Below are 55,660 nucleotides of genomic sequence, written 5' to 3' on the forward strand. Positions count from 1 at the left end.
CGAGCGCACCCGGTACAGCGTGCCGGCGTCGTACGCCAACAGGCCGGTGAGCCTGCGCGTCTACGCCGACCGGCTCGTCGTCGCGGCCGAGGGCACCTGGCCCTGCTCAGCGCCATCTTCCGCAGGGCTGTGGAGTGGGAGCGCGTCGACACCAACCCCTGCCAGGGAGTCGCCCAGCATAAGGAGACCAACGGCCGAGAAACGTTCCTTAGCCCCGAGCAGTGCGCCGCGCTGTTCGCGGCCATGGCGGACGATCCCAACCAGACCGCGGTGGCCGCGCTGAAGTTGCTGCTGATGACCGGCGCGCGGCGTGAGGAGGCCTTGAAGGCACGCTGGGAGCACGTCGACCTGCAGCGCGGCACCTGGCTCATTCCGACGACCAAGAGCGGGCGGGCCAGAACGGTGGTGCTCAGCAGGCAGGCGATCGAACTTCTGCAGGCTCAACCGAGCCGCGGGCCCGAGGGCTGGGTGTTCCCGGGCCGCGATCCCAGCAAGCCGCTTCACGACCCGCGCAAGACGTTTCTTCGGTGCCTCTCGAAGGCCAACATCAAAGGGCCCGTCCAGGTGCGGATTCATGACCTCAGGCACACGGCTGCATCACTTATGGTTTCTCAAGGAATTTCTTTGTTCTTGGTCCAAAAAATGCTTGGCCACAGTGCCCCGACCATGACACAGCGGTACTCGCACCTCGCCGATGACCCGCTGCGTGCGGCGGCGCAGAGCGTTGGCGACGCCATCGAGGCCGCCATCGCGCCGGCCGCGCAGGCAGCATGAGGACTTGAACCGGGATGGCGTTCGGGCCATCCCGGTTCTCCCTTTTTTCCCTTGGCAGGCGCTTACACCGTCTAGTGTCCGCTGCATCTCTTCTACGATCGGCGCGGCGGAATGCCGTCCCGGCGCAGCGGCGCGCCAAGTGATGTGCATGGACGGCAAGACATCGCCTAGGTGAACGATGGACGCACACCAAAAGATCGAAACTCGCTGGTCATGGCTACATCGAAGGAGCCTGGGAACACAGCTCGCCGGCCTGCTCGCCTTCGTCGTGCTGGTGTTGGCGCTATCGCTGACCAGCTTGCTGACGTCCATGATGCAAGGTCAGATCGAGCGTGACAAAGGCGCCGCCTTGGCATCGCTAGGTAGAAGCATCGCGACTGCGCTCGGCAAGAACTTCAGGGACCGCGTGCAGCAGGTTGAGCAGCTCGTCGAGTCGCCTGAAGTCTGGGAAGACGGACTCTCAAGCCCGAAGGTCACGCAAGCGCTGTCTCGCGTCAAGCGCTCTCGGCCGTTCCCTTCCTGGGTCGGCGTGGCCGACGCGCGCGGCATCGTGGTTGCCGCGACCGACAACGTGCTTGTAGGCCGAGACGTGCATGAGCGGCCATGGTTTCCCGCCGGCCTTCAAGGTCGGTACGTTGGCGACGTGCACGAAGCGAAGCTTCTCTCAAGCCTGCTGCCGGCCAGCGCCACGGGCGAACCGCTTCGCTTCATCGACGTGGCGGCACCACTGAAGATCGCGGGGAAGACAGCTGGCGTCCTCGCGTTGCACGCTGACGTGCAGGGCGTTAGCGCCGTAGCCGAAGCCTTCATTCCGAAGAACGCTGAAGCGCGCCGCATCGAGGTCTACATCCTCACCCGAACGGGCCAGGTCATCTTCGGCGCCGACCGAAGCGCGCAGGTGGATGTGGCAGAGCTGGCCCGGCAGTTGGAGGCGTTGACGCCAGCCTCGCCCGGCGAGCAAGCAAGACCCGCTACCGTTGCACGTTGGGGGGATGGGCGCCGCTACCTCACCACGAGTTGGTCGCTAGACACCTACGCGCCAGAGCTGGCACTGGGTTGGCAGGTACTGGTGCGACAGCCAGCCGAAGTTGCCTTCGAGCCTGCGATCGCAGCAACCAAGCATGCGCTTGCGGTGGGGCTTGGCTGTGGGCTCGTAGCGGTCGCGTTCGGGCTGTTGCTGGGCCGCCAGCTCACTCAGCCGCTGAAGGAGATGGCACGTGCAGCCCATGAGGTAGAGCAAGGTGTGGCGGGCACGTTCATCCCGCGGGCAGAACTGAATCGCGAGCTCTCCCAGCTCTCCAGCGCGCTTCAGGCCATGACGGCTCGACTCGGCGGACTCGTCGATCAACGAACTGCTCAGCTGAACACAGCGAACCGCGAGCTACAGGTGCTCGGTGAACTGCAATCAGCCATGCTCGACGCCGAGCTGGTGGGGATCGTGCGGATCGAGGTGGCAACACGCGTTGCGATCTGGACCAACAGGGCCGTAGCCAGGATGTACGGCTACAGCTTGGAGGAACTGCAGCGCAAGCCAGCGCGCATGCTTTACGCCGACGATGAAACGTACGAGCGCGTGGGAGCGGAATCGCGCGCAGCGTTTGCCGACGGTCACGACTACCTGACCAAGGCCAAGATGCGGCGCAAGGACGGGAGCACGATCTGGATCCAGCTTCAGGGCACGCTGTTGAAGGAACACCCCGGCGAGTCGCTCTGGATGATGACGGACGTGACCGCTCAGCATGCTTACCAAGAGCAAGTCGAGCACATCGCCTTCCATGACGCGCTGACCGGGCTGCCGAACCGGCTTCTGCTGGCAGACCGTGTTGACCAAGCAGTCATCGCCGCAAAGCGCACGAGTCAACTGTGCGCGATCGCGTTCGTTGATCTAGACGGCTTCAAGTCCGTGAACGATGTGCACGGGCATGATGCTGGCGACCAACTGCTCAAGGAAGTTGCCCACCGCGCGGTGTCAGTCGTCCGGGCAGGCGACACCGTAGCCCGTCTGGGCGGCGATGAGTTCGTGCTGGTGCTAGGTGGGCTCGACGACATCGCTCAGTGCGACGCGATCCTCAGCAGGTTGCTGGGCAAACTTGAGACGCCTGTGGACCTCGACGGAGGGATCACGGCGACCGTGTCCGGAAGCATCGGCGTGGCGCTCTGCCCCGAGCACGGCTCCAAGCCGGCGACGCTGCTCGCCGCAGCCGACGCGGCGATGTACGCGGCCAAGAAGGGTGGGAAGGGCTGCGTGAGGTACGCCGCGCCGCCGTCACCGTTCGATCCGGCCTAGCGAAGCAGAGGCCCCCTCAGTTCCGTTCTAGGACACGCGTGCCATCCCGGTTCTCCTCCTTCTCGTAACTGGCGGGCCGGGGGTGCGGTCGCCGCTGGACAAGGCGATGTACAGCCGTTCAACGATCGTCTTCCTCGTCGTCATCCTCTAGCACCATCTTCTGTGCATCAAGGATCCTGATCAGCTTGCCGATCGCCTTCGCGCTGATGTCGCCAGAGACGAGGATGCGGAAGGCACTCGAGCCATCTTTGCTCAGCATGCCGCGTAACCACTCGCGCTCGTTCGGCATTTCAGGACTAGTCAGTTGCTGCTTGGGTGACTGAGGTGGAAGAGACTTCGGACTGAAGTTAACCGCGGACGGCCGAACATCCTCCGCAGCATCTTCAACGGGCTGGGACTGAGATTCGCGCTCATCTTGGCTCAGGGGCTCGTCCGCGTCCGACATCGAGTACCGAGCGAAGGCTAGAGACGCCCGAAGATCGGCGATGAAAGCCTTGATGTTCTTCGGGTTGAAGTCGAACTCCTTCTGCAGGTAGAAGGCCAGCGTGTGATCAGATGGAAGCTGGTCGGGCCACTTCGCCATGATGTTGGCGTACAGCTTCGGCATCCGCACGGCCTCTCGGAGTGCTGCGTAGCGCGCAGGAGACTCGGGCTCCGCCAGAAGAATGTCTAGCGCGCGTTCAGTCAGCTTGACATGACGGTTCTCACTCCGACCCTCGTCTTCGAGCAACCCGAACTGAAGAAGGGTTGCGACGGTCTGACGGCCGCCACTACTGGTCTCGGAGTACCCGAAGTGACGCATCGCAGATGACACGGGAGCGGCTGACTTCCGCTCTTCGCGATGAAAGGCTCGCGCCTTTTCTACGGCCACTTCGAGGCTGATGAATGGGTACGACACGCCGCGACCAACAGGCTTCTTCCCAGCGGCTGAGGGTTGGCTTGACACGTCTGTCATAAGTCCTCCTTGCAGATCTCGAACTCTACAAGAGCTTTAAGGATTGCTCAAGAGACGCAACGAGGCCTGGAAGACTTGAAATCGAGACTTCAGTTCTCCAAGTCTTGACGGACAAGAGAACTGGCGCAACAATGCGCCCATGCTGAAGGAGAACACCGTGAGGAGATAGGTCGGCCCCGGCGAGATGGCTGCTGTAGCCGGGGCGGAAAAGAGACGGGCCGTTGCTCGCTGCGTCCCTGAGAAAGATCGCGAGTCAACGGCCCAAGGCAGCCCCTACGGAGCTTGCTGGCACTTCCATCAACCCTCTAAGCCCGGTAACCCCGGCTGGAAGGAGGTAGCGCCTAATGCCGACAAAGCAACTGGACTTCGGTTTCCCGATTCCCGACGGTCATCAACTCGTTTTCCGCGCGACGATAACCACCCGAAATGGTCGAGTCCTTCATGCCAAGTGGTTCGGAATCCGGGGTTTCCCGATTCTGATCCGCACAGCTTGAAGACGTAGACCCAAGAAGCCAGCAGCTCCATCTTCACCATGCGCCCGGGCCAAAGCCCACGAACCGAGCGGAGGGCCGTTGGCCCCGCCGGTCACGCCAAGTGGCGCTAGCGCAACCCGAGATTCTAGTCGCCACCCGGGCAGGATGCGAGATCAACACGAGCGAGCCGACTGAGAAGGTACCGATGACACTACATCCCAAGATCACAGCAACGTACCGCTTCACTCGCGACGGCACGTCCCCCGCAGGTTTCGCTAGCCGAAACCGCCCCAGCACCGACGCGCTGTCGGTGGTAGCCACTTGGGCCTTGGGCGGCGCCGGCCGTTCGTACTCCGTACTGGAAGACGGTGACGAAGCTCTCCTCGTCAAGCTGACTCTGCGAGAGGACGACATCGACCAAGCGCGCAACGACATGGAGGTGCTGTGCTCTAAGCACGGCGTGATGCGAGAGGCGGTGTAGGGGCTCCGCTTCAACCTGGATGGAGAAGCGGGAGAGATCCGGCACGGCCTGGTCAAGCCGAAGCGCTCCGGCGATCGCCCGGCGACACACGGACCGCGGTCTTTCGCGGACGCAAAAAAGCCCGGCGTGCCGGGCTCTTTTGGCCCCCAAACACTAAGCAGCGCTTGGGATTTCTGTTCTGGTGGCCTGGGGCGGAATCGAACCACCGACACGCGGATTTTCAATCCGCTGCTCTACCAACTGAGCTACCAGGCCTTGGTTTTCAACTGGGCAGCCCGTCGGCCGCTCAGCGAAGTCCGCGACTATAGCACAGGGTTTGGCGCTGCCAAGCCTGCGCTGCGGTGCCGCAGGCTCAGCCGCCGTTGCCGCGCTTGTTGCGGCTCAGGTCCACGCCGAGCTGCTTGAGCTTGCGGTAGAGGTGGGTGCGCTCCAGCCCAGTCTTCTCGGCGACGCGGGTCATGGAGCCGTTTTCCTTGGCGAGGTGGAACTCGAAGTAGCTCTTCTCGAAGGCGTCGCGGGCTTCGCGCAGCGGGCGGTCGAGTTCAAAGCTTTGCTCGGAGGCCAGCGCGTTGTTGCTGGGCAGGTGGCTGGAGAGCGCCATCGTGTGCGTCGTGGGCGGCGGCAGGTTGCCGGGCTCAGGGCGCGCATAGCTCGGCAGGCCGACGACGGCCGGCGCCGGGCGCGGCGGGGCGGTCTTGACGAGGGCTTGCTCGACGGCGCGCAGCAGCTTTTGCAGCGTGATGGGCTTTTCGAGGAAGGCGATGGCGCCGAACTTGGTGGCCTCCACCGCGGTGTCGATGGTGCCGTGGCCGCTCATCATGATGACGGGCATGGTGAGCAGGCCGGCGCTGCCCCACTCCTTGAGCAGGGTCACGCCGTCGACGTCGGGCATCCAGATGTCGAGCAGCACGAGGTCGGGGCGCATGCGCTCGCGCACGGAGCGCGCCTGGGTGGCGTTCTCGGCCAGCTCGATGGTGTGCCCCTCGTCGCTGAGAATTTCAGACAGCAGTGCGCGAATGCCCAGCTCGTCGTCGACAACAAGAATGGTGGCCATGAATCCTTAGGTCTTGGCGCCTGGCGCACCGGGCTCGGTGGCAGGTGTCAGGTTCGAAAATGATAGCGAAACTTGCGCGCCGATCACGACGGCGTCGGGCCCTTCACCAAGGGGAGAACCCGCATCGGAAGCGGGATGCAGGTTGCGCAGGGTGATGCGCGCCCCGTGTTCGTCCGCAATTTTCTTGACGACGGCCAGGCCCAGGCCGGTCCCTTTGGCCTTGGTGGTGACGTAGGGCTCGAAGGCGCGCTTGAGCACTTTCTCGGCAAAGCCGGGGCCGTTGTCCTTGATGATGAGCCGCACCGAGCGCGGCGTGCCGGTGTCGGTGAGCGTGAGCTGCGAGCGCACGGTGACGCGGCCGTCGGGCCGGTCGTGCACCGCGTCGAGCGCGTTCTGCACGAGGTTGTGGATGACCTGGCGCAGCTGGCTTGCATCGCCCTTGATGTGGGGCAGGCTGGGTGCGAGGTCTGCCGCCAGGCGCCCCTTGTCCTGAGGCTCGGCGTAGAGGCTCAGCACCTCGTGGATGAGGGCGTTGAGGTCCAGCGGCTTGAGCTGGGCGGACGGCAGCCGGGCGTAGTCGCGGAACTCGTTGACCAGCTGCTTCATGGCCTGCACCTGGTTGACGATGGTGGCCACGGAGCGCACGAGCATGGCCTGGTCGGCGCCTTCGAGCTTGGCTTCGAGCTTGTGCTGCAGCCGCTCGGCCGAGAGCTGGATGGGCGTGAGCGGGTTCTTGATCTCGTGCGCCAGGCGCCGGGCGACTTCGCTCCAGGCGGCCGAGCGCTGGGCCGAGACGACCTCGGAGATGTCGTCAAAGACGACCAGCCGCGCGCTCTGCGGCAGCGGTGCGCCGCGCACGAGCAGCGTCAGCGGGTTCTGCTTGGGGTCGAGCTGCAGCTCGAAGGACTCCTGCCAGAGCTCGCGGTCCATGTCGCGCTCGCCGTCGTTGCTGGCGCTCTGCTCGAAGCGCTGCTCCAGCGACGCGGCGAATTCGGTGAGGCCGGGCACCTCGGCCAGCGGGCGGCCGATGTAGGCCGACAGCGGCAGGCGCAGGATGCGCGTGGCGCCGGGGTTGACCGTCTCCAGCGCCCCGTCGGCGTCGAAGACGAGCACGCCGGCGGTGAGGTTGTCGAGGATGGTCTGCAGGTGGGTGCGGGCGGCGTCGAGCTCGGCCACGGTGCGCGAGACCTGGGCGCGGGCGTCGGCGAGCTGGCCGGTCATGTCGGCAAAGGAGCGGGTGAGGCCGCCGAGCTCGTCGCGCGTGGCGAGTGCCGGCCGCACGGAGAGGTCGCCCTGCGCCACCTGGCGCACGCCGTCGGCCAGCATCAGCAGCGGCCGCGCGAGCTGATTGCCCAGGGTGACGGCCAGCAGCAGCGCCGCGAACACGGCCAGGATGAGCACCAGCGTGAGCGTGCCGAGGTACATCTGGCGCAGGCCGGTGCGCTCCAGCGAGCGCTGCTGGTACTCGTTGTTGGCGGCCTGCACGGCGAGCGCATTGCTGAGCATGGTCGGCGGGATGCGCTGGATGACCATCAGGTAGCGCTCGCCCAGGCCCAGGCGCAGCTCGGTGTTGGGCAGCAGGGCGAGGGTGCGGATCTGGGCGCCGCCCTGCAGGGCCGCGGCTTCGTCTTCCAGGCCTTCGAGCTGGCTGGCGGTGATGCCGCCGCGCGCCCGCGTGAGCATGCTGCCGCTGGGGCGGTCGGGTGTGAGCTGGCGGGTGTCGCCGCCGCTTTCCATCAGGATCTGGCCATTGCCGCCCACCAGCGCCACGGTGCGGGCGCCGAGCTTGTCGCGCACCCGCTCCAGCGCAAGCAGCTGGGGCGTGCTGGTCTCGGCGAGTTGGTCGGCGGCGTCGCGGGTCTTGTTGGCGAGGTCGGAGACCATGGCATCCAGCGTGCCGCGGCCCAGGTTCAGGCCGGCCTCCAGCGCGCTGGCGAGCTTCACGTCGAACCAGGTCTCGATGCTGCGGTTCACGAACTGGTAGGACACCGCGTAGATGAGCAGCCCCGGCACCACGCCGACCAGCGCAAAGATGGCTGCGAGCTTGAACAGCAGCCGGCTGCCGAAGCGCCCCTGGCGCACCCGCACGAACAGGCGCACGGCGGCGGTCAGGATCACTAGCGTCAGCACCACCGCCACGCCGACGTTGACCCAGAACAGCCAGTGGTAGTGCCGCTCGAAGAAGCCGCGCTCGGAGGTGGTGCCCACCGACAGCAGGAAGCCGAGCACGCCGACCACACCCGTGAGGGTCACCAGCGTGATGACCCAGCCCCAGCGCGCCACTCGCGTCATCGCAGGCTGAAGTCCGGCGCGAAATTGCGCTTTTGCTCGATGCTGAGCGCAAAGCCGCTCTGCAGGCCAATCTGCATCGGGCGGGGCAGCTGGCTGACGTCGAGCTTGTAGCTGAACTCCAGGTAGTAGCTGCCGCCGTCCTCGATGTCCTTGGGCTCGGCGATGCGCCAGGCACTCTGGCCACGCAGCACAGTGAGGGCCTCCTCCAGCGTGCCGAAGCTCTGGTGCAGGCCCCCGTTGGAGACGCGGTACTGGCGCGTCAGCGGCTGCCAGCTCACCCGCCACACCCGCTCAGCGCGGGCGACGCGGGCGTCACGCCAGTACCAACGGTTGCGCAGCACGGTGGCCTCAGCCACGAAGTACAGCGGCACGCCTTTGTGCAGCGCGTCTTCGGCGAAGGCGCCCAGCTCGAAGCGGGTGGTGAAGCTCAGTTCGAGCCCGTCGTCGGCCTTGCGGGTGGCCAGTTGCGCCAGCTCGATGCCTTCGGCCCGCGCCCCACCCGGAAGCAGGGCGAGCAGCGCGGCGAAGAAGGCGGCAATGGCGATCCGGGCGAACAAATCAGGGGTGGGTGATCAGGGCGTAGAAGAAGCCGTCCAGGGTCGGCTGCGGTACCGCGGCATTGTCAGCCAGGGGGAGCAGGTGCCCCGTGAACCCGGGCACGGCGTGGGACTTCGCGTCGGGCTGGCGTTGCAAAAATGCGTCGAGCTGGGCCTGACCTTCGGCACGGAAGATGGAGCAGGTGGCGTAGACGAGCCGCCCGCCCGGCGCCAGCAGCGGCCAGAGGGCATCCAGCAGTTCGGCCTGCACCCGGGCCAGGGCGGTGATGTCGTCGGGCCGGCGCAGCCAGCGCACGTCGGGGTGGCGGCGCACGATGCCCGAGGCACTGCAGGGGGCGTCCAGCAGGATGGCGTCGAAGGGCTGGCCGTCCCACCAGGCAGCGGTCTGGCGGGCGTCGGCGGCCTTGAGTGTGGCTTGCTGGCCCAGGCGGGCGAGGTTGTCCTGCACCCGCAACAGCCGCTGCGCGTCGGCATCCAGCGCGGTCAGCTGCAGATCGGGCTGCAGCTCCAGCAGGTGCGCGGTCTTGCCCCCGGGGGCGGCGCAGGCATCCAGCACGCGGGCGCCGGGGCGCAGGCCGCTGCCGATGACCAAGGGGGCGGCGAGCTGCGCGGCGGCGTCCTGCACCGACACCAGGCCTTCCGCAAAGCCGGGTAGGGCCGACACCGGGGCCGGCTTGTCCAGCACCACGGCCTGGGACGTGGAGGCGCCGAGCGCCCGCGCGCCCAGGCCGAGGGCCGCCAGGCGCTCGACGTACTCGGCCGCGGTGGCCCGGCCCGCGTGCACCCGCAGCGTCATCGGCGGCGGGCGGTTGTTGGCAGCCAGGATGGCCTGCCACTGGGCCGGCCAGTCCTGCTTGAGTTTCTCCACCCACCAGGCCGGGTGGTTGAAGGCGCCGAGCGGGCTGCGCTGGGCCGCCGCCACCAGGGCCTCGCGCTCACGCAGGAAGCGACGCAGCACCGCGTTGATGAAATTGGCGCTGGCCGGCGCGCGCTGCTTGGCGGCGTGCACGGCCTGGTCGACCAGGGTGTGGTCGGCGTACATGGGGGCGCCGCCGGCTTCGGCCTCAGGCCAGAGCAGGGCCAGGGCCACCAGCAGCAGGCTGTCCACGCGCGGCGGCGGTGCCTTGGGGGCCAGCTGCTGGCGCACGGCCTCGGCGCTGCCCAGGCGGCGCAGCGCGCTGAACGCCAGGGCCTGGGTGCCGGGTCGCAGGTCGGCCGGCACCTTGGCGAGCAGATCGGTCAGGGACCGGCCGTCGCGCACGCCCTGCACGGCGTCGGCCGCCTGGCTCAAGAGGCGGTGCAGGGGAGCAGACTGGGGGCTTTGGGACATGGGGGCAGTGTAGAAGTGGCAATCGCAGCACAATCCGCCGCCATGAATGCATCCGCCTCCCCCGCGACCGACGACCTGCCGGTGTCCGAGCGCATCCGCTACCGCCTGGTGTCTGCCGGCTGCCGCCACCATGCGAACGACAACATCGCCGCCTTCATCGAGCCGGGCGAGCTGGACGCGCTGCAGGTCGAGGTACAGGCCAAGATGCAGGAGGTGCTCAAGAGCCTCGTCATCGACACCGACAGCGACCACAACACGCAGGAAACGGCCAAGCGCGTGGCCAAGATGTTCCTGCGGGAGGTCTTCGCGGGTCGTTACGCCAAGGCACCCTCGGTCACCGAATTCCCCAACGTCAGCCGCCTGAACGAGCTGATGATCGTCGGACCGATCACGGTGCGCAGCGCCTGTTCGCACCACCTGTGTCCCATCATGGGCAAGGTCTGGATCGGCCTGCTGCCCAATGAACACTCCAACCTCATCGGCCTGTCCAAGTACGCGCGTCTGTGCGACTGGATCATGAGCCGCCCGCAGATCCAGGAAGAGGCGGTCACCATGCTGGCCAACGAGCTCCAGGAGCGGGTGCAGCCCGACGGCCTGGCGCTGGTGATGGAGGCCGACCACTTCTGCATGCACTGGCGCGGCGTGAAGGACAGCGAGTCCAAGATGACCAACAGCGTGATGCGGGGCGCCTTCCTGAAAGACGCCAATCTGCGCCGCGAATTCCTCTCACTGATTGCCAAAGGCTGAACACCATGCTCGTCCGCCTGATGTATGCCAGCCGCGCCACCGCGACGCCCGCTGACGCCGACCTCGCCGCCATCCTGCGCATCTCGCGCGAACACAACCCGGCCGAAGGCATCACCGGCCTGCTGTGCTTCACGGACGGGGTTTTCGTGCAGGTGCTCGAAGGGGGCCGCAATGCCGTCAATGCGCGCTACAAGCACATCGTGCAGGACCGCCGCCACCACGACGTCATCCTGCTCGGCTACGAAGAGATCACCGAGCGCGCCTTCCCCGGATGGACGATGGGGCAAGTCAATCTGCACCGCCTGAATCCGGCCCTGGTGCTGAAGTACTCCGAAAGCGGCAAGCTCGACCCGTACGCGATGAGCGGCGACGCGATGGCGGCGCTGTTCAAGGAGATGTGCGCCTCGGGGGCGATCGCGGTCAGCTGAAGCGACCGCGGCGGGCTCAGGGCAGCAGCTCGGCCACGTCGTCCCAGGCTTCCGGGGCAATGCGGCCGACATGCCGGGCCACCACCTCCCCACGCGAGTCCAGCACCAGGGTCTGCGGCACGCTGGCCGGCACCGTGAGGCCGGCGCCCAGACGCTGCTCACCGGCCCACAGGAAGGGCGTATCGACCGCGGCCTTGTCGACCTGGCGAAGCGTGCGCACATAGGCCAGCGCTGACTGGCGCTCCCGGTCGGTGCTGACCAGGACCAGCGTGAACGGCTTGCCCCGCCAGCCTGCCGCGTTGGCCCGCAGCTCCGGCATGCGCTGCACACAGGGCACGCAGTCGGTGTTCCAGAAGAACAGCATGACGACCCGGCCGCGCAGCGCCTGCAGGTTGAAGGTGCTGCCGTCCAGCGTCGGGCCGCTCAACTGCAGCGGCTGGGCATTGGCTGACCACGCAGCCACGGTGAGAAGCAAGGCGATGAAGGGGCGCATACGACGCAGTCGCGCCGCCCCGCCCCGGCCTTACAGCGACCGCGCCTCCTTGAAGCCATACAGATTGGCCAGCACCCGCGTCGGGAACTGGTTCAGCGCCTCGTTGTACTGCGCCACCGCCTGGTTGAAGACCTGGCGGGCGAAGGCACGCTGGCGCTCGATGAGCTTCAGCTCGCTGACCAGGCCGTCGATCTCGGTCTCGCTGCGCAGCTCGGCCTGGTGGTCCAGCAGCGACATCAGCCGTGTCAGCGCCGCGGCATGCAGGGCGCTGGCCACCGCCAGGCTGCCGACCGGGTCAGGCGCCCAGGGCTTGGCGCGCGAGGCCTGCGTGGCAGCCTGCGACTCGGCCTGGGCGCTGGCCAAGGCGTCGAAGGTGGCCTGTTCGCTGGGCAGGCGCGGCGCGACGGCGGCCAGCAGCTTGTCGCAGGCCTCGGCGCGGGCCTTCAGGTGCGTGTCGAGTTGGGCGAACGCCTCGCCAATGGCATTGCGCAGCGCCATCAACCGGTTGTAGGCGCCCACGCCCCAGAAGAACAGCAGCGCCGCGGCACCGACGCCAACCCATTGCCAGGCGGTCATGCGCGTGCTCGGGCGGCCGCGTACCCCGCGTACCCCTTGGCCCGCAGCTCGCAGGCCGGGCAGTGGCCGCAACCATGCCCCCAGGCATGCAGCGCGCCGCGCTCACCCAGGTAGCAGGTGTGGGTGTCCTCGACGATGAGCTTGACCAGCGCCTCGCCGCCCAGTTGCTCGGCCAGTCGCCAGGTGGCGGCCTTGTCGATGAACATCAGCGGTGTCTCCAGCGTCATGGGCGCATCAAGCCCCAGGCTGAGTGCGACCTGCAGCGCCTTCATGGTGTTGTCGCGGCAGTCGGGGTAGCCGGAAAAATCGGTCTCGCACATGCCGCCCACCAGCACGCTGGCGCCGCGCCGGTAGGCCAGCGTGGCGGCAAAGGTCAGGAACAGCAGGTTGCGCCCGGGCACGAAGGTGTTGGGCAGGCCGTTGGCTTGCAGCTCGATCGCGCGCTCGCTGGTCAGCGCGGTGTCGCTGATCTGGCCGAGCAGGGACAGGTCCAGCAGATGGTCGGCGCCCAGCTTGCCGGCCCAGGCGGGAAACTGCGCGGCGATGCGCTCGCGCACGGTGGTGCGGCAGTCCAGCTCCACGCGGTGGCGCTGGCCGTAGTCGAACGCCAGGGTCTCGACCTCGGCGTAGCGGTCCAGCGCCCAGGCCAGGCAGGTGGTGGAGTCCTGGCCGCCGGAAAAAAGCACCAGGGCTTTGCGGGTGTCGGTCATGGCCGGGATGCTACCTTTGACCTCCCGTTCACGCGCGCCCCGGCGCCATCGCCATGCCACGAACCGCCCTGCTCCCGGCTGCCTCGTCCGCACTCATCGCCCTGTTGCTGCCCGCCTTGGCCCAGGCGCAGTCGCGCATTGACGAGGTGCTCGTCTACCCCGGCGGCGCCCAGGTCACCCGCCTGGCTTCGGTGGCCGCAGGCGCGCGCGAGTTGGTGCTGACGTGCCTGACCGCCCGGTTCGACCCCGACACCCTGCAGATTGATGCGCCGGCCGGCGTCAACCTGGGGCCGGTGCAGATCGAGACCCTGCCGCGCGACCGTGCGCCCGACTGCGCCAACAGCGCGCTGGACGAGCAGCTGCGCAAGCTCGAAGCCCAGCGCGACAGCCTGAATGCCGAATCCGGCGCGCTGGAGACCGGCCTGGGCTACCTCAAGGCCCTGGGCAACGGCGATGCGCGCAACCCGCCCACGACCGCCGCGATCGGCGCCACGGCCGACACCATCCGCAAGGCGGCACTGGACGCGCTGCAGCGCCAGGCCCAGCTGCGCCGCCAGGTGGAAGAGCTGGAGCGGCAGATCGGCCCGCTCAAGTCCGAGCGCGACCGCCTCGCCGCGGCCAACCCGGAGTGGCGCAGCCTGCGCGTGCGGCTGTCCACCGCGCAAGCGGCCGAGCTGCGCCTGAGCTACCGCATCACCCAGGCCGGCTGGGCGCCAAGCTACCGCGCGCTGCTCGATACCACCAGCGGCGCGCTCCACCTGGAACGTCTGGCCCAGGTGTCTCAGCAAAGCGGGGAGGACTGGCGCAACGTGACGCTGCGGCTGTCCACCGCGCAGGTATCGACCCGCGTGGGGTTGCCCTCACCCGCTCCGTGGTTGCTGAACATCCGGCCGCCGGTGGCTGCCGAGGCTCGGGCCTACGTGCCTGCGCCTGCACCACCACTGGCCATGTCGATGGCCGTCCAAGGCTCGCGGGCTCGCGAGCCCGAGCTGGACCGCTTCGACCTGACCGTGTTCCAGAACGACTACGCCACCGAGTTCGTGCTGCCCCTGCGCGTGAACATCGACAGCGGCATCCAGCGCGCCAGCCTCACGCTCGGCACCGAAAAGCTCCAGGCGCGGGTGCTGGCCCGCGTGCAGCCGCAGAGCGAGGCCGCCGCCTACCTCGTGGCCGACCTGGCGCGGCCGGCCGGCGCCTGGCCGCGCGGGCCGCTGCAGCTGGTGCGCGACGGTGCGCTGGTGGGCAACTCCAGCCTGCAGGTGGCGGGCAGCGACGAACGGCTGGAGCTGCCCTTCGGCCGCGACGATGCGGTGCGGGTACAGGTGGAGCCCGAGCAGCGCAATGCCGGCGACCGCGGCTTCATCGGGGCGCGGGCCGAGCACCGCTACGGCCGCGCCTACGTAGTGGAGAACCGCCACACCCGCGGCGCGCTGACGCTGCAGGTGGTGGAGGTCGGCCCCGTCGCGCAGCATGAAGACATCAAGGTGCAGGCCCAGTTCAGCCCCACGCCCAGCACCCAGGCCTGGCGCAAGCAACCGGGCTGGGTGATGTGGGAGCAGAGCCTGCCCGCCGGCACCAGCCAGCGCTTCACGGCGGACTACGTCATCAGCGCGCCCAAGGATGCGCCGCTGACGGGCCTGCGCTGACCACCGGCCCGGCCGTGAACCCTGCCCGACACTGGCTGCGTCTGTGCGCGACGCTCGCCGCGCTGTCGCTGCTGGCCGGCGCGCTGCCGACCGCCCGGCTCGACTGGCAGCCGGGCCTGGCCGCCATCCAGCCCTGGCGCGCCGTGACGGCGGCCTTCGTGCACTGGACGCCCCTGCACCTGGCCGCCAACCTGGCGGGCTGCGCGGTGCTGGGGCTGCTGGGCTGGCGGGCACAGCTCGGGGCACGGGAGAGCCTCGCCGGCCTGATCGCGCTGCCACTGACCCAGCTCGCCCTGCTGCTGCGGCCCGAACTGCTGCACTACGGCGGGCTGTCGGGCGTGCTGCACGGCCTGGCCGCAGTGGCGGCACTCAGCCTCATGCGGCGACGAGGCCGGGAGCGCTGGGTGGGCGCCGGCATGGCACTGGGCCTGTTTGCCAAGATTGCCCTGGAAGCGCCCCTGGGCCCGGTGCTCAAGGCCACGCCAGGTTTCGATTTCCCGGTGGCGCCCTTCGCCCACCTGTGCGGCGCGTGGGCCGGCATGCTGGCCTGGGGCCTGACAATGCCGGTGATGAATCGCCTGATGAGGAGTCCCCATGGGACGTGAAGCCCTTTGCACCGCCCGCGTCGGCAACGACAGCGCCCAAGTCACCGCCCTGCTGGAGTCGACCACCGTGGTCCTGCGCGGTGAGCTCAAGCGCAAATGGGCCATCGCCGCCCTGCAGAACCTGCGCGTGGACGGCGGTGAGCTGCGGTTCGAACACGGCGGCGAGCCCGTGGCCCTGTCCCTGGGCGAGAAGGAAGCCGAGCGCTGGCTCAAGAAGCTGCAGACGCCGCCCCCCACGCTGGCCGCCAAGCTCGGCGTCAGCGCCGCGAACCCGGCCCTGCTGATCGGCCCCACCGAAGGCACGCTGGACCCGGCGCTGGCTGAAGCCCTCGCGGGCGGCATCACCACCAACATGCGCGAGGCCCGCATGCTGGTGGCCGTGCTGAGCAATGCGGCGGAGCTGCCGCGCATGGCCGAGTTCCATGCCGACATGCTGTGCAACACCGTCTGGGTGGTGCACGGCAAGGGCCCCGACGCCGACCCGTCTGACACGCTGGTGCGCATTGCCATGCGCGGCTGGGGCTATGTCGACAACAAGACGAGCGCCGTCTCCGACAAGCTCACCGCCACCCGCTACGTGCGCAGCGCCGCGCCGGCCAAGGCTGGCGCCCGCAAGGCCGCGCCGAAGAAGACCACTACCAAGCCCGCGCCTCGCAAGCGCTGACTCAGATGACGTTGGCCTCGACGAGACGCCGGCCGTCGAGCAGGCGCTGCGGCGACAGGGCCTCGATCAGCGGTGCCGGCTGACCGGCCATCAGCCGCGCGAGTGACCAGCCCACCGCGGGCGACTGCTGCATGCCATGGCCCGAGAAGCCGCAGGCCGTGAAGGCATTCGCATAGCCGGGCAACGCGCCGGCCAGGCCGTTGTGGTCGACCTCGTTCATCTCGTAGTAGCCGGCCCAGGCTGAACGCACGCGCAAGGCCTCCAGTGCCGGCACGCGGGCGGCGAGCACGGGCCACAGCAGGTCCTCGAACAGGCCGTGGTCGATGTCGTGCAACGGCGCCCCGGGCGGGTCGTCTCCCCGTGGCGGGCCGCCGGCCAGGATCAGCCCACCTTCGGGCCGGAACCAGAAGCCGCTGGGGTCGATGACCAGCGGGCAATCCGGCAGCGCCGCGGGCGTCTCCAGCACGAAGACATCGCGCTTGCGGGCCGTGACCGGCAGCGTGAAACCCAAGGCCTCGCCCAGGGGCGCGCTCCAGGCCCCGGCCGTGATCCCGAAGGCCTCGGCTGCCAGCACGCGGCCGTCGGCACAGCGCACGGCGCTCAGCCGCGCGCCCTGCCCCTCGAAGCCCACCACCTCGCCCGCCACGAACTGCGCGCCGCAGGCCTGCGCCTTGCGCCGGAAGGCCCGGTGCAGGGCGGGACCGTCGAACCAGCCCTCGCCGCTCAACCCGAGCGAACCCAGGGCCAGATCGCCCACGGCCAGCCACGGAAAGCGCGCCGCCAAGGCCGGCGGCGACAGCAGGGCCACGTCTACCCCTTCGGCCTGCTGCACGGCATGCACGGCGCGCAGCGTGGCCTCGCCCGCTGCGGTGGCGAGGTAGAGGTAGCCCGGCTCCACCAGGCCGAGGGCCGGCCGGTCGTCGGCCGTGGCGAGTTCATCGGCCGCGCGGCGCAGAAAGCCCAGGCTCCAGCGGGACAGCGCGATGTTGACCGGCTGCGAGAACTGCTGGCGGATGGAGCTGAGCGACAGCGAGCTCGACGCCTGCGCGTACGACGGGTCGCGCTCGACCACCGTCACGCGCGCGCCATGGTCACGGGCCAGGAAGCAGGCGGTGGCCGCGCCCATCACACCGCCACCCACGAGGATCACGTCAGACATGCTGGCAGCATAGAGGCCATGACCGCCTCTGCCGCCCCGCCCGTCGCCGCTCCCGCCACCCCACCCGCGCCGGCCCAGCGCCGCGCCCACCTGGACCCGCGGGCCGTGGCCCTGCTGCTGGGCTGCTGCCTGCTGTGGGGCATCAACCAGGTCGCGGCCAAGGCGGCACTGACCGAGATCGGGCCGCTGTGGCAGGCGGGGCTGCGCTCGGCCGTGGCCGGGCTGCTGGTGTGGGGCTGGGCGATGTCGCGCGGCATTCGGCTGTTCGAGCGCGACGGCAGCGCCGCGGGCGGGGTGCTCGCGGGGCTGCTGTTCGCCGGCGAGTTCGCCTGCATCTTCGTGGGCCTGCAGTACACGAGCGCGTCGCGCATGGTGGTGTTCATCTACCTCGCGCCGTTCGTCGTGGCGCTGGGCATGCCGTGGATCGCCCGCGGCGAAGCGTTGTCGCTGCGGCAGTGGGCCGGATTGCTGCTCGCGTTCGGCGCCATGGCCTTTGCGTTCGCCGAGGGCTTCACCGCGCCCGGCTCACCGCAGCAGTGGAAGGGCGATGCACTCGGTGTGGCGGCCGCCGTGCTGTGGGGCGGCACGACCCTGGCCATCCGCGGCACGCGGCTCGGCGCCGCACCGGCCGAGAAGACCTTGCTCTACCAGCTCGCCCTCTCGGCCCTGGCCCTGTGCGCCGCGGCGGTGGCCACGGGCGAGGCGCTGCCCGTGCAATGGTCGGTGCGGCTGCTGGGGCTTTTCAGCTTCCAGGCCGTGGTGGTGACGTTCGCGAGCTACCTGGTGTGGTTCTGGCTGGTGCGCCACTACGCGGCCACCAAGCTGTCGGTGTTCACGCTCAGCACGCCGCTGTTCGGCCTGCTGGCCGGTGCGTTGCTGCTGGGCGAGGGCATCAGCACGCGGCTGGTGGCGGCGCTCGCCGCGCTGGCCGTGGGCATCGTGCTCGTGAACCGCTGATGTCACGCCTGCGCCAGCCAACGGCCTGGCGCCTGCCTAGACTGCGCCTTCTTCAAGGAGACTCCCGATGATCACGCTTTGCGGCATTCCGCTCTCGAACTACTACAACAAGGTCAAGCTCGCGCTGCTGGAGAAGGGCATCCCCTTCACCGAGGACTACGTCAAGACCCATTCCGACGACGAGGCCGTGCTGGCCTGCACGCCGCTGGGCAAGGTGCCTTTCATCAAGACGGCACAAGGCGCGCTGTGCGAGAGCCAGGTCATCATGGACTTCCTGGAAGCGGCCTACCCCGACACGCCGCGCCTCGTGCCTGCCGACCCCTATGCCGCCGCCAAGGTGCGCGAGCTGATCACGTATGTGGAGCTGCACCTGGAGCTGGTGGCCCGCGAGCTCTATGCCGAGGCCTTCTTCGGCGGGAAGGTCAGCGACGGCACCAAGCAGCGCGTGGCCCGCGTGCTGCCGGCCAACATCGCAGCGTTCAAGCGCCTGGCGAAGTTTGGCCCCTACGTCGCGGGCGACCAGTTCACGATGGCCGACTGCGCGGCCTGGGTCAGCCTGCCGCTGGTGGCCCAGGCGACCAAGATCGTGCTCGGCGAAGACTTGCTCGCCGCAGGTGGCGTCGACTGGAAGTCCTACGCCAAGATGATCGGCGAACGACCGCATGCCCAGAAGGTGGCGGCCGACCGGAAGGCCGACCAGGAGCGCGTGTTCGGCCGCAGCTGACGGCTGCGCCGCGCGACCCGCAGCCACCAGCACGTCACTCCACCGGCACCCACCATTCGTTGCGGCGGTTCCAGGGCAGGGTGAACGGGTCGTTGTAGAAGGCGCTGACGAACTCTCCTGAGGGCTTCAGGCCCTGCTGTTGCACCCAGGCTTCGAGCAGCGCACGGTGGCGGCCCAGGTTGCTGTCGGTAGAGAAGCCGTCGAACCGCACCGCGGCCCGCTTCTCGCCGGGCAGCACCTCGAACTTCACCCGCGCATCGTTGGGCACCGGCAGCGTGTCCAGCGTGAACGCGCTCGGCATCATGAAGCTGACCCGCCAGCGGCCCGCGGCCGTGGCGCTCTGCGTGACGGGCGCGGTCATCGCGATCTTCTCGCCCGCGGGCGCGGCCGCCTGGGTGACGGGGGCGGTCATCTCGATCTTGCGCTGCCCCTGGTTGCCGCCAAAGATGTAGCCGGCCAGCAGCCGAAAGCCCGCGTTGCGGGCCCCGCTGGCATCCCCCTCGACCTCGACATGGGCCACGAGCATGGGCTCGTACTGCCGCAGCTCGAAGGCGCCGTCGGACTGAAGCACCTGGTAGCGGGGTTGTTCGATCGCGTGGGCGGCAGTGGCCATGGTCAACAGCAGCAGGGACAAGAGTCGGCTCAGCATGGGGCAAGCCTCCAAGACGGCAGCAGCCGCCAACGCGTTGGCGTGGCGGCTGCCTGGTGGGTTGATGGCGTGATTACTTCGGGATCACGACGGTGTCGATGACGTGGATGACGCCGTTGTCGGCGGCGATGTCGGTCGCCGTGACCTTGGCGTTGTCCACCATCACGCCGCCCGAGGTTGACACGGTCAGCTCGCTGCCCTGCACGGTCTTGACCTTGCCGGCCTTCACGTCCTTGGCCATGACCTTGCCCGGCACGACGTGGTAGGTCAGCACGGCGGTGAGCTTGGCCTTGTCCTTCAGCAGCGCGTCCAGGTCAGCCTTGGGGATCTTGGCGAAGGCCGCATCGGTCGGCGCGAACACCGTGAACGGGCCCGGGCCCTTGAGCGTGTCCACCAAGCCGGCGGCCTGCAGCGCGGTAGCGAGGGTCTTGAAGTTGCCGGCAGCGACGGCGGTGTCGACGATGTCCTTGGCCTGGGCACCGGCAGCGGCCAGAGCGAAGGCGGCGAGAGCGATGAACTTCTTCATGGATTGAGCTTTCAAGGGAGGGAGGGAAGGAAACGGGACGACCGTGACCGGCCGTCCCGGGCGGAGATCAGGGACGCGGCAGGATCACCTTGTCGATGACGTGGATGACGCCGTTGCTGGTCAGCACGTCGGTGGTGGTGATGTTGGCGCGGCGGGCGCGCTGGTCGGTGATGGCCAGGCTCGCGTTGATGCTGAAGCTGTCACCCTGCAGCGTGGTGATGGGTGTGTTCAGCGGCACATCGGCCTTGAGCACCAGGCCGGGCACCACGTGGTAGGTCAGCACCTGGGTGAGCAGCGTCTTGTTGGCCAGCAGGTCAGCCTTGCTGACGCCCAGCTCGGTCAGCAGCGCGGCGAAGGCGTCGTTGGTCGGCGCAAAGACGGTGAGCGGGCCGGGCGCGGCAAGGGCGTCCTGCAGGCCGGCGGCCACGACGGCCTCCACCAGGATGCTGAACTGCGGCAGCGACTGGGCCGTCTGCACGATGTTCTGGTTGGCCGGCAGCAGCACCTTGTCCAGCGAGTGGATGACGCCGTTCTTCACGCGCAGGTCGGTGAAGCCAATCGTGGCGCGGCGGTTGCGACCGTCAGTCACGACCAGGCTGCTGCCCGAGGTGTCGATCTTGAAGATGCCACCCGCCAGCGGCGTGATGGCCTTGCCCACCGGCACCTGGGTGCTCAGCACCTGGTTGCCCAGCACGTGGTACTGCAGCACGGCGGTCAGCAGCGGCTTGTTGGCCAGCAACTGGTCCTTGGTGACGCCGAGCTCGGTCAGCAGGGCCGCGAAGGCGGTGTTGGTCGGAGCGAACACCGTCAGCGGGCCGGCGCCAGACAGTGCATCCTGCAGGTTGGCCGCCACGACGGCCTCGACCAGGATGCTGAACTGCGGCATGGCCTGCATCTGCTGCACCAGGGTGCGCTGGCTCGGCAGGGTGATGTCGCTCGGCAGGATGACCTTGTCGATGGTGTGGACGACGCCATTGCTCGTCAGCACGTCGGTGCCGGTGATGGCGGCCTTGCGCCCGAGGCGGTCGGTGATGGCCAGGCTGGCATCGACCGTGAAGCTCTGGCCTTCCACCGTCGTGACGGCAGAGCCCACCGGCACGTCAGCCTTGAGCACGCGGCCCGGCACGACGTGGTAGGTGAGGATCTTGGTCAGCAGCGCGGTGTCGGCGAACAGCGCGGCCTTGCTGACGCCCAGCTCGGTCAGCGCGGCGCTGAAGGCGGCATTCGTCGGCGCGAACACCGTGAACGGGCCTGTGCCCGACAGCGTGCCCTGCAGGTTGGCGGCCACCACGGCTTCCACCAGCGTGCTGAACGCCGGCACGGCCTGCGCGGTCTGCACGATGTTCAGGTTGGCCGGCAGCAGCACCTTGTCGATGGCGTGCAGCACACCGTTGCTGGCCATCACGTCGGTCTGCGTGATGGTGGCCGTGCGGTTGCGGCCGTCGGTGACGACCAGGGCGCTGCCCTGGAGGTCGACCTTGAAAAAGCCGCCCCCCACGGGCGTGATCGCCTTGCCCAGCGGCACCGCCGCCTTGGGCACGGCGCCGGCCACGACGTGGTACTGCAGCACCGTGCGCAGCAGCGTCTTGTCGGCCAGCAGCTGGGCCTTGGTGATGTTCAGCTCGGTCAGCAGGGCCGCGAAGGCGGCATCGGTCGGCGCGAACACGGTGTAGGGCCCCGGGCCGGTCAGGGTGCCGGTGAGGTCGCCCGCCTCGATGGCCTCGGCCAGGATGCTGAAGCGGGCGTCACCTCGCGCCAGGTCCACGAAGTTGGGCGTGGTGTTGTCACTGCCGCCGCCGCAGGCCGCGAGGCCGGACAGCAGGCTGGCCATGAACAGGCCTTTGAACCAGTTGAACAGTCGCATCGGAGTCTCCTGATGTGATGCAGGGGTGAGTGAAGCCGCGGCGCCACTAATGGCACCGTGCGTGGGTTGAATTTCGATCAACGGGGCCGCGGGCCCGCCGGGGTCAGGCGTCGACGCAGGGCGGCAGCAGCGCCTCCGTCAAGCGGTGCAGCACGCCATTGCTGCAGGGCTGATCGCTGCCACGCGAGAGCGGCAGGCTCAGGTCACCGCTGCGCAGCAGACCCAGGGCTTCCAGGCTCAAGGCGCCGTCGCCCAAGGTGCGCAGCTGGCCCGACCAGGGCAGCTCACTGCTGGCCCAGCGGCCGGGCACGATGTGATGGAGCAGCAACGCGCGCAGCCGCTCGGTGTCCTGCCAGAACGCGGCCGGGCTGAGGCCCAGGCGCGCGGCCGCCCGGTCCAGGCCGGCGTCGCTGGGCGCGATCAGCGTGAATGGCCCGCCCGAAGCGAGCAGGTGATGCAGGCCGCAGCGCTCCAGGGCACCCGCGAGGCGCGCGAGGCCGGGGTCGCAGGACACGCGCTGCCACAGGGTCTGGGTCGACGCGCTCAACGGCCGGTCGATCGCCTGCACGCGCAGCTGGCGCCGCATTTGCGCACGCCCCAGCAGCCGCACGGCCTGGCCTTCGGCATCCACCCAGCCCGGGCCCTGTTCGGCGCGGCGCAGCAGGCTGCCGTTGAGCAGCGGCAGCAGGCCGTCTTCCTGGGGCGAGGCCAGCGTGAGGTGCCCGAGCATCCAGCGCTGCAGGGCTTCGGGCGACATCTCGGCGGGCTGCAAGCCGGCGGCGCTCAGCGCCTCATCGGTCGGCGCGAGCAGCGTGGTGCCGAAAGGCGCCTGCAGCAGCGCTCCCAGGTCAGCCTGGCGCATGGCGGCATCCAGCCAGCTGCAGCTGGGCGGCGGCGCCGAGGGCGATGGCGGCATCAGCGACAGCTGCCAGGTCGGCAGCCACGACTTCCAGGCGTTCAGCATGAGGCACCCCGTCTAAAAACTCGAATGCCTGCAATGTGAACTGATCAGTTCACATAGTCAACCGTGTGGTCTATTTACTGAAACACCTGTTTTCAAAAGGGACCATTGAGTACAGGAGATGACCGGTCCCCCTAGAATTGGCCCATGTCTGCCGCCCGCCCCCGTTTCCGAGAGCAATTCCTGCAAGCCCGCGAGGACGCCATCGTTGAGTCGGTAAACCGGCTGCTGGCTGAAAAGGGCTTCGAGGCCATGACGGTGGACGAGGTGGTTGCCGACGTCGGCATTGCCAAGGCCAGCCTGTACAAGCACTTCACCTCCAAGGAAGAGCTGGCTGCAGCGGCCATGGTCAAGGTGCTGGACCGGGCGCTGGATGAACTGGCGCGCCTGCGCGGCCTTGAGCTGAATGCGCTGGGCCGGCTGCAGGCGGTGGCCCGCTGGGCCTACGAGCAGCAGATTGCCGGCCAGATGCCCGCCCTGCCCTCGCAGAACTCCACGCTGCGGGCGGCGCTCGTGGGCGACAAGGCCTACATGGACCGGCTGGTGCAGCTGTCCGACGAACTGGGCGGCTGGATCCTGGAGGCGCAGGGCCAGGGTCATCTGAATGCGGCCCTGCCGCCGGAGCTGGTGCTCTACACCCTCTTCGCCCGCGCCTGCGACCCGGTGCTGGGCGTGCTGCGCGCCAGCGGCGCCCACAGCGATGCACAGATCGTGGACTGGCTGGTCACCACCTGCTTCAAGGGTCTGGCGGGCTGAGAGCCCTGCCGACACCCCTCCTAGAATTCGGGGCATGGCCGCCCCTGATTACCGCATCGCCCCCAGCCTCCTGTCCGCCGATTTCGCCCGCCTGGGCGAGGAGGTCCGCAACGTTCTCGCGGCCGGCGCCGACTGGATCCACTTCGACGTGATGGACAACCATTACGTGCCCAACCTGACCTTCGGACCGATGGTCTGCGAGGCGCTGCGCAAGCATGCCGTCAAGCCCGACGGCAGCCCTGCCGTCATCGACGTGCACCTGATGGTGCAGCCGGTCGACTCGCTGGCGCAGGCGTTCTGCCGCGCGGGCGCCGATGTGGTGACCTTCCACCCCGAAGCCAGTGCACACGTGGATCGCACGCTGCAACTGATCAAGGCCGAAGGCAAGCAGGCTGGCCTGGTGTTCAACCCGGCCACGCCGTTGGACGTGCTGGAGTGGGTGATCGACAAGGTCGACGTCGTGCTGCTGATGAGCGTGAACCCCGGCTTCGGCGGCCAGAGCTTCATTCCCAGCGCCCTGGCCAAGCTGAAGAAGGCGCGCGAGATCATCAGCGCCAGTGGCCGCGACATCCGCCTGGAGATCGACGGCGGCGTGAAGGTGGACAACATCCGCGAGATCGCCGCTGCGGGCGCCGACACCTTCGTGGCCGGCTCCGCCATCTTCGGCAAGCCCGACTACCGCGCCGTCATTGACGCCATGCGTGCCGAATTGGCGACACTGTGAGCCCCTCGTCCAAGGAGTACCTTGGCCGGCCCCCCGAGGGGGCAGCGATGCTCGCCGGATTGACCAGCAAGCACATCGCCATGACGGGCCGGCTTGGGAGCGGCCCGGCGCTCGTCCCGCGAAACTGAACCTCTATCTATGGCCGCCGTCCTGCTCGTCTGCACCGCCAACATCTGCCGCTCGCCGATGGCCGAGGCCATCTTCAAGGCCAGGCTCGGCGAGGTGTTCAAGACCGTCGCGTCGGCGGGTGTGCACGCCGACCCGCGGGGTGGCCCGGTCGACGCACGAGCCGCCGCGGCCCTGGAGCGCCACAAGTACGGCCTGGAGCGCCGCTGGCGCTCCCGCCGCGTGGACCCCGAGCAGCTCGGCCAGTACGACCTCGTGCTGGCGATGGAAGCCGAGCACGTGCAGGCCTTGCGCAAGCAGGCCGCGCCTGAGCACCAGGCCCGCATCCTGATGCTGACCGACTTCCTGCCGGAGATGGCCGGCCAGGACATCCCCGACCCCTACTTCGGCCCGGTGGCAGGTTTTGATGCCGTCATCGGCATGATCGAGCGCGCCGCGACGCGCCTGCTGGCCGAAAGCCGCGAGGGCCGCCTGCGCCTGCGCTGAACCCCCGTCGCGTCGAACAGGTGAACCAGCAGCCGTCGCGGAACCGGCTCCGCCGTTCCGCCAACGGCGCCCCCTTCATCTCGACAGGGGGCCGGCGCAGCCGGCAGGGGGCGGACCTGTCTAGACCGCCTTGCTTTCGAAGTCTGCCACCTCGCGCATGTCCGGCCCGCTGCCGCTGAAGCGGTCCAGCGCCAGGTAGATGACCGGCGTGATGTAGAGCGTCACGGCCTGCGACAGGATGAGGCCGCCCACCACCGCCAGGCCCAGCGGCTGGCGCAACTCGGCCCCTGCCCCGAGACCGAGCGCGATCGGCAGCGCGCCCATCAAGGCCGCCAGCGTCGTCATCATGATGGGCCGGAAGCGCAGGATGCAAGCCTGCCGGATGGCCTCGGCCGGTGCCAGGCCCTGGCTGCGCTGCACGTCCAGCGCGAAGTCGATCATCATGATCGCGTTCTTCTTCACGATGCCGATCAGCATCACGATGCCGATGGTCGCGATGATGGTCAGCTCCATGCCGAAGAGCTGCAGCGTGATCAACGCCCCCACCGCGGCCGAGGGCAGGCCGGCCAGGATGGTGATGGGGTGGATATAGCTCTCGTAGAGCACGCCCAGCAGCACATAGATGACCGCCACCGCCAGGCCGATGAGCAGCAGCTGGCCACCCTGGGAGTCCTGGAACACCGCCGCATCGCCGCCATAGCTCGTGATGATGCTGGAGGGCAGCTTGATCTCCTGCGTGAACGCGGTGATCTGCTTGGTGGCGTCGCCCAGCGGCACGTTCGGCGCCAGGTTGAAGCTGATGGTCACCGCCTGCAGCTGCCCCTGGTGGTTGACCGCCGTGGGGCCCAGCGTGCGCTGCACGGTGGCGAAGGCGCTCAGCGGCACCTGCGCGCCGTTCTTGCCGCGCAGGTAGATCTTGTCGAAGGCCGCCTCGCTGCTGCGGTCGTCGTCACCCGCCTCCATGATGACCTGGTAGGTGTTGCTCTCGGCATAGATGCTGGACACCTGCCGCTCACCAAAGGCGCCGTACAGCGCATTGCGCAGGTCCTGCATCTGCACGCCGAGCAGCGACGCGCGCTCGCGGTCGATGACGAGGCTGGCCTGCAGGCCGCGCATCTGGGAGTCGCTGGTCACGTCGCGGAAGCGCTCGTCGCTGCGCAGCTTCTCCTGCAGCTTCACGGCCCAGGTGTTGAGCTCGCCCGCCGACACCGATTGCAGCGTGTACTGGTAGCGGCTCTTGCTCTGCCGGCCACCCAGCTGCAGGTTCTGCACCGGCCGCAGGTAGACCTGGATGCCCGGCACCGCACGCAGCTTCTTGCGCAGGCCTTCCAGCACCTTGGGCATGGCTTCGCGGTCAGCGCGAGGCTTGAGGTTGATGAACATACGGCCCGTGTTGGTGGCGCTGCCCGAGGGCCCGCCGCCCACGGCCGAGCTCAACGCCAGCACGTTGGGGTCGTTGCGCACGATGGCCGCCACCCGGTCCTGCAGCTGCACCATGGCCGCGAACGAGGTGTCTTCGGCCGCTTCGGTGCTGGCCTGGATCTGCCCGATGTCCTCTTCAGGGAAGAAGCCCTTGGGAATGGTGGTGTAGAACCACACGGTGGCAACGAAGCTCAGGATGGCCACGCCCAGCACCCAGGCGCGAAAGCGCAGGGCCAGGTCCAGCGTGCGGGTGTAGGCATTCAGCGTGGCCGTGAAGCCGCGCTCGAACAGCCGGCCCAGCAGCCCGTCTTCGTGGTGTTCATCGGCCTTGAGCAGCCGGCTGCAGAGCATCGGCACGAGCGTCAGCGACACGACGGCCGACACCAGGATGGACAGCCCCACCACCACCGCGAACTCGTGGAACAGCAGGCCGATGACGCCGGGCATGAAGAAGATGGGAATCAGCACCGCCACCAGCGAGATCGAGATGGACAGGATGGTGAAGGCCATCTCGCGCGCGCCGCGTACCGCGGCGTCGAAGGGCTTCATGCCGTCTTCCACGTGGCGGACGATGTTCTCCAGCATCACGATGGCGTCGTCCACCACCAGGCCCACGGCCAGCGTAATGCCCAGCAGCGAGATGTTGTCCAGCGAATAGCCGAGCGCATACAGCAGCGTCAGCGCGCCGATCAGCGAGATCGGCAGCGAGGCGGTCGGGATCAGCGTGGCCACCGCACGGCGCAGGAAGATGAAGATCACCAGCACCACCAGGCCCACCGTCAGCGCCAGCGTGAAGTACACGTCGTGCAGCGACTCGCGGATGGACACCGAGCGGTCGTTGAGCGTGCGCATCTGGATGGACGCCGGCATCTGCTCGGCATACCGCGGCAGCAGGGCCTTGACCTTGTCCACCACCTGCACGGTGTTGGCATCGGGCTGGCGCTGGATGGCCAGCACGATGGAGCGCTCGCCCTGGTAGGTGGAGTAGGTCTTGCTCGTCTCGACGCTGTCCTGCACCTCGGCCACCTCGCGCAGCAGCACCGGCGCGCCATTGCGCGAGGCCACCACGATGCGGCCGAACTCGGCGGCGTTCTTCAGCTGGCGGTTGGCCTGGATGGTGAGCGTCTGGCGCGAGCCGTCGAGCACGCCCACCGGCGTGTTGGCATTTGCCGCCTTCACCGCGGCCTGCAGCTCGTCCAGCGTGATGTTGCGCTGGTTGAGCAGGTCGTTGCGCACCTTGATGCGCACGGCGTAACGCTTCTGGCCATAGATGGAGACCTGCGCCACGCCGTCGATGGTCGACAGGCCCGGTGACAGCAGGTTCTCCGCGTAGTCGTTGAGTTCGGTCAGGTCGATGGAGGGCGAGGTCAGCGCCACCAGCAGCACGGGCGCATCCGCCGGATTGACCTTGCGGTAGTTGGGCGGCGAGGTCATCTCCGCCGGCAACGAGCGCAGGCTGCGGAAGAGCGCGGCCTGCACGTCCACCGCGGCGGCGTCGATGTCGCGCGACGGGTCGAACTCCAGCGTGATGGAGGTGTTGCCCAGAGTGTTGGTCGACGAAATCGTCTGCAGGCCGGCGATGGTGGAGAACTGCTTCTCCAGCGGCAGCGCCACCGACGACGCCATCGTCTCGGGCGACGCGCCCGGCAGCGAGGCGCCGACGTTGATGATGGGCGTGTTGTAGGACGGCAGGGCCGCCACCGGGATGCGGCTCCAGGCGGCGAGACCAGCGATGACCAGCGACAGGTTCAGCAGCACGGTCATGACCGGCCGCCGGATGAAGAGTTCCGTCAACCTCATTTGCTGGCGCCCGTCGCGGCCGAGGCTGCCGATGCTGCCGAGGCGCCCGCTGCGGCCGCGCCGCCGCTGGGCTGGATGCGCAGCGGTGTGCCCGGACGCAGGTTCTGCTTGCCCTCCATCACCACCTGGGCCGTGGCCTCCAGGCCCTCGACCACCACCTGCTCGCCCATGGCCTGGCGCAGCTGCACCGGCACCAGCTTGGCGGTGTTGTCCGGGCCCACCACATAGACCGAACGCTCATTGCCTCGCATGATGATCGCGGCCTGCGGCACCACCGTCACGCCCTGCAGCGTGCGCAGCGTGACCCGCACCCGCAGGTACTGGCCTGGCCACAGCGTGCGGGCCTCGTTCGAGAACTCGGCCTTGACCTTGATGGTGCCGGTGGACGAGTCCACGAGGTTGTCCACCGCCGTCACGCGGCCCTTGATGGACGGCGCGCCTTTGGCCGAGCCGGGCGGCGGCAGCGCCTCCACGCTCAACTCACCGGCGCGCGTGGCGGCCAGCAGCGAACCGAGCTGGGTCTCAGGCACGGTGAAGGCAATGCCGATGGGATCGATCTGCGCAATGTTGACCAGCGGCGCGGCCGTGGCGTTGGCCTGCACCAGGCTGCCGGGGAACACGCTGACGATGCCGGCGCGGCCGCTGATGGGCGCCCGCAGCTCGTTGTAGCTCAGGCTGACCTGCGCGGCCTGCACCGCGGCCTCGTCGCTGCGCACCAGGGCCTGGCCGGCCTCGAAGTTGGCCTGCGCCGTGTCGACCGCGTTCTGCGCGATGAAGTTCTGGGCCTTCAGCTCCTTGGCGCGCGTGAATTGACGCTCCAGGTCGGCGAGGCTCGCGCGATCGCGAGCGAGCTGCGCGCGGGCCTTGTCGAGCGCGGCGCGGTCGGCGCGATCATCGAAGCGAAACAGCAGCTCGCCCTTCTTGACGTTCTGCCCGTCCTTGACGAACACCTGGGCGACCGTGCTGGTGGTCTGCGCACGCAGGTCCACGCTCTGCAACGCGGTGACCGTGCCGCTGGCCTCCACCGTGATGGGCACATCCGCCTGCCGGACCTTGACCACGCCGACGTTCTGCGGCGGTGCACTGGCTGCACCCGCGGGAGCGGCGGCGGCGTTGTCTTTGCCACCGCAACCGGCCAACAGGGCCAGGAGCACCAGCATCGAGCCGCCATGGGCCCAGGGAGAGGTCACGCGCATGCAAGCCTGCCGAAAGTAATGGGGGTTGACTGAAAAAACATATCAGCTTAACCGCGCCATTTTTCTCTCAGGTTGCTGGGGTCTCCTCTGATGTGCGGTTTTCGAGCTTAGTTCTGCAGCGCGCGCGCCAGGCGGGCGCCCACCACCGCGTTGTGCTTGACCAGCGCGATGTTGGTCGCGAGGCTCTGCCCGCCGGTCAAGGCCTTGATGCGGCCGAGCAGGAAGGGCGTGATCGCCTTGCCCGTGATGCCCTGCGCATCGGCCTCCGCCAGCGCCTGGGCGGTGATGGCGTCGATCTGGTCGCGCGGCATGGCCTGATCGGCCGGCACCGGGTTGCTCACCACCACGCCCCCGCCCAGGCCGAGCGCCCACTTGGCGCGGATGAAGCGGGCCTGGGTGGCGGCATCGTCCATGCGGAAGTCGGCCTTCAGGCCGCTGTCGGGGGTGAAGAAGGCCGCGAAGTTGTCCTGCCCGACCGACAGCACCGGCACGCCGTGTGTCTCGAGGTACTCCAGCGTGAGCCCCAGGTCGAGGATGGACTTGGCCCCCGCACACACCACGGCCACCGGCGTGCGCGCCAGCTCTTGCAGGTCGGCCGAGATGTCGAAGCTCTCGTGGCCGCCGCGGTGCACGCCGCCGATGCCGCCGGTCACGAAGACCTCGATGCCGGCCAGGTGAGCGCAGATCATGGTGGCGGCCACCGTGGTGGCGCCCAGGCGGCCCGTGGCCACCGCATAGGGCAGGTCGCGGCGGCTGAGCTTCATCGCGTCGGGCGCCTGCGCAAGCTGCGCGAGCTCCTCCTCCGTCAGGCCGATGCGGATGCGCCCACCGATGACCGCGATGGTGGCCGGCACGGCCCCCTCGGCGCGGATCACGGCCTCGACCTCGCGGGCCGTGTCCAGGTTCTGGGGCCAGGGCATGCCGTGGGCAATGATGGTGGACTCGAGTGCCACCACGGGCAGGCCCTGGGCACGGGCGGCGGCCACTTCGGGCGAGAGTTGGATCAGTTCGTTCATCGGTTCAGCAGGAAATCGGGGGTGAGTTCAGCATGGACGCTGTCGGTGGTCTGCAACGTGAGTGCGGCCAGGGCCAGGCCCAGCCGGGCGGCGGCATCGAAGTCGTCGGGCGCGCGCAGCAGCGACGCGCAGACGCCGGCCGACAACGCATCGCCCGCACCCGTCACGTCCACCACGTCCACCTGCGGCGCGGGCCAGTGGCGGGGCGCGTGGCCCGGCGTGCTCAGCAGCAGCCCCTCAGAGCCTTTGGAGACCAGCACGCAGCCCACGCCGCGGGCATGCAGCCGATCGAAGGCCTCGACAGGATCGGGCGCGATGGTGGCGAGCTCACCGGCATTCATGACCAGCAGGTGCAGCCCGTCCAGTCGCTCCGGCAGGCGTTCCATCTTGGCCTCGGACACCGCCACGCCCACCAGCGGGATGCCGCTGCTGCGCGCCTCGGCCAGCAGCAGCGGCCAGGCGTCGGTGGGCAGGTTGCCGTCGGCCACGACGAGGGCGGCGCCTGAGCGCAAGGCCTTGCTGGCCTCAAGCGCCCAGGGATTGAGGCTCTCCACCAGCGGCATGGCGGCCAGGCCGAGCTGCAGGCTGCCGTCGGGGGCCAGCACCGCGGTGTAGCTGTCGCTGGCGTGCCGGCGCAGGCGGATCACGGCCCGCGTGTCGATGCCCACGGTGGCGGCCTGCTCCAGCAGCATGCGCCCGCCGGCGTCATCGCCCACGGCCGCGACCAGCGCCACCGGCAGCCCGAGGCGCGCCAGGTTCTCCGCGACATTGCGCACCACGCCGCCGGGCGTCTCGTGCGACTCGCAGGGGTTGGACGAGCCGCCCAGCGCATGCGCCAGCAGCTTGAGCTTGCGATCGATGTTGAGGCCGCCAATGCAGACGATGGGGGCGGCAGACGTGTTCATCACGTGATTCTAGGAAGGCCGTGCCGGCTGCTAGAGTCGGCCCCGGTGCGGCGCCACGCCGCCCACGTCGCTCGGACGGTTCCGGGCGCTCACGTGACACTGCCAATGACCTCTGCCTCTTCCGCCACCGGCGGCAAGCGCCGCTTCGCGCGCATCGACCGCCTCCCGCCCTACGTCTTCAACATCACCGCCGAGCTCAAGCTCGCCGCCCGCCGCCGCGGGGAAGACATCATCGACATGAGCATGGGCAACCCCGACGGGGCCACGCCGCCGCACATCGTCGCCAAGCTCGCCGAGGTCGCCCAGCGACCCGACACCCACGGCTACTCGGCCAGCAAGGGCATCCCGCGACTGCGCCGCGCCATCTCGCACTGGTACCAGCGCCGCTATGGCGTGGACATCAACCCGGACACCGAGGCCATCGTCACCATCGGCTCCAAGGAAGGCCTGGCCCACCTGATGCTCGCCACACTCGACCGCGGCGACACGGTGCTGGTGCCCGACCCGAGCTACCCCATCCACATCTACGGCGCGGTCATTGCCGGTGCCGACATCCGCGCCATCCCGGTCAGCAGCGAAGTCGACTTCTTCGCCGAGCTGGAGAAGACCATCCGCGGCAGCTACCCCAAGCCCAAGATGATGGTGTTTGGCTTCCCGTCCAACCCGACGGCGCAGTGCGTGGAGCTGAGCTTCTTCGAGCGCGTCGTGGCCCTGGCCAAGAAGCACGACATCCTCATCGTGCACGACCTCGCCTATGCCGACATCGTGTTCGACGGCTACGAGGCCCCGTCCATCATGCAGGTGCCCGGCGCCAAGGACGTGGCGGTGGAGTTCTTCACCCTCAGCAAGAGCTACAACATGGCCGGCTGGCGGGTGGGCTTCATGGTGGGCAACCCCGACCTCGTCGCGGCCCTGGCGCGCATCAAGAGCTACCACGACTACGGCACCTTCACGCCGCTGCAGGTGGCCGCCATTGCCGCCCTGGAAGGCGACCAGCAATGCGTGAAAGACATCGCCGCCAGCTACCAGCGCCGCCGCGACGTGCTCTACAAGGGTCTCACCGAAGCCGGCTGGGCCGTGGACTGCCCCAAGGCCAGCATGTACATCTGGGCCCGCATCCCCGAGCCCTACCGCGAGCTCGGCTCGCTGGAATTCGCCCGGCAGTTGCTGGAGAAGGCCAAGGTCTGCGTGTCCCCCGGCATCGGCTTCGGCGACCACGGCGACGGGCATGTGCGCTTCGCGCTCATCGAGAACGAGTCACGCATCCGCCAGGCCGTGCGAGGCATCAAGGCGATGTTCAAGGCGGATGGGGTGCTGAAGGCATGATCGCGTAAACAAGCTCCGGTCCGGCAATGACTGCACTAGAACTCCTGCAAAACCTGAACCTGCTCGACGAAACCGAGCGGATCGAAGCCAAGCGCGCCAGCGAGGCGGGCAAGTCGCTGCTGGAGACTGTGTGCGCCTTCGCCAACGAACCTGGGCTCGGTGGCGGCTGGCTGCTGCTAGGCGTGGTGCGCGAAGAGATGGCCTTGTTCCCCAGCTATCAGGTGGAAGGCGTGCCCCAGCCGGACAAGCTTTGCGCCGACCTGGCCACCCAATGTCGCGAGGCGTTCAACGCACCCGTGCGCATCGATCTCAGCACCGAGCAGGTCGACGGGCAAGCCGTGGTGGTGGCCTACGTGCCCGAAGCCCAGCCGCAGGACAAGCCCGTCTTCTTCAAGTCGCAAGGTCTGCCCAAAGGCGCGCTGCGTCGCGTGGGCAGCGTGGACCAGCGCTGCACCGACGACGACCTGGCCGTGTTCTACCAAAGCCGTCAGCGCGAGACCTTTGACGCCAGCCTGGTGCCTGACGCCACGCTGGACGACCTGGCCCCTGAGGCCCTGGCCGACTACCGCCAGGCCCGCGCCGAGGCCAACCCTGACGCCGAGGAGCTGCGCTGGAGCGACGAAGAACTGCTGCGCTCCCTGGGCTGCATCCAGACGGATGCCAACAGCCCTGCAACTACCTGGCGCCCCACCGTGGCCGGCCTGATGCTGTTCGGCAAGCCTCAGGCCCTGCGCCGCTGCTTCCCGATGACGAGGGTGGACTACATCCGCGTACCCGGCCGCGAATGGGTGCCTGACCCTGAACGCCGCTTCGACACTCTTGAACTGCGCGACCCACTGTTCCGACTGATCCGCCGAGCCCAGGCCGCCGTGCTGGATGACCTGCCCAAAGGCTTTGCGCTGAAAGAGGGTGACCTGCAGCGCCAGGACAAACCCGTCATCCCCCAGCGCGTGATCCGCGAGGCGCTGGTCAACGCACTGATGCACCGCAGCTACCGCAGCCACAGCCCGGTGCAGATCATTCGCTACGCCAACCGGCTGGAGATCCGCAACCCCGGCTTCTCGCTCAAGTCGCCCGAGCACCTGGGCGAGCCCGGCAGCGAGCCCCGCAACCCGCGCATTGCCGCCGTATTGCATGAAACCCGCTTTGCTGAGACCAAAGGCAGCGGCATTCGCGTGATGCGAGAGACGATGGAGCAAGCCGGCCTGACCCCGCCGCTGTTCGAGTCGGACCGGGGCAATGACCAGTTCGTAGCTCGCTACTTCTTCCACCATTTCCTGGGCACCGACGACGTGGCCTGGCTGGCGCAGTTCAAGGACGCCCAACTCAGCCCGGACGAAGCCAAGGCCCTGATCGTGGTGCGCGAGGCCGGCGCCATCGACAACGCCGCCTACCGCGCGCTGAACAAGGTGGACACCCTGGCCGCCAGCGCCGCCCTGCGCCGCCTGCGCGACGCCGGCCTGCTGCAGCAAAAGGGCCGAGGCTCGGCCACTTACTACGTACCGGCTGAGCGGCTGGGCCCTGCAGACAAGGCGCTGGAAGCCGGTGCCGATGCTGGCTTATCTGGTAAGCCCCCGGGCTTGTTTACCAACCCCGGCGGCCTATCTAGCAACCCCCGGGGCTTATCTAGCAACCCCAGCCCCTTATCTAGCAACCCTCAAACGGCCGAGCAAGACGCTGCCCGCGCCGCGCTGCTGGACGACCTTCCGGGCTCACTCGCAGCCCGCCTGGGCGCCATCGGCCAGCGACACCCGCCCCACGAGGTCCAGGACCTGGTGGTGGCCTTATGCGCACTGCGGGACTGGCCCGTCAACGAACTGGCCCTGGTGCTGCGCCGCAACCCCGAGGTAGTCCGCCAGAACTACCTGCGCCCGCTGATGCGCGACGGGCGGCTGGTCATGACACGCCCGGACGAGCCCAATGCCCCCACGCAGGCGTATCGCGCGGTAGGGGACTCGGCATGAGCTCAACCGAAGAGGCGCTTCGTCTGGCCGTTCACAGGACTCAAGCCCTCATCCTCGACCTCGACGGCACCCTCGTCGACACCCTTGGCGACTTCGTCGCGGTGCTGGGTCTCACGCTCGCCGACCTGGGCCTGCCCGCGGTGGACCGGGCGTTCGTGGAGCGCACCATCGGCCGCGGCGGCGAGAACCTCGTGCGCCAGACGCTGGCGCAGGTGGGCGCCAAGCCCGGCCTCTTCGACCATGCGTGGTCGCTCTACCAGGCTCACTACGCCACGGTGAACGGCCAGCATGCCGCGGTCTACCCGGGGGTCGTGGAGGGTCTGGAGGCCCTGCGCGCGCACGGGCTGCCGCTCGCGGTACTGACCAACAAGCCCGCCGCCCCCGCGCGCGAACTGCTGCGGCGCAAGGGGCTGGACGGCTTCTTCACGCAGGTGTTCGGCGGTGACAGCTTCGCGCGCAAGAAGCCTGACCCGCTGCCGCTGCTCGGCACCTGCGAGGCGCTGGGCACCCGGCCTTCAGCGACCTGGATGGTGGGCGACTCGCGCAACGATGCCGAGGCCGCCCGCGGCGCGGGTTGCCCCGTGGTGCTGGTGACCTACGGCTACAACCACGGCGAGGACATCCGCGCCGTGCCGGCCCTGCAGCACGTGGACCGGCTGGACGCGATCAGGATCGCCGCGACGACTTCTTGATGCCGAGCAGCGCGTCCTTCAACGCATCGTCGGCCGGCTTGTCGCCCAACCAGATGCGCAGCAGGGCGGAGAAGAACTCGGGTTCCTTGATCGGCTCGGGCATCACGCTCTTGCCGTTGAGCAGCAGCGTGGCGCCGATGCCGGGCACGTAATCGACCGAGAAGCTGTCGCCCGAATTGAGCTGCTTGCGGCTCGCGAAGACCTCGCTGAGCTTGAGCACGCCGTTGATGCACTTGGCAAACTCGTCGCGCGGGGCATTGGCCTCCATGCCCTTGGTGAAGAGCTTGCCGAGTTCGTTGCCGTCGATGTCGCGCAGCATCTGGATGTGGATGCGCTTGGGGCCGGGCGCACTCAGCACCTCTTGCGTGGTGCCGGCCTTGTGGGTGAGGTACAGGCCCGCGGTGTAGACCTTGACGACGAACTTGTAGCGGATGCCAGCGCCGTTGAGCAGCAGCTTCTGGCCGGCCAGATCCACCGACGGTTCGTACTTCACATTGGCCACTTCAATGGCCTGGGGCGCCTGGGCCCAGACGCTCCCCCCACTCAGACTGGCTGCGGCCAGCAGGGCCGCGGCAACCAAAGCACGCATGTCTCGCTCCGTTGTCGTGCCGCGATGGCGGCATCTCCGTGGCCCGAAGTATGGCGTCATCCGCGAAAAACCCCGCTGATACACTCCGCCCAACATGTTCATCACGCGCAAGTACATCACGGGGTCGAGCGACCGGGGAGCCTGGCCCTGGCGTCGCTGGTCAGCCCTGCTCTGATGCCGCTTGGCGCGCCTTGACGCGCTCTCCCTCGCGTTGCCCGATCTCCCCGGGCTGCACGCCAAGCCCTGAAACATTGCTTGTTCAAGGTTTGAGTCGTGATCACCGAACTGGAATTCCAAAGCCTGGCCGCTGAAGGCTACAACCGCATCCCGCTGATCAGCGAGGCCTTTGCGGATCTCGAAACCCCGCTGTCGCTCTACCTGAAGCTCTGTGCCGGCAGTGGCCAGGGCCGCAACAGCTTCCTGCTGGAATCGGTCGTCGGCGGCGAACGCTTCGGCCGCTACTCCTTCATCGGCCTGCCCTGCCGCACCCTGGTGCGCGCCACCGGCACCCTGTGCGAGGTGGTGACGGACGGCGTCGTCGTCGAGACGCACGAGGGCAACCCGCTGGACTTCATCGCGGCCTACCAGGACCGCATCAAGCCCAAGATCCCGGCCGGCCTGCCGCGCTTCTGCGGCGGTCTCGCCGGCTATTTCGGCTACGAAGCCGTGCGCGCCATCGAGAAGCGCCTGGCCACCACCAAGAAGGACGGCGGCCTGGGCACGCCCGACATCCTGCTGCTGCTCAGCGAAGAAGTCGCCGTCATCGACAACCTCTCCGGGCGGCTCTACCTCATCGTCTGGGCCGACCCCCGCCAGCCCGAGGCCTACTTCCGGGCCACCAAGCGGCTCTCCGTGCTGCGCGACAAGCTGCACTATTCGGTGAGCGTGCCGCGCGTGACCCGCAGCGAATCACACCCGGTGCAGCGCGACTTCTCCAAGGCCGAGCTGATGGCCGCGGTCGAGCGCGCCAAGGAATACATCGCCGCCGGCGACCTGATGCAGGTCGTCATTGGCCAGCGCCTGGCCAAGCCCTACAAGGCCGAGCCCATTGCGCTGTACCGCGCGCTGCGGGCGCTGAACCCCAGCCCCTACATGTACTTCTACGACTTCGGCGACTTCCAGGTCGTCGGCGCCAGCCCTGAAATCCTGGTGCGTGAAGAACATGGCAGCGACGGTGCCCGCAAGGTCACCATCCGCCCGTTGGCCGGCACCCGCCCGCGCGGCGGCACGCCCGAGCGCGACGTGGCGCTGGAAGCCGAACTCAAGGCCGACCCCAAGGAGCGCGCCGAGCACCTGATGCTCATCGACCTGGCGCGCAACGACATCGGCCGCATCGCGCGCACGGGCAGCGTGCAGGTGACGCAGGCCTTCGACGTGGAGCGCTACTCGCACGTGATGCACATCGTCTCCAACGTCGAGGGCACGCTGCGGCCCGAGGTGGGGCAGCTGGATGTGCTCAAGGCCACCTTCCCGGCCGGCACGCTCAGCGGCGCGCCCAAGGTGCGGGCGATGGAACTGATCGACGAGCTCGAACCCGTGCAACGCGGCATCTACGGCGGCGCCTGCGGCTACCTCAGCTTCGCCGGCGACATGGACCTGGCCATCGCCATCCGCACCGGCATCGTCAAGAACGGCATGCTCTACGTGCAGGCGGCGGCGGGCATCGTGGCGGACTCCGTGCCTGAACTGGAATGGCAGGAGACGGAGGCGAAAGCGCGCGCCTTGCTCCGTGCGGCCGAACTGGTGGAAGAGGGGCTCTGACATGCTGCTCATGATCGATAAGCAGCATTGACGTTCCGAGCGGTGCTTTTGTGGTGCTGACGGAAGTTTTTTCCATTTGGCGCCAACGACTTACAGACCTACTGAACGCTGTGGAACGTGCCAGCATCCGGCAAAGCTGCGGGTAAAGTTGCGGGTAACGCAACGACCGGAGCCAAAAAATGCCGCTCAATGACACGCAGATTCGCAACGCGAAGCCTCGTGATCGCGCGTACAGAATGACCGATGGCGGCGGACTCCAGCTCGAAGTGCGGCCGACAGGTAACAAGTTCTGGCGCTTCCGCTACCGACTTGATGGTCGCGAAAACATGTTTGCGGCCGGCCAGTACGTTCAAGCGCCCAACGGTGAGTCAGCGGCCATGGCGGCGGCGCGAGTGGCGAGTGGTCAATTGACTCTGGCCGAGGCTCGGCGGCAGCTACTCGACTGGCGCGCAGCTGTAAAGCTTGGCAAGCACCCTGCTGCACAGCGGCACGAGCGGCGCGAGGAGGAAATTCGGCAACAGACCGAAATCGTCCGGGCTCGGACCAACACGTTCGAGGCAGTGGCGCGGGCTTGGATTGAGGCGAACAAGAAGGGATGGACCGGCAGCTACACCCGTCAGATCGAGAGGGCGTTCGAGCACCATCTCTATCCAGTCCTGGGCAAAAGACCGATCAAGGACATCACATCGCCTGACCTGACGGGTGCACTAACCAACATGAAGCGGCTCCGTCCGGCGAAAGCCGGAGCCGATCCCGCCAAGAAGGACTCTTTCAAAGCGCTGCCCGTCCTTCTCAAGCAGTGGACGTCAGCCGTATTCAGACACGCCATCGCCGAAGGCCTGGCCGAGCAGGATCCCACCTACGCGCTGAAAGGTCGGGTGAAACGCGAGAAGGCGACCAACCACTCGGATCTAGACCCGAAACAGATTCCAGCGCTGCTTACCGCTTTGGCGCACTACGGAGGCAATCCGAAGACGGTGCATGCGATGCGTCTTCTACTTTTGACCTTTGTACGGCCTGGCGAGCTGCGCCAAGCATCGTGGAACGAATTTGACTTCGACAAGGCCACCTGGGTGATCCCCGAGGAGCGCATGAAAATGCGGAAAACTCATATGGTCCCCTTGTCGAAGCAAGCGCTTGCAGAACTCAAGGGCCTACGCCAACTGACGGGCCCAGAAGGACTGCTTTTTCCGAACGAACGGGACCCAAGCCGCGCAATGAGCGCGACAACTCTAAATCGATGCCTAGAACGCCTTGGCTTCAATGGCGCCGATTCGATGGATTTTTCATCTCACGGTTTCCGGGCCACAGCATCAACGATGCTGAACGAGTCCGGGAAATTTCGCGAGGACGCTATCGAGCGCCAGCTGGCGCACGTGCCCAAGAACGAAGTTCGCAGCGCCTACAACAGGGCGAAATATTGGGACGAACGAGTCCTGATGATGCAAGCATGGGCAGACACGATTGACGCGTTCGTTGGAGCTGCCGACCGTAGAAAGGGAGCCTGAGCATCATGGGCAAAACGAAGCTGCTGAAATCCGCTAAGCCGGCACAGACCAGCACTCGCATCGATGAATCCGAGCTTCGGCGGTGGGTTGTTGACTTCGATGCTGCCGGATGCATTCCCCTTGGCGCCGGCGTTTGCTTGGCACTCGGCCTGAACCCGGAGCACCCCTCCAACGCCCGCGGTGCGCAGAAGAACGCCCAACTGGAGCGCGCATATCGAGTTGCTGGCTTGAAGTATTGCAGCGCCGAAGACCAAGGGCGCGTGCAATCCGTGGATGTAGCCACAGCTGGCACTCAGGAAGTACTGGTCAAACCTCAGCAGCTTTTCGCCTGGCTGAAGAGCTACCTGCTCTCTCTACCCGAAGTTCTCGATGATTGGCTAAATGATGCAGCAGCTACCGTCCGGAAGTGCCATGAGCTTGAGCGGACTGAATACGACGATGACGGCGAGCCCTTTCTGATCGAGCCGCTTCCATCGCGCGACCTCGCCCCCATTGACAAGGCAGCCGGCGGCCACAACGCAAACAAACTAAAAACCGCCTGGAAAACACTGGGCGCACTGGTTCTTCACGAGCACGCAGCAAAACTGCAGGGTACGAACGTGGACTGGACCTTTCTTCCGGATTTCCGAGGAGGAAAGGTCAAGGCATTGCCAGGCATGAACCCGGCGAGCATTCCACACATCACAACCATGAAGTCCCATGTCGTTGCGGCCATCGTTGCCGCCCTCGGCGACGAGTCGCATGCCGCGAGCCAATACCCCGGACTTAGCGCTCTTCTGGCGCAAGAGACCAAACGGCTGAAGCTTGCATAGAGTCGTCACGACGGCGCAGCCGCGCCAGGGGAATTCAACAACTCGCGGGGAATTGTTTTCCCCCAGATCGCCTAGCGTCACAGTCATCACACCCTACAGCACCCGGTCCAAACGGTGCAGAACCTACCGTAGAGAGTGTGAAATGACTGAGTTCGTCCGCCTGCTTCGCAGGGCCATGGTCCGCGACCGAACAGCCCTGAGCAACACCCAACTTCACGTTTTGATCAAGTCGGGTCAGTTCCCCGCCCCAAGCTATTTGACCGACACAAACCGCATCCCGGTTTGGGACGAGCGGGTCGTCACCGAATGGATTAAGGCGCGACTGTCTGGCGGTACTGCCGAAAAGAGCAAGACGGCCTGACTGACGTTGGCGCCAGGCGCGCAACCACCTCTCCGCGCCGCTCGGTCTCACGAGTACTGCAGCGTTCTAGGTTGCCCAGTTGGCAGCCTCTCTGACGCTTTAACTCCCACCCACTTCACGCCCATCACCGCCTCGGGTGAGCCCCTGGCGTGCGCACCTCCGAAGGGAACGTTCAAGTGCACAAACCCAATTCTCCCGCCTTCGACACGGGAACCGTACTGGTCACGTCTCAAGCTTTCGGCCTGTTGCAGCGCGCTGGCGTCGCGCCTGCGGAACTGCTTACGGAGCACCAACGACTGATCCCCGCCAAGGCGATACCTACTGACCTCGCGTTGCGCCTCAACGCCATCCAACTGCGTCATCGAGTCACGACGCGATTTCCCGTGCTGACCTTGACGCCACAAATCCAAATCACCGAAGTCTGCGTTGTCACTGAACCCGGCCATCACCAAACGCTCATCCGGCTGGCGAACGAATTCCGCTGAGCTCTTACCTCCTCCAAGATCATGCCCAAACCACAACATCGCAAAGTCCACGCGGCAAAAGGCTATGCCCCGCAGCCGGAACTGGTGAGCGAACCGGGGGCCTCCCTGCCCCTGAAACTCATCGGTTTGTTGGAGCGCCCGGGCCAGCCGCCCGCTGTGGCCCTGACATTGCCTGACGCCGATCCATGCAAGGCGATTTCGGTACCACTGTCGTTGTGCGTTTCCTCCAGGCACGCCGCGTTGGACGAGTTCTTCATGCGACCCGGCTTCATGTCGGCGCGCAAAGGCATCTCTGCAAAAACCTTGGCGGCGGAACTTCGGTCCTTCGCCGAGACCACAACGATCCATGCTCTCGACACCGAGGGGATTCAGTCATTCGAGCACAACGGTGTGACCTGCAAGGTATGGATCAAGTCAGGCAACGTCTACTGGTTGACCAAGAAGCCCGACGGCGCTGAAGTGGTGCTGGTCGGCAAGATCGCCCGATCTGCACGCAAGGCCGTCTCAGCCAAGAAGTTCCGCAAGGCCTTTGGGGAAGTCTTGCAGAAGTGCCCGCGGCTGCTGATCGTCTTGCTCTTTGCGCTGGCTGCCATGCTGCTGGGGGAGTTTGACATCGCTTCGGTCGCTCTGGCATTGGTTGGCATGTCCACGAGCGGCAAGACACTGACCCAACGAGCTACGTCGATGTTGGTCTACGGCGAGGATCGTGTGGAGCATTTCGACGGCACGCCACAAGGAATCATCGACGCCATTCGCGCGGCCGGAGCCAGCGCCTTGTTTTTTGAAGACGTACATGGCGCCAACGCTGGCGAGGCGCTGGTCGCCGCTCTGATGGCGGTCGGCAACGGCGCGAATGGGCGGAAGCGGAGTGGCTACAGCCGCCCTCTGACTGCCGATACGCCAATTCGCGGCACTCTCATCATGTCGGCCGAGGCAGGTCTAGCTGACACCATACGTGCCGCCGGACAGGTCATGCTCACTGGGCAGTTCGCTCGCGGTATCGAACTGCACTTAGGACAGTACGGCATGTTCGACGTCCTGTGTGGCCATGACAGCTCCGCCGAACTGGCGGAGTACGTCAAAGATCAATCTAAGGAGTACGCAGGTTTTGTGGGCGATGCCTTTGTCGAGACTGTCGCGACGAACTGGGAGAGCGTCAACAAGATGTGGCTGTCGCGCCGGGACGAGGTCCGAGACGGCATTCTGCAAGCAGCCGATATCGGCAAGCCCACCGGCGTAACAAATCGCCAACTGGAAACGCTGACCTTTATCGGCTTCGTGGGTGCCATCGCAGCCCGGTACGACGTGCTTCCCGTAAAGCGCGGTCATGTCTACGAGGCCTTGGGGCTGCTGTTGCGTGAGCAAGAACGCCGTCTGCAGGGATCACGCACGCCGGCGGGTCAGAAGGTCGTCGAGGCCGTGCGCCACTTCATCCTCACCTACCCGGCGCGCTTCTTGCCAATTGAGCGCGCGGGCGATCCGACGCAAGTGAACGGGTTGGCGGGCTACCTCAAGCTCATCAATGGCCGGCCGACGTATCTGTTCTTCGCGGAGGCGTTCGATGCGGAGTTCGTCAGCAAGTTTGGCCGCGAGGCCTCAACCCACTTGCGTGACGCGGGCCACTTGGTTTGCCAGGGCAAGCGAGGCAACCGCTATCAGGCTCAAGTTCGTTTGTCGGGGCCGGAAGACCGCCGCACACCAATGAACTTCGTTGCGGTCTCGCAATCGATTTTGGCTGCTGACGCCTGAGGGCATTTGTCCTTGTCACGGCCGTCACCGTGACAGCGGCCAGTGCCAATGCCACGGCATTAACGGGCCTCCGCTCTGCGGACCGCACCAGTAATACCCAGCATCAGCACCAACCTCTGTCACTCCAGCTGCAGCAGTAAACGCTGGACAGCAACTGGCCATGAGGCCGCGACGCTGCTGCATGTTCAAAAGGATTTCCCATGACCACCCCTCTGATCGACACGGCGAAAGTTCGCGTCGCCGTGAACCACCAGCCATGGCTCGAACGGCAGATCGAGGCCTATCGCGCCGGACAACGCAGCAGCGTGAACCGCGCGCTCGCATCCAACTACCGCCGCTTCAGCGTTCCGGGTGCATACGGCGCCAGTGCCTCCGTGCAGTCCATCCTCGGCGGGACTGCCCTGGTCATCGAATGCAGCCTGCCGCGTTTTCTGACCGGCCAAAACGTGTTCGGATCAATCCAGATCCTGCCCCAAGTTGTGCAAGTCGTAGACGCGGTTCTCAGCTACCTGAACATCGTGCCCACCGACGACGAATCGACCGCCATCGCTGAGGGCCGCATCGGCTTAAACCGTGTAGACATTACCGCGCACGCCCGGCTTGGCAACGAGACCCGCGTCCGCCGGATGATCAAAGCCCTAAAGGCGACTCTGGCCTTCACCAAGGCCAACTTCAGCTGCTACGGTGACGAGACGCTCTACATCGGCCAGAACAGCGACTACAAGACCCTGAAGCTTTACGACAAGGCAGGCGAAATAGCAGCCCACCCGCTGCCAGCCAACCACCCGCAACGTGAGCTTGTTTCAGAGGCAGTTCGTGGATTGCTCCGTGTCGAGCTGTGCCTCCGCCGGCGCTTCTTGCTGGAGCGCGGATGGACCGAAGTACGACTTTTCGATGCGAAGGCAGCGCGGCGCTTGTTGGTCTCTGAGCTGAAAGCCCTGACCATCAAGCACACGGGAGCCCCATCCACGCAGATTTTCGAGCCCAGCGCCACCCTCAGCAGCCTGGACAACTCGCTGGTCGCGGCTCATCTGGCCGGAGTTGATGTGCAAGACCTGCTGCCTTCACGGCGTCAGTTGAATGCGCACCGCCAGACGATTGCGGCAGCGACAGCCATAGACATCCTGGTTCCCGTCGCTGCGAGCAGGCGCATCTCCAGCGTCGATCCGACGATGATTCGGAACAACTTGGTCCGTCGCTTCGACGAACGCGCTGTCGGGTTGCGAGAGGCACTTGGAGTCCAACCCGCTGAGGCCCGCGCAAACGGTGTCGCCGCCGCGGACTAGGGGATCGACACTCGACCGATCTTCCTGCACCTGCTGTAACGCGTTTAGGCCCCTGCAGCCTCCGCCCTCATGAAGCTAGACCGTGGCATCACTACATGGCCCAGCCGATCTCGCGCAGGATGAAGCCAATGGCATGGACTGCAGCCTCACCATCCTCCTCTTGCGCGAGTCGCCAGCCCTTGCTTTCTTGCTCGTTCGCCTTGCCCCTAGGGTGCAGCCTGTTGATCATTTCAGCGACGCCGGCCACTGCCGCAAGGCCGAACGGCACTTCACGGATTTTTCGCACCAGTGCCCCGAGATCCAGCTCCATCAGCTTGGCGTCATTGCCGGTAGCTGCCATCCAGCGGCCGAGCAGCACTACTGCGGCGTTCCTGCACTGATCGACTACCGAAGTCGGCCCTTCCCGAAAAGCAGAGTCCAGCACACGATCCAGAGCACGACGCACTGATTCCAGGTGCTCAGCAGGTACTGCGCCGATCTTGAGGTCCGGCAGGACACCAAAGGCCGACAGCACCTTCAGCGTCACCAACACGTCGTCGCCGACAACCCGTTCGACTTGAACGATGCGCCAGGAGGACCGCGACTCATCCTTCCCTAGTGCCAATGTGAGTCCCTCGCCACCCCGAGGTTGACGGAGGAGAGATTGGCAAGGCCAGAACCAGAAGAGGGTCTTGGTAAGCGACTCTCCCTGGCGCGGGTTGTAAAGCGTCTGAGATGGATGCCCGCGAGTCAAGCAGGCCCGAGGCTGTCCGCCCGGAAAGGGCTCGTAGAGCAAGCCCCGCCGCACTCGAGTGACCGAGTCGAAGCTTTGCTCTCGAAAGACCCAGCCCATCGGCCAGGTCGCCGTGTGAAGTGGCATGCCATCGGAAACAGGCGGGTCGACAAGGCGGGCGACGGTCAACAACGGTGGCGGCAAGACGGCGTACTCAGGCATGCCGCCACCTTCATACACGTGACCCGTATCGCTTTCGTATCCGACATGCATTGGGTGCTCGCTTTCGCTCAAAAATAGTTCCGCCGCCGCTTCACGGCTCGGAAGCTCTCATCGAGGTCCAACGGCATGCCGTTGTACAGAGACCAAACGCCCTCATGAAACGCGAACGAATGCGGGCTGCCTGATCGTGCTTCCGAAATGCCGTGCCAGCATTGCTATTCCTGCGGGGCGGATGATCATCCAACCTGGCCGAATACGGACTTCAATCGCTCCACCGTATGCCGCCATTTCGGCGTGGTGGGTTGGCAGACCGTGTTCTGGTTGCCGAACAGGCCCAGCTCGTTGAAGGCCTTGGCGGCGGGTACGGTGTGGAGCCACTTCACGCGCACGAAGTACTCGCTCAGCTCTGGGTCATCGGCCGTCGCCTTGTACTGGTCGCCGTGCTTCAGCACGTCCATGGCCGGTTGCTCACCGGTCTCGGTGTGCACGCGGAAATCGCTGGCTGGCTGCACCGCCTCTTGCACCACGCCCACGCCCACATAGCCACGCCCGGGGATGTTCACCCAAACACGGTCACCGGGGCTGAGCTGCCGGAGCGTCTTGCTGTACCAGGAGCCGCCGCCGCCGCTGATGAAGCCGTAGCGCACGGCGTCGTCCCAACTGCGGCTGCGCTCATCGCCGAAGGACACGTAGAACTCGCCGTTCCAGGGCTCCTTGTCGCCCTTGCTCGCCGCCGTCACGGCCACGTTTGCCTGGGTCTCGCTGGGGTCGATCAGCCAGGCGCGGCTGAGCAGTTGCTGGCCGCCGTGCTCGAAGACCTGGAAGAACAGCACATTGATGGCGACGTCGCGGTCGTTCAGGTACTGCACGATGCGCTCGGTGGACGGGTCCAGCTCGGCGGCGACGATGACGATCTGGTGCGCGTGGTTCAGGCTGTCTTCGTCCAGCACCGTGCCGAAGCGTTGCTGGAAGTCCTGCTCCAGGCTGTGGCCGGGCTTGAAGCGGGCGTAGATCTGCGTGATGCGGTCGGCACCCAGCTCGGCCACCCAGGAGGCGTAGTCCAGCGCCTGCGCCACGATCTCGCGTGGCGTGCGGTCGCGCTTGAGCTCCACCAGCACCAGCGAGCCATCGGGCGCAATGGCCAGCAGGTCGATGCGCCCGCCATGCGCGGTGGTTTCCTGCTGGCCGATCAGCATCCAGGCCGGCGACAGGATGGCCGGGTCCTGCACGATCATCTGTTCCAGCAGGGCCTCGCTGCTGAGCCTGCTGGGCTTCAGTTGCACGGCGGGCTGGCCGACTTGCCAGATGGCGTGGTGGACGGGCATGGTGATTAGGCTCAGGCGTTCTTGGCGTTGCAGCGGTCTGAATCGCTCAGGCAACAGCTCGATCAACTAGCACCGAGGCTAGCTGCTCGTGATGCGTGCAGGCCTGGACGAGGCTGGCTTTGAGTTGGTCGCACAGAGAAAACAACTGAGTGACCCTGGCGACGATTCGATGTTGCTCATTCAACGATGGCACACGAAGTTCAACGGTCTTCAGGTTGGTAGCGCTGATCCCGATGTTGCCAACAGTCGTAGCGCAGAACGCCTCTATCTGCTTCCGCGCAGGTGCCGCGTTCATCACGAAGCGCACGTAGTCAGCCAAAACGCGACTGGGATCAACGCGGAATCGAATCAGCTTGTCCGGGAAGATTTGCTCAGCACCGCTGGTGCCACGGTACAGAGAAAACGAGCCAACGTATTTCAGATTGCCGTTGAATCGGCAGGCAAGAAGGTCGTTTGGCAATAGCCTGAACTTGTCGCGTTCTACGCTGCTTGCATCAACCCATTTGTGATCCGCCTCGTCCACGTAGAAATCATCACTTCCGGTGCCTGCGCTGATGCGCAGGATCGGAGTTCCTCCCGGATCGTCTGAAGGCTTTCGCGAGCAACCATTGAGACTATCGCCGAGTAGCAGTTGCCCAATCGGCAATTGCTGTACGTTCACATCCTCACGAACCAGCTTGCCTTCGGCTGCCAGACACAGGATCGCAGCGCGAAGCGCATCAACACTGGCCTCGGTGGTGAACACCGTATGGAAATGCTCGGCCAGTTGTTGCCAACTGGCGCGGAACTCGGCGGCGTCGCGGGCTTGGGTGAGGCTGGCGAGCAGTGCCTCCACCAACTTAGCGTGGGCGGCCTCGGCGTCGGCCTGCTCAGCCTCCAGCCGGTCGCACAGGGCCATCAGTTCATCGACCTTGGCGACGATGCGGTGCTGCTCTTCGAGGCTAGGCACAGGTACGACTAGCTCCGCCAAGCTCGACGAGTTGAGCGTCGCCCCCATCAACGCGTCTTTCGTTCGGCCAGCCTGAGCAATAGCTGGCAAGACGCGCATTAAGTAGTCCCGTGAAAGCCCGTCCTTAGGCTGCATCGAGATGATGGCTTCGTTGTGGTACCCCGCAACGCCCAGGATTGCAACCTTGCCAACGGTCAGCTTGAAACTCATCAGCAACGAACCTGCTGGAACCGGTTCGTACTTAAACGTCTCGCCAGCAAAATCCTTCGACACCTTTCGCGCCGTATCCGTCACTGTCTCGAAGTGGGTCATGTCAGAAATACTGACCCAGGGAATGCCAGCCGCATCCCAGTGACGCGCCTCCTTACTTGGCGGAGTTTTTCCGATTCGGTAAGTTGCCGCATCTGGCAGCTTGAGAAAGCGCCAGCCTGATTGAAGATGCCCAGCCGAATTCGCTCGGGACTCCGGTCCGGTGAGGCGCCCCTGGACTGCGAGCTTGAGGATCAACTCGCGAAGCATTGAAATCTCATTGGGCGCCGCGGCAATGTGCCCGAACTTTTTCGTCAGCAGCGCCGTCATGCGTCTCGCTCCAGCGCCTCAGCCAGCGCCGCCTTCAACTGCTCCCGCAGCCCGTGGATGCCTTCTTGCATCCGCGCGTACTCAGCCAGCAACTGCGCCGGGTCATGGCTCACCTGCTCGCCCACATGCGGGTTCTTGCAGTCGAAGTTGTAGTTGCGCGCCTTGATGTCTTCGGCGCTGACCTTCCAGGCGAACTCGTTTTCGACGCGGGCCGCAAAGCCATCGGCCTCGCTGCCCCACCAGGCCTGCTCCACCGCGAACTCCTCGATGCGCATCGGTCGCGTCTTGGAATAGTTCTTCACCCCGGCCGGGTATTGGTGCTCGTAGAACCAGATGTCCTTGGTTGGCGTGCCCTTGGTGAAGAACAGCAGGTTGGTCTTGATGCCGGTGTAGGGGTTGAACACCCCGTTGGGCAGTCGAACGATGGTGTGCAGGTTGCAGTCGGTGAGCAGCTTCTCCTTGATGCGGCTCTTGATGCCCTCGCCGAACAGGAAGCCATCGGGCAGCACGACGGCGGCGCGGCCGCCGTCCTTCAGCAAGTGCATGATGAGCACGAGGAAGAGGTCGGCCGTTTCCCGCGTGCGGAAGGCGGCGGGGAAGTTGGTCTCGATGCCGTCCTCTTCCATGCCGCCGAACGGCGGGTTGGCGACGATGCAGTCCACGCGGTCCTTGGGCCCCCAGGCGATCAGGGGCTTGGCCAGCGTGTTGTCGTGGCGGATCTGGTTGGGCACCTCGATGCCGTGCAGGATCATGTTGGTGGTGGCCAGCAGGTGGGGCAGCGGCTTCTTTTCCACGCCATGGATGCTGGCCTGCAGCGCGCGCTCGTCCTCGGGCGTCTTCACGTAATGCTTGCGCTTGTGCTCGATGGTGCAGGTCAGGAAGCCGCCGGTGCCGCAGGCCGGGTCCATGACCTTCTCGTGCAGCTTCGGGTCCACCATGCGGACCATGAACTCGGTGACCGGGCGCGGGGTGTAGAACTCACCGGCATTGCCTGCGCTTTGCAGGTCGCGCAGCAGTTGCTCGTACATGTCGCCGAAGGCGTGGCGCTCCTGGGCCTTGTTGAAATCGACGCCTTCCTGGATCTTGTTGATGACCTGCCGGATGAGCTGGCCCGACTTCATGTAGTTGTAGGCGTCCTCGAAAACGCCGCGCACCACGAAAGCCGCGGGCGTGGTGCTGTAGCTCTCCAGCTTCTGCAGCGCGGGGAACAGCTCGTTGTCGATGAAGCTCTTCAGCTCGTCACCGGTGATGCCCTCGGGGTCGGCCGCCCAGTTGCGCCAGCGGTATTGCTCGGGCAGGGGCGAGCGGTAGGCGTCATCCAGCAGCTCCCATTCCTGCTCGCGGTCGTCAAAGATCTTCAGGAAAAGCAGCCAGACGAGCTGGCCGATGCGCTGGGCGTCGCCGTCGACGCCGACATCCTTGCGCATGATGTCTTGGATGGATTTGATGGAACTGCTGATGGACATGGAGTGACCGCGATGAATCGTGAGCGGCCGCGAGACGGTGCCGCGGCCTGAAAGCTTGAAGGCGTCCGCGTTCGGTCGCTAGACGCCTGAACCGGGACGAGCGTCAGGCATAGAGCTGCGTCTCCAGCTCGGCAACAGCCTTGGCATAGGCCACCTTCCCGCCGAAGGCTTTGACCAGCTCCATCGGCGCGCCGATGCGGCTGAAAGGGTCGAGCTGAAGAATCTTGATGTCCTCGATGGGCTCCAGGCCGGTGTCGGCGTACTTGTCCAGCAAGGCCTCCAGCACCTGGCGCGCAGCGCCCTGGTACTTGGCGAAGTAGTTGCGCTTTTTGACCTGGTCCGCGCGCTCCTTGCGGGACAGCGGCGGCTGATCGAAGGCGACGTGGCAGATGAGGTCGAAGGGGTCGAGGGGCTTGCCCTGCTTGGCTTCCACTTCCTCGGCCAAGGCTTCCCAGAGCACGCCTTGGTTGGCGAGCTCTTCGATGATGACCTTCTTCTGCTCGGCGTCGGACCAGCGGCGCAGGAAGGCGTCCAGCGAGCCGAACTGCTTGGCGACGCAACTGCGGGTGTAGTCGCGCAGGGACTCGGTGATGAGCTTGCCGTCGGCGCCGTAGTACTGCACGCGCTCGGCCACGACGAAGACAGACACATTGCCGACCACGTACTTGACCCGACCCGTGCCTCCGCCGCCGCCCGTATCTCCGCCGTCGTCGGGTGGCATGCCGTCGCCACCGCTGCCAGGCTGACCGCCTTCGCCTTCGGGTTGATCGGGCACCTCGTCAGGCGGCACCGGGGGCTCATCACCCTTGGGCTCGTAGACCTGCACCGGGTCCCCATCGAAAGCCGGGTCAGCGAACAACTCGGTGGCCTTCTTGAAGTCCATGATGGTGAACCAGAACTTGCCGTAGTCCTCGTTGATGCGGGTGCCGCGGCCGATGATCTGCTTGAACTCGGTCATGGACTTGATGTGCTGATCCAGCACGACGAGCTTGCAGGTTTGGGCATCAACGCCCGTCGTCATCAGCTTGCTGGTGGTGGCGATGACGGGGTAGCGCTCTTCCGGGTTGATGAAGTTGTCGAGCTCGGCCTTGCCTTCCTGCTCGTCCCCGGTGATGCGCATCACGTACTTGCGGTTCTCCTGGATGCGCTGCGGGTTCAGGTTGACCAGGGCCTGGCGCATGCGCTCGGCGTGGTCAATGTCGTCGCAGAAGACGATGGTCTTCTGGAAGGGGTCGGTGGCCTTGAGGAAGGCGGTGATCTTCTCGGCCACTAACTGGGTGCGAGCCTCCAGCACCAGTTGCCGATCCATGTCCTTGAGGTTGTAGATGCGGTCCTCGATGGGCTGCCCGTTCTTGTCCAGCATGCCGGCCGGCGGGCGCCAGCCTTGCAGATCCTTGTCGAAGTCGATGCGGACGACCTTGTACGGCGCCAGGAAGCCATCGGCGATGCCCTGCTTGAGGCTGTAACTGTAGACCGGCTCGCCGAAGTAATGGATGCTGGAAACCTCCTTGGTTTCCTTGGGCGTGGCCGTCAAGCCAATGTGGGTGGCGCTGGAGAAGTAGGCCAGGATTTCGCGCCAAGCGGAATCCTCGGCGGCGCTGCCCCGGTGGCATTCGTCGATGACGACCAGGTCGAAGAAGTCCGGCGAGAACTGCTTGTAGATGTTCTTCTCTTCCTCGGCGCCAGAGACGGCCTGGTAGAGCGAGAGGTAGATCTCGTAGGACGTGTCGATCTGCCGCTTGGCGATCTTGGTCATCGCCGCGCCGAAAGGCTTGAAGTCGTTGTTCTTGGTCTGGTCCACCAGGATGTTGCGGTCGGCCAGGAACAGGATGCGCTTCTTCTGACGGCTCTTCCACAGCCGCCAGATGATCTGGAACGCGGTGTAGGTCTTGCCAGTGCCGGTGGCCATCACCAGCAGTACGCGGTTCTGACCGCGGGCAACTGCCTCCACCGTGCGGTTGATGGCGTTCATCTGGTAGTAGCGCGGCATGCGGCCGGTGCCGTCGTCGAAGTACGGCGCTTCGACCTTCTGGCTGGCTTCAGCGTCGAAGCCCTTCCAGGCGCAGTAGCGCTGCCAGAGTTCAGCGGGGCTCGGGAACTGGTCGAGCGTCAGCTCGGTCTCGGTGAGGGCTGCGTTGCCGGTGCGGTCATGGAACAGAAAGCCGTCGCCGTTGCTGGAGAACACAAACGGAACGTCCAGCGCCTCGGCGTAGTCGAGCGCCTGCTGCATGCCGTCGCCCACGGTGTGGGTGTTGTCCTTGGCCTCGATGACGGCCAAGGGCAGGTTGGGCTGGTGGTACAGGATGAAGTCGGCACGGCGCGACTTGCCCCGGCTGTGCAGCTTCCCGCGGACGATGATCCGACCCTTGGTGAAGCTGACTTCCTCGCGCACCTGCCGCTGGATGTCCCAGCCGGCGGCCGTGATGGCTGGTGCGATGAACTTGGTACAGATGTCGCGCTCGGACAGCGATTTTTTGTTCATGCCGACGTGATCCCCCTGGGCGCATTTTGCATAGGCCGCGCGCTCGCGACGAACCCAACACCGACAACGCCTTACGTTCGTTAGCGACTAGGTCCCGTCGGTCGGCGAGGACTGCGTGCGCAGAGCGCCGTCCGGTACGGACCTGCGATGCCCGCCAGATGCTTGGACTGGTTGGAAACAGCCACGCGTCGTAGCCGACTCCCCAGCTGAAGTGCCGAAACACGTTGTGAGCAGACTTTGTTTCCGTGAGCTCCGGCACCTGCGCGATGCGCTTGTCCGCTCCCAGCAACCTTGGCGAAGAACCACCCGGCGGCTATTTCCGTTGGTGGCAATGCATCAGCCAGTATCTGAGTACAGACTGGCGCACGAAATGCGCTTGGCAGCAATCCTGGCATGCGAAACAGTTGGTTTTCCACGATCCAACGGCCAGCACGGCCGCGGTTTTTCGCAATACAGCCGACCGCGTCGCTTGTTTCCGTGGCTCAACCCGCAAATGTACGGAAAAACATATATAATTCAACAACTTACGGAAATTAGGCTGTCCAATGTTTCCGCGAGTGCCGACCGGATTTTGCTGGACCGCCGCTTGAGGCGCTGACCATCAGCAGAGCAAGCTCTGTAGTCTGAGTCGGGCAGTGCGCCGGTCATCCGATCCGCGCATCTCACCTCACCCACCTCCCCGAATCACCGCTCGCTTGACCTCAAGCGAGCTGCCGCATGGGCCAAGCACTTCGCAATGAAGGCGCTGCCTCGTCAGGCCATCCGGGGCACAACAGTACCAATACCGAGGACCACATGACCGATTCCACGAAGGCGGTTGAGCCGCCGCATGCACGATTCAAATTGGGCGCCCTGGCCGCAACCCCCGGCGCCCTCGCAGCACTTCAGCAACTTGGCGTCGAGCCGATGGAGCTGATCGTTCGCCACGTCACCGGTGACTTTGGCGAGCTGGATGCCGAAGACCGAACCAGCAACGAAACAGCTATCGCTCACGGTCTGCGGGTTTTCTCGGCCTACACGGTGCGCGACCCAAACGACGTGGGAAAGATGCACCGCTTCTGGGTCATCACGGAAGCCGATCGTTCCGTGACCACTGTGCTGACGCCTTCGGAGTACTGAGCATGGATCGCACCAAGTCCCCGCTCGCGGCGCTACCTCGCACGTCCCCCGAAGTTCCCCAGCGAAGGTCTCATCGCATCACAACGAGAGCGGCCTACAGCCGAGACCTTCACCGTTTCGTTGAGACCTACGGGTTCAAGGTCCCTTGCTCTCCGGAAGACATGCTTACCTTCATCCGGCTCGTGATCAAGAAGGTCGCCCCTGCAACCGCCTACCGTCGATGCATGGCGATTCAGTCGGCACACGTTGAGTGCGGTGCGCCAAGCCCGACGAGCGACCCACGGGTGCGGGAGGCATTGCGCCAGCTCGCAGCGAGGCAGGTGCCCGCGTACCTGCTGGACTCAAAGCCGGCGTCCAAGCGGATGAAAGTTGCCAAGGTCCAGCCCAAGCAAGCAAGGCCAATCACGCGTGGCATGCTGGAGCGCGTTTTTGATGCGATGGGTACTGGCAGGCGGTCCATCGACCTGCGTGACAAGGCTCTCATGCTGCTCGGCTTTGCTGGCATGAAGCGTGGCGTGATGTTGGCGCTGGACATTGCAGACTGCCGCTTCACGGCAGACGCACTGTTGATCTCCGTCACGGATGTCACTGGTGACGAAACACCGAATGGGCGGCCTGCCAAGGCCCGAACCATCGCGATCCCGCGCACTCGCGGGCCGCTCTGCCCCGTGACTGCGGTTGAAGCATGGCTTGATCACCTCGACCGCCGTCAGGCTGCCGGTCCTCTGTTCTGCCGATTCGACAGGGGATGTGATCCGATGCCAGACGTGCGGCTCGATGCCGCGTGGGCCTCTCAGATCGTGAAGCGCCGCATGAAGGACGCCGGCTACGTCGATGTGGACCAGTTCTCCACGGAGTCGCTGCGCCGGGGCGGCGCGATGGAGAAGGTGCGATGACGATCAACCAGGTCTACGTCGCCAGCCTCCGGGCGGAGGGACAGCTGCAGTACGAATCCCTATCCGGCAGTCGCCGGCATTGGAGCCCTCTGCACCTGCAGCAATCCGTGTTGGATCGCGCGTGCGGTACCCACGCTCTCCTCGTGGCAATCGCTCTTGTGAGCCGCACGCCACGTAGCGCCTTCGAGAAGATAAGCGATGCCACTCGCGGACCTTGGCGCAGGTTTTGGGCCATGGCGGTGGAGCACTACTTCGAGGGCACCTCGCCCAAGGATCTGGAGACCTTGGCCGCGTGTATCAACGGCGTGACCACTCGCCGGATTCGCATCGGAGGACCGGACCAGCTGCACCGCGTCTGCTTGGCGACCATCGAATCCGGCGGCGTGCCGCTACTGGACATCCACGGACCGAACATCGCTCACTGGACGGTGGCGCTTGGTGTTGAAACGCGGATGACCGAGCCCAGTGCCGTGCTGTGTCTCGACCCTTCCTGTGGCGAGCCGTGGGCCAGCTTCACCAACGCTCGGCTCGACATCAGCAGGCCAGTGCAACCCGCTCGTGGCAAGCCGCTCTTCAACTATCGCGATACCGACGGCCGCCTGAAGCTTGCTCGCGCGCGGTCGGTGTTGGCGGTACATCCGGCATCCGTGATGCCATCGACTGACTCAGCTCGGAGGTCTCTATGAACCAAAGCGCACCTGACAGATACAGATGTGTTTGGTACCCTTTATGTCTTCGTCATCAGGGAGGCATATGGCAGAGCACAGCGTCAAGGTCATGGCGCCTGAGCTGGAGGTCGGCAAGGCCGATTTCGAGTTCAAGGTGTTCCAAAACTCAAAGCTGCTCGGCACGCTGTGCGTGTCGCACGGTGCGCCGAGCTGGCGCAAGCGCGGCTGCAAGAAGAAGTCGATCACCTGGGAGCAGTTGGCCGCTGCGTTCACCAAGGAGCCGCGCAAGCAGCGCAAGAACGCTGACGAGTAGGGGGCCGCCATGATGCCGGTCGTCTTCTTCGAGCTGTATATACCCGGCTCGATGGTGCCCTGTCAGGATCCTGGGTTCGTCGCCGTCAAGGTGACGCAGAAGTTGCTGACGAGGCTCAGGGCCGTCAACGCGCTTATCAAGCGGCACAAGCTGAGCCAGGTCAGCATCGAATCACACGGCCTGCCCGTGGAGGTCTTTGTGATTGGGGTTGCAGAGCCTCGGGTCGAAATCGACCTCATCGCTGACATGGTGGTGCTCCGGGTCTCGGGTAGGCGCTTCGACGAAAACCAAGAGGCTGGCCGGATCGAGCCATTGGCTGAGTCGTGGGTGATCGGTCTCGACCAGTTGGAGCACTTCCGACAGCAAGGGCTACCAGTCACGCTGCACCAGTGGGAAGATTCCACCGAACTGGAAGAAAGCTGGACCCTGGAGCCCTTCGGTCATCGAGTCTTCGATTGGCTGAAGCGACAGGGGGCGTACGAGCGGTACCTAAAGCTCGAATGGTTTGACCATGAGCACGCTGCGCTGCTTGAAGAGTTCGACAAGCCGGCAGCGAGCCGCGAGGAGCGCCGTCGACGTCGAGCTGAAGCGGGGTCTACCAGCTAGCGGCGGCGTTTCTCGTTGGCCTTGTCTTTCGGTCGGCGGGTCGTCGCGGCGTACGGGCGAGCCGTCCGCGGTGCGCGCGTGAGCGTGGGGTCATAGCCGCGCTCTTCGGCAAGGCGGGGATTGAGCAACTCGTGTGCCGGCAAACCGATGGCTTCGGCCAGCCGTTCGACGTTGTCGATGCTGATGTTCCTCGTGCCGCGCTCCAGCGTGCCGAGGAAGGCCCTGTCCACGCCGGCTGCATGCGCCAAGGCCTCCTGAGAGAGGCCGCAGTCGATCCTCGCCATCCGAACGTTCTTGGCAAATATCAGTCGCAGAGGCTGACCCGTCAGGTCACTCGGTGCCTTTCTCATCTACCGCCATCGTCAAGTGACGAGGCGTTTGAATCCACGGTGTTTGAAGCCCTTTAGCGCGGCTGGCCTGACCCCATAAGGCCGCTGCCCATCTTTG

General features: G+C 66.2%; 52 protein-coding genes, 1 tRNA gene and 1 pseudogene. 29 read left to right on the forward strand and 25 right to left on the reverse strand.

What is annotated here, in order from left to right; all coding sequences use genetic code 11:
* From CDO81_RS29285 to CDO81_RS15075, 3 genes and pseudogenes are all read left to right on the forward strand, one after another.
* Positions 1–106, forward strand: a pseudogene (locus CDO81_RS29285) (Mu transposase domain-containing protein); the annotation flags it as partial.
* Between the two features lie 23 nt (positions 107–129).
* The gene (locus CDO81_RS15070) at positions 130–774 is read left to right on the forward strand and encodes a tyrosine-type recombinase/integrase (RefSeq protein ID WP_277621594.1); all 645 of its coding nucleotides are present in this window, start codon (positions 130–132) and stop codon (positions 772–774) included.
* 178 nt (positions 775–952) lie between these two features.
* Positions 953–3,061 carry a diguanylate cyclase domain-containing protein gene (locus CDO81_RS15075; RefSeq protein ID WP_088484064.1) on the forward strand — a complete coding sequence of 703 codons (2,109 nt, stop codon included), beginning with the start codon at positions 953–955 and terminating at the stop codon, positions 3,059–3,061.
* A 118-nt stretch (positions 3,062–3,179) separates the two neighbouring features.
* On the opposite strand, the gene CDO81_RS15080 is transcribed toward CDO81_RS15075, so the two are convergent.
* Positions 3,180–4,016, reverse strand: coding sequence for a hypothetical protein (locus CDO81_RS15080; protein WP_144397264.1), 837 nt, complete (start codon positions 4,014–4,016; stop codon positions 3,180–3,182).
* Between the two features lie 783 nt (positions 4,017–4,799).
* On the opposite strand from CDO81_RS15080, the gene CDO81_RS28115 reads away from it, so the two are divergent.
* On the forward strand, positions 4,800–4,970 hold the full coding sequence (locus CDO81_RS28115; protein WP_158218295.1) for a hypothetical protein: 171 nt from the start codon (positions 4,800–4,802) through the stop codon (positions 4,968–4,970).
* Between the two features lie 179 nt (positions 4,971–5,149).
* Here the strand turns inward: CDO81_RS28115 and CDO81_RS15090 are convergent.
* From CDO81_RS15090 to rsmB, 5 genes are all read right to left on the reverse strand, one after another.
* A tRNA-Phe gene (locus CDO81_RS15090) sits at positions 5,150–5,225 on the reverse strand.
* 97 nt (positions 5,226–5,322) lie between these two features.
* Complete coding sequence (locus CDO81_RS15095; RefSeq protein ID WP_088484067.1) at positions 5,323–6,024, reverse strand: response regulator; 702 nt, start codon at positions 6,022–6,024, stop codon at positions 5,323–5,325.
* Between the two features lie 6 nt (positions 6,025–6,030).
* Positions 6,031–8,316 (reverse strand): sensor histidine kinase, encoded by a 2,286-nt coding sequence (locus CDO81_RS15100; RefSeq protein ID WP_088484068.1) that lies wholly within the window; start codon positions 8,314–8,316, stop codon positions 6,031–6,033.
* Positions 8,313–8,873, reverse strand: coding sequence for a DUF4390 domain-containing protein (locus tag CDO81_RS15105; protein ID WP_088484069.1), 561 nt, complete (start codon positions 8,871–8,873; stop codon positions 8,313–8,315). The genes CDO81_RS15100 and CDO81_RS15105 overlap by 4 nt, the downstream gene beginning before the upstream one ends.
* Position 8,874: 1 nt before the next feature.
* Complete coding sequence (rsmB, locus tag CDO81_RS15110) at positions 8,875–10,203, reverse strand: 16S rRNA (cytosine(967)-C(5))-methyltransferase RsmB (protein WP_088484070.1); 1,329 nt, start codon at positions 10,201–10,203, stop codon at positions 8,875–8,877.
* A 42-nt stretch (positions 10,204–10,245) separates the two neighbouring features.
* Here rsmB and folE point away from each other — a divergent pair, with 42 nt between their 5' ends.
* Complete coding sequence (folE, locus tag CDO81_RS15115; RefSeq protein WP_088484071.1) at positions 10,246–10,950, forward strand: GTP cyclohydrolase I; 705 nt, start codon at positions 10,246–10,248, stop codon at positions 10,948–10,950.
* A 5-nt stretch (positions 10,951–10,955) separates the two neighbouring features.
* Positions 10,956–11,378 (forward strand): BLUF domain-containing protein, encoded by a 423-nt coding sequence (locus CDO81_RS15120; RefSeq protein WP_088484072.1) that lies wholly within the window; start codon positions 10,956–10,958, stop codon positions 11,376–11,378.
* 16 nt (positions 11,379–11,394) lie between these two features.
* Here CDO81_RS15120 and CDO81_RS15125 read toward each other — a convergent pair whose 3' ends face one another.
* The 3 genes from CDO81_RS15125 to queC are packed head-to-tail and all read right to left on the reverse strand — an operon-like array spanning position 11,395 to position 13,157.
* Positions 11,395–11,871 carry a TlpA family protein disulfide reductase gene (locus tag CDO81_RS15125; RefSeq protein WP_088484073.1) on the reverse strand — a complete coding sequence of 159 codons (477 nt, stop codon included), beginning with the start codon at positions 11,869–11,871 and terminating at the stop codon, positions 11,395–11,397.
* A gap of 30 nt (positions 11,872–11,901) precedes the next feature.
* Positions 11,902–12,447, reverse strand: coding sequence for a LemA family protein (locus CDO81_RS15130; RefSeq protein ID WP_088484074.1), 546 nt, complete (start codon positions 12,445–12,447; stop codon positions 11,902–11,904).
* Entirely contained in the window at positions 12,444–13,157 is a 714-nt protein-coding gene (gene queC, locus CDO81_RS15135; protein ID WP_088484075.1) for a 7-cyano-7-deazaguanine synthase QueC, read from the reverse strand. Before queC ends, CDO81_RS15130 begins: the two co-directional genes overlap by 4 nt.
* Before the next feature lie 53 nt (positions 13,158–13,210).
* Here queC and CDO81_RS15140 point away from each other — a divergent pair, with 53 nt between their 5' ends.
* The 3 genes from CDO81_RS15140 to CDO81_RS15150 are packed head-to-tail and all read left to right on the forward strand — an operon-like array spanning position 13,211 to position 16,072.
* On the forward strand, positions 13,211–14,803 hold the full coding sequence (locus CDO81_RS15140; protein ID WP_088484076.1) for a DUF4139 domain-containing protein: 1,593 nt from the start codon (positions 13,211–13,213) through the stop codon (positions 14,801–14,803).
* Positions 14,804–14,817: 14 nt separating this feature from the next.
* The gene (gene rrtA / locus CDO81_RS15145; protein WP_158218296.1) at positions 14,818–15,408 is read left to right on the forward strand and encodes a rhombosortase; all 591 of its coding nucleotides are present in this window, start codon (positions 14,818–14,820) and stop codon (positions 15,406–15,408) included.
* Positions 15,398–16,072, forward strand: a complete 675-nt coding sequence (locus tag CDO81_RS15150) for a hypothetical protein (protein ID WP_088484078.1) — start codon at positions 15,398–15,400, stop codon at positions 16,070–16,072. Before rrtA ends, CDO81_RS15150 begins: the two co-directional genes overlap by 11 nt.
* A 1-nt stretch (position 16,073) precedes the next feature.
* Here CDO81_RS15150 and CDO81_RS15155 read toward each other — a convergent pair whose 3' ends face one another.
* Positions 16,074–17,231, reverse strand: a complete 1,158-nt coding sequence (locus CDO81_RS15155; RefSeq protein WP_088484438.1) for an NAD(P)/FAD-dependent oxidoreductase — start codon at positions 17,229–17,231, stop codon at positions 16,074–16,076.
* An 18-nt stretch (positions 17,232–17,249) separates the two neighbouring features.
* On the opposite strand from CDO81_RS15155, the gene CDO81_RS15160 reads away from it, so the two are divergent.
* Both CDO81_RS15160 and CDO81_RS15165 read left to right on the forward strand, forming a co-directional pair.
* Positions 17,250–18,188, forward strand: a complete 939-nt coding sequence (locus CDO81_RS15160; RefSeq protein WP_088484079.1) for a DMT family transporter — start codon at positions 17,250–17,252, stop codon at positions 18,186–18,188.
* Between the two features lie 67 nt (positions 18,189–18,255).
* The gene (locus tag CDO81_RS15165) at positions 18,256–18,912 is read left to right on the forward strand and encodes a glutathione S-transferase (RefSeq protein WP_088484080.1); all 657 of its coding nucleotides are present in this window, start codon (positions 18,256–18,258) and stop codon (positions 18,910–18,912) included.
* Positions 18,913–18,946: 34 nt separating this feature from the next.
* On the opposite strand, the gene CDO81_RS15170 is transcribed toward CDO81_RS15165, so the two are convergent.
* From CDO81_RS15170 to CDO81_RS15190, 4 genes are all read right to left on the reverse strand, one after another.
* The gene (locus CDO81_RS15170; protein ID WP_088484081.1) at positions 18,947–19,561 is read right to left on the reverse strand and encodes an SOUL family heme-binding protein; all 615 of its coding nucleotides are present in this window, start codon (positions 19,559–19,561) and stop codon (positions 18,947–18,949) included.
* 73 nt (positions 19,562–19,634) lie between these two features.
* Positions 19,635–20,087, reverse strand: coding sequence for a fasciclin domain-containing protein (locus CDO81_RS15175; RefSeq protein ID WP_088484082.1), 453 nt, complete (start codon positions 20,085–20,087; stop codon positions 19,635–19,637).
* 67 nt (positions 20,088–20,154) lie between these two features.
* The gene (locus CDO81_RS29235) at positions 20,155–21,951 is read right to left on the reverse strand and encodes a fasciclin domain-containing protein (RefSeq protein ID WP_338139977.1); all 1,797 of its coding nucleotides are present in this window, start codon (positions 21,949–21,951) and stop codon (positions 20,155–20,157) included.
* Positions 21,952–22,054: 103 nt separating this feature from the next.
* Positions 22,055–22,915 (reverse strand): fasciclin domain-containing protein, encoded by an 861-nt coding sequence (locus CDO81_RS15190; protein WP_088484083.1) that lies wholly within the window; start codon positions 22,913–22,915, stop codon positions 22,055–22,057.
* Positions 22,916–23,059: 144 nt separating this feature from the next.
* Here CDO81_RS15190 and CDO81_RS15195 point away from each other — a divergent pair, with 144 nt between their 5' ends.
* From CDO81_RS15195 to CDO81_RS15205, 3 genes are all read left to right on the forward strand, one after another.
* Positions 23,060–23,668: a TetR/AcrR family transcriptional regulator gene (locus tag CDO81_RS15195; RefSeq protein WP_088484084.1), complete on the forward strand. Its 609-nt coding sequence runs from the start codon at positions 23,060–23,062 to the stop codon at positions 23,666–23,668.
* 34 nt (positions 23,669–23,702) lie between these two features.
* A complete protein-coding gene (rpe, locus tag CDO81_RS15200) occupies positions 23,703–24,392 on the forward strand; it encodes a ribulose-phosphate 3-epimerase (RefSeq protein WP_088484085.1) in 690 nt (229 codons plus the stop codon).
* 138 nt (positions 24,393–24,530) lie between these two features.
* Positions 24,531–25,004, forward strand: coding sequence for a low molecular weight protein-tyrosine-phosphatase (locus CDO81_RS15205; RefSeq protein ID WP_088484086.1), 474 nt, complete (start codon positions 24,531–24,533; stop codon positions 25,002–25,004).
* A gap of 120 nt (positions 25,005–25,124) precedes the next feature.
* Here CDO81_RS15205 and CDO81_RS15210 read toward each other — a convergent pair whose 3' ends face one another.
* From CDO81_RS15210 to CDO81_RS15225, 4 genes are all read right to left on the reverse strand, one after another.
* Positions 25,125–28,226 (reverse strand): efflux RND transporter permease subunit, encoded by a 3,102-nt coding sequence (locus CDO81_RS15210; protein WP_088484087.1) that lies wholly within the window; start codon positions 28,224–28,226, stop codon positions 25,125–25,127.
* Positions 28,223–29,416 carry an efflux RND transporter periplasmic adaptor subunit gene (locus tag CDO81_RS15215; RefSeq protein WP_158218297.1) on the reverse strand — a complete coding sequence of 398 codons (1,194 nt, stop codon included), beginning with the start codon at positions 29,414–29,416 and terminating at the stop codon, positions 28,223–28,225. The genes CDO81_RS15210 and CDO81_RS15215 overlap by 4 nt, the downstream gene beginning before the upstream one ends.
* A gap of 113 nt (positions 29,417–29,529) precedes the next feature.
* Positions 29,530–30,438, reverse strand: coding sequence for a pseudouridine-5'-phosphate glycosidase (locus tag CDO81_RS15220; RefSeq protein ID WP_088484089.1), 909 nt, complete (start codon positions 30,436–30,438; stop codon positions 29,530–29,532).
* On the reverse strand, positions 30,435–31,343 hold the full coding sequence (locus tag CDO81_RS15225) for a carbohydrate kinase family protein (RefSeq protein ID WP_088484090.1): 909 nt from the start codon (positions 31,341–31,343) through the stop codon (positions 30,435–30,437). The genes CDO81_RS15220 and CDO81_RS15225 overlap by 4 nt, the downstream gene beginning before the upstream one ends.
* A 105-nt stretch (positions 31,344–31,448) precedes the next feature.
* Between CDO81_RS15225 and alaC the strand changes: the two genes are divergently transcribed.
* The 3 genes from alaC to gph are packed head-to-tail and all read left to right on the forward strand — an operon-like array spanning position 31,449 to position 35,325.
* Entirely contained in the window at positions 31,449–32,669 is a 1,221-nt protein-coding gene (gene alaC, locus CDO81_RS15230; protein WP_088484091.1) for an alanine transaminase, read from the forward strand.
* Between the two features lie 26 nt (positions 32,670–32,695).
* Positions 32,696–34,633, forward strand: a complete 1,938-nt coding sequence (locus CDO81_RS15235; protein WP_088484092.1) for an ATP-binding protein — start codon at positions 32,696–32,698, stop codon at positions 34,631–34,633.
* Positions 34,630–35,325, forward strand: a complete 696-nt coding sequence (gph, locus tag CDO81_RS15240; RefSeq protein WP_088484093.1) for a phosphoglycolate phosphatase — start codon at positions 34,630–34,632, stop codon at positions 35,323–35,325. Before CDO81_RS15235 ends, gph begins: the two co-directional genes overlap by 4 nt.
* On the opposite strand, the gene CDO81_RS15245 is transcribed toward gph, so the two are convergent.
* Positions 35,300–35,914, reverse strand: a complete 615-nt coding sequence (locus tag CDO81_RS15245) for a chalcone isomerase family protein (protein WP_088484094.1) — start codon at positions 35,912–35,914, stop codon at positions 35,300–35,302. The genes gph and CDO81_RS15245 overlap by 26 nt on opposite strands.
* Before the next feature lie 273 nt (positions 35,915–36,187).
* On the opposite strand from CDO81_RS15245, the gene trpE reads away from it, so the two are divergent.
* From trpE to CDO81_RS15280, 7 genes are all read left to right on the forward strand, one after another.
* The gene (gene trpE / locus CDO81_RS15250; RefSeq protein ID WP_088484095.1) at positions 36,188–37,675 is read left to right on the forward strand and encodes an anthranilate synthase component I; all 1,488 of its coding nucleotides are present in this window, start codon (positions 36,188–36,190) and stop codon (positions 37,673–37,675) included.
* 179 nt (positions 37,676–37,854) lie between these two features.
* Positions 37,855–39,183: a tyrosine-type recombinase/integrase gene (locus tag CDO81_RS15255; protein WP_088484096.1), complete on the forward strand. Its 1,329-nt coding sequence runs from the start codon at positions 37,855–37,857 to the stop codon at positions 39,181–39,183.
* A 5-nt stretch (positions 39,184–39,188) separates the two neighbouring features.
* Entirely contained in the window at positions 39,189–39,995 is an 807-nt protein-coding gene (locus CDO81_RS15260) for a hypothetical protein (RefSeq protein WP_088484097.1), read from the forward strand.
* 142 nt (positions 39,996–40,137) lie between these two features.
* Complete coding sequence (locus CDO81_RS15265) at positions 40,138–40,356, forward strand: helix-turn-helix transcriptional regulator (protein WP_088484098.1); 219 nt, start codon at positions 40,138–40,140, stop codon at positions 40,354–40,356.
* 149 nt (positions 40,357–40,505) lie between these two features.
* Entirely contained in the window at positions 40,506–40,841 is a 336-nt protein-coding gene (locus CDO81_RS27645; protein ID WP_144397265.1) for a hypothetical protein, read from the forward strand.
* Between the two features lie 21 nt (positions 40,842–40,862).
* Entirely contained in the window at positions 40,863–42,590 is a 1,728-nt protein-coding gene (locus CDO81_RS15275; protein WP_088484100.1) for a DUF927 domain-containing protein, read from the forward strand.
* A gap of 200 nt (positions 42,591–42,790) precedes the next feature.
* Positions 42,791–43,876: a phage/plasmid replication protein, II/X family gene (locus tag CDO81_RS15280; RefSeq protein WP_088484101.1), complete on the forward strand. Its 1,086-nt coding sequence runs from the start codon at positions 42,791–42,793 to the stop codon at positions 43,874–43,876.
* Positions 43,877–43,967: 91 nt separating this feature from the next.
* Here CDO81_RS15280 and CDO81_RS15285 read toward each other — a convergent pair whose 3' ends face one another.
* From CDO81_RS15285 to hsdR, 5 genes are all read right to left on the reverse strand, one after another.
* A complete protein-coding gene (locus tag CDO81_RS15285; RefSeq protein WP_088484102.1) occupies positions 43,968–44,810 on the reverse strand; it encodes a hypothetical protein in 843 nt (280 codons plus the stop codon).
* Positions 44,811–45,046: 236 nt separating this feature from the next.
* On the reverse strand, positions 45,047–46,135 hold the full coding sequence (locus CDO81_RS15290; RefSeq protein ID WP_088484103.1) for a PDDEXK family nuclease: 1,089 nt from the start codon (positions 46,133–46,135) through the stop codon (positions 45,047–45,049).
* Between the two features lie 46 nt (positions 46,136–46,181).
* The gene (locus CDO81_RS28420; RefSeq protein ID WP_193466506.1) at positions 46,182–47,663 is read right to left on the reverse strand and encodes a restriction endonuclease subunit S; all 1,482 of its coding nucleotides are present in this window, start codon (positions 47,661–47,663) and stop codon (positions 46,182–46,184) included.
* The gene (locus CDO81_RS15300; RefSeq protein ID WP_088484104.1) at positions 47,660–49,129 is read right to left on the reverse strand and encodes a type I restriction-modification system subunit M; all 1,470 of its coding nucleotides are present in this window, start codon (positions 49,127–49,129) and stop codon (positions 47,660–47,662) included. Before CDO81_RS15300 ends, CDO81_RS28420 begins: the two co-directional genes overlap by 4 nt.
* 103 nt (positions 49,130–49,232) lie before the next feature.
* Positions 49,233–51,611, reverse strand: coding sequence for an EcoAI/FtnUII family type I restriction enzme subunit R (hsdR, locus tag CDO81_RS15305; protein WP_088484105.1), 2,379 nt, complete (start codon positions 51,609–51,611; stop codon positions 49,233–49,235).
* 795 nt (positions 51,612–52,406) lie between these two features.
* On the opposite strand from hsdR, the gene CDO81_RS15310 reads away from it, so the two are divergent.
* The 5 genes from CDO81_RS15310 (at position 52,407) to CDO81_RS15330 (ending at position 55,213) form a co-directional block, all read left to right on the forward strand.
* Positions 52,407–52,730 (forward strand): hypothetical protein, encoded by a 324-nt coding sequence (locus CDO81_RS15310; RefSeq protein WP_088484106.1) that lies wholly within the window; start codon positions 52,407–52,409, stop codon positions 52,728–52,730.
* A gap of 161 nt (positions 52,731–52,891) precedes the next feature.
* On the forward strand, positions 52,892–53,626 hold the full coding sequence (locus tag CDO81_RS15315; RefSeq protein WP_088484107.1) for a site-specific integrase: 735 nt from the start codon (positions 52,892–52,894) through the stop codon (positions 53,624–53,626).
* Positions 53,623–54,312, forward strand: coding sequence for a hypothetical protein (locus tag CDO81_RS15320; RefSeq protein WP_088484108.1), 690 nt, complete (start codon positions 53,623–53,625; stop codon positions 54,310–54,312). The genes CDO81_RS15315 and CDO81_RS15320 overlap by 4 nt, the downstream gene beginning before the upstream one ends.
* A gap of 67 nt (positions 54,313–54,379) precedes the next feature.
* On the forward strand, positions 54,380–54,607 hold the full coding sequence (locus CDO81_RS15325) for a hypothetical protein (protein WP_088484109.1): 228 nt from the start codon (positions 54,380–54,382) through the stop codon (positions 54,605–54,607).
* 9 nt (positions 54,608–54,616) lie between these two features.
* Positions 54,617–55,213 (forward strand): hypothetical protein, encoded by a 597-nt coding sequence (locus CDO81_RS15330; protein ID WP_088484110.1) that lies wholly within the window; start codon positions 54,617–54,619, stop codon positions 55,211–55,213.
* Here CDO81_RS15330 and CDO81_RS29240 read toward each other — a convergent pair.
* On the reverse strand, positions 55,210–55,497 hold the full coding sequence (locus tag CDO81_RS29240) for a helix-turn-helix domain-containing protein (RefSeq protein ID WP_241517021.1): 288 nt from the start codon (positions 55,495–55,497) through the stop codon (positions 55,210–55,212). The two genes, CDO81_RS15330 and CDO81_RS29240, sit on opposite strands and share 4 nt — an antisense overlap.
* Positions 55,498–55,660: the final 163 nt, after the last annotated feature.

The organism is Roseateles puraquae, from assembly GCF_002205845.1.
Classification (GTDB): Bacteria; Pseudomonadota; Gammaproteobacteria; order Burkholderiales; family Burkholderiaceae_C; genus Pelomonas; species Pelomonas puraquae.

Excerpts from the sequence above, each read along its gene's own strand:
- CDO81_RS15325 (WP_088484109.1), top strand. The coding sequence starts at position 54,380 with ATGGCAGAGCACAGCGTCAAGGTCATGGCGCCTGAGCTGGAGGTCGGC.
- CDO81_RS15150 (WP_088484078.1), top strand. The coding sequence starts at position 15,398 with ATGGGACGTGAAGCCCTTTGCACCGCCCGCGTCGGCAACGACAGCGCC.
- CDO81_RS28420 (WP_193466506.1), bottom strand. The coding sequence starts at position 47,663 with ATGACGGCGCTGCTGACGAAAAAGTTCGGGCACATTGCCGCGGCGCCC.
- CDO81_RS15175 (WP_088484082.1), bottom strand. The coding sequence starts at position 20,087 with ATGAAGAAGTTCATCGCTCTCGCCGCCTTCGCTCTGGCCGCTGCCGGT.
- CDO81_RS15245 (WP_088484094.1), bottom strand. The coding sequence starts at position 35,914 with ATGCGTGCTTTGGTTGCCGCGGCCCTGCTGGCCGCAGCCAGTCTGAGT.
- CDO81_RS29235 (WP_338139977.1), bottom strand. The coding sequence starts at position 21,951 with ATGCGACTGTTCAACTGGTTCAAAGGCCTGTTCATGGCCAGCCTGCTG.
- queC (WP_088484075.1), bottom strand. The coding sequence starts at position 13,157 with ATGACCGACACCCGCAAAGCCCTGGTGCTTTTTTCCGGCGGCCAGGAC.
- CDO81_RS15315 (WP_088484107.1), top strand. The coding sequence starts at position 52,892 with ATGCTTACCTTCATCCGGCTCGTGATCAAGAAGGTCGCCCCTGCAACC.
- CDO81_RS15125 (WP_088484073.1), bottom strand. The coding sequence starts at position 11,871 with ATGCGCCCCTTCATCGCCTTGCTTCTCACCGTGGCTGCGTGGTCAGCC.
- CDO81_RS15220 (WP_088484089.1), bottom strand. The coding sequence starts at position 30,438 with ATGAACGAACTGATCCAACTCTCGCCCGAAGTGGCCGCCGCCCGTGCC.
- CDO81_RS15130 (WP_088484074.1), bottom strand. The coding sequence starts at position 12,447 with ATGACCGCCTGGCAATGGGTTGGCGTCGGTGCCGCGGCGCTGCTGTTC.
- CDO81_RS15120 (WP_088484072.1), top strand. The coding sequence starts at position 10,956 with ATGCTCGTCCGCCTGATGTATGCCAGCCGCGCCACCGCGACGCCCGCT.
- rpe (WP_088484085.1), top strand. The coding sequence starts at position 23,703 with ATGGCCGCCCCTGATTACCGCATCGCCCCCAGCCTCCTGTCCGCCGAT.
- CDO81_RS15310 (WP_088484106.1), top strand. The coding sequence starts at position 52,407 with ATGACCGATTCCACGAAGGCGGTTGAGCCGCCGCATGCACGATTCAAA.
- CDO81_RS15290 (WP_088484103.1), bottom strand. The coding sequence starts at position 46,135 with ATGCCCGTCCACCACGCCATCTGGCAAGTCGGCCAGCCCGCCGTGCAA.
- CDO81_RS15225 (WP_088484090.1), bottom strand. The coding sequence starts at position 31,343 with ATGAACACGTCTGCCGCCCCCATCGTCTGCATTGGCGGCCTCAACATC.
- CDO81_RS15285 (WP_088484102.1), bottom strand. The coding sequence starts at position 44,810 with ATGCCTGAGTACGCCGTCTTGCCGCCACCGTTGTTGACCGTCGCCCGC.
- folE (WP_088484071.1), top strand. The coding sequence starts at position 10,246 with ATGAATGCATCCGCCTCCCCCGCGACCGACGACCTGCCGGTGTCCGAG.
- CDO81_RS15300 (WP_088484104.1), bottom strand. The coding sequence starts at position 49,129 with ATGTCCATCAGCAGTTCCATCAAATCCATCCAAGACATCATGCGCAAG.
- alaC (WP_088484091.1), top strand. The coding sequence starts at position 31,449 with ATGACCTCTGCCTCTTCCGCCACCGGCGGCAAGCGCCGCTTCGCGCGC.
- CDO81_RS29240 (WP_241517021.1), bottom strand. The coding sequence starts at position 55,497 with ATGGCGAGGATCGACTGCGGCCTCTCTCAGGAGGCCTTGGCGCATGCA.
- CDO81_RS15205 (WP_088484086.1), top strand. The coding sequence starts at position 24,531 with ATGGCCGCCGTCCTGCTCGTCTGCACCGCCAACATCTGCCGCTCGCCG.
- CDO81_RS15075 (WP_088484064.1), top strand. The coding sequence starts at position 953 with ATGGACGCACACCAAAAGATCGAAACTCGCTGGTCATGGCTACATCGA.
- CDO81_RS15235 (WP_088484092.1), top strand. The coding sequence starts at position 32,696 with ATGACTGCACTAGAACTCCTGCAAAACCTGAACCTGCTCGACGAAACC.
- CDO81_RS15140 (WP_088484076.1), top strand. The coding sequence starts at position 13,211 with ATGCCACGAACCGCCCTGCTCCCGGCTGCCTCGTCCGCACTCATCGCC.
- CDO81_RS15100 (WP_088484068.1), bottom strand. The coding sequence starts at position 8,316 with ATGACGCGAGTGGCGCGCTGGGGCTGGGTCATCACGCTGGTGACCCTC.
- CDO81_RS15210 (WP_088484087.1), bottom strand. The coding sequence starts at position 28,226 with ATGAGGTTGACGGAACTCTTCATCCGGCGGCCGGTCATGACCGTGCTG.
- rsmB (WP_088484070.1), bottom strand. The coding sequence starts at position 10,203 with ATGTCCCAAAGCCCCCAGTCTGCTCCCCTGCACCGCCTCTTGAGCCAG.
- CDO81_RS15190 (WP_088484083.1), bottom strand. The coding sequence starts at position 22,915 with ATGCTGAACGCCTGGAAGTCGTGGCTGCCGACCTGGCAGCTGTCGCTG.
- CDO81_RS15195 (WP_088484084.1), top strand. The coding sequence starts at position 23,060 with ATGTCTGCCGCCCGCCCCCGTTTCCGAGAGCAATTCCTGCAAGCCCGC.
- CDO81_RS15275 (WP_088484100.1), top strand. The coding sequence starts at position 40,863 with ATGCCCAAACCACAACATCGCAAAGTCCACGCGGCAAAAGGCTATGCC.
- gph (WP_088484093.1), top strand. The coding sequence starts at position 34,630 with ATGAGCTCAACCGAAGAGGCGCTTCGTCTGGCCGTTCACAGGACTCAA.
- CDO81_RS15170 (WP_088484081.1), bottom strand. The coding sequence starts at position 19,561 with ATGCTGAGCCGACTCTTGTCCCTGCTGCTGTTGACCATGGCCACTGCC.
- CDO81_RS15095 (WP_088484067.1), bottom strand. The coding sequence starts at position 6,024 with ATGGCCACCATTCTTGTTGTCGACGACGAGCTGGGCATTCGCGCACTG.
- CDO81_RS15330 (WP_088484110.1), top strand. The coding sequence starts at position 54,617 with ATGATGCCGGTCGTCTTCTTCGAGCTGTATATACCCGGCTCGATGGTG.
- CDO81_RS15265 (WP_088484098.1), top strand. The coding sequence starts at position 40,138 with ATGACTGAGTTCGTCCGCCTGCTTCGCAGGGCCATGGTCCGCGACCGA.
- CDO81_RS15160 (WP_088484079.1), top strand. The coding sequence starts at position 17,250 with ATGACCGCCTCTGCCGCCCCGCCCGTCGCCGCTCCCGCCACCCCACCC.
- CDO81_RS15320 (WP_088484108.1), top strand. The coding sequence starts at position 53,623 with ATGACGATCAACCAGGTCTACGTCGCCAGCCTCCGGGCGGAGGGACAG.
- CDO81_RS15255 (WP_088484096.1), top strand. The coding sequence starts at position 37,855 with ATGCCGCTCAATGACACGCAGATTCGCAACGCGAAGCCTCGTGATCGC.
- CDO81_RS15280 (WP_088484101.1), top strand. The coding sequence starts at position 42,791 with ATGACCACCCCTCTGATCGACACGGCGAAAGTTCGCGTCGCCGTGAAC.
- hsdR (WP_088484105.1), bottom strand. The coding sequence starts at position 51,611 with ATGAACAAAAAATCGCTGTCCGAGCGCGACATCTGTACCAAGTTCATC.
- CDO81_RS15080 (WP_144397264.1), bottom strand. The coding sequence starts at position 4,016 with ATGACAGACGTGTCAAGCCAACCCTCAGCCGCTGGGAAGAAGCCTGTT.
- CDO81_RS15260 (WP_088484097.1), top strand. The coding sequence starts at position 39,189 with ATGGGCAAAACGAAGCTGCTGAAATCCGCTAAGCCGGCACAGACCAGC.
- CDO81_RS15155 (WP_088484438.1), bottom strand. The coding sequence starts at position 17,231 with ATGTCTGACGTGATCCTCGTGGGTGGCGGTGTGATGGGCGCGGCCACC.
- CDO81_RS15165 (WP_088484080.1), top strand. The coding sequence starts at position 18,256 with ATGATCACGCTTTGCGGCATTCCGCTCTCGAACTACTACAACAAGGTC.